This is a genomic window from Nonomuraea sp. NPDC051191, assembly GCF_044455665.1.
Lineage (GTDB): Bacteria > Actinomycetota > Actinomycetes > Streptosporangiales > Streptosporangiaceae > Nonomuraea.
The window spans coordinates 57,028-113,384 of record NZ_JBITEZ010000022.1 but is presented as its reverse complement, the minus strand read 5'-3'; the positions used below and the strand labels follow the sequence as shown (position 1 = coordinate 113,384).

General features: G+C 70.5%; 54 protein-coding genes and 1 pseudogene (1 of these 55 running past the window's edge). 20 read left to right on the top strand and 35 right to left on the bottom strand.

From position 1 onward, the window contains the following. Positions 1–40 precede the first annotated feature (40 nt). Both ACIA8R_RS45290 and ACIA8R_RS45285 read left to right on the top strand, forming a co-directional pair. Positions 41–436 carry a hypothetical protein gene (locus ACIA8R_RS45290; protein WP_397043968.1) on the top strand — a complete coding sequence of 132 codons (396 nt, stop codon included), beginning with the start codon at positions 41–43 and terminating at the stop codon, positions 434–436. Positions 437–509: 73 nt separating this feature from the next. Then, a pseudogene (locus tag ACIA8R_RS45285) lies at positions 510–685 on the top strand (IS481 family transposase); the annotation flags it as partial. A gap of 323 nt (positions 686–1,008) precedes the next feature. Here ACIA8R_RS45285 and ACIA8R_RS45280 read toward each other — a convergent pair. Genes ACIA8R_RS45280 through ACIA8R_RS45270 form a run of 3 tightly spaced genes read right to left on the bottom strand, consistent with a single transcriptional unit; the run spans position 1,009 to position 3,435 of the window. Then, positions 1,009–2,319 carry an FAD-binding protein gene (locus ACIA8R_RS45280; protein WP_397043966.1) on the bottom strand — a complete coding sequence of 437 codons (1,311 nt, stop codon included), beginning with the start codon at positions 2,317–2,319 and terminating at the stop codon, positions 1,009–1,011. Positions 2,320–2,357: 38 nt separating this feature from the next. Beyond that, on the bottom strand, positions 2,358–2,762 hold the full coding sequence (locus tag ACIA8R_RS45275) for a DUF4267 domain-containing protein (RefSeq protein ID WP_364100637.1): 405 nt from the start codon (positions 2,760–2,762) through the stop codon (positions 2,358–2,360). Between the two features lie 34 nt (positions 2,763–2,796). After that, the gene (locus ACIA8R_RS45270; protein WP_397043964.1) at positions 2,797–3,435 is read right to left on the bottom strand and encodes a hemerythrin domain-containing protein; all 639 of its coding nucleotides are present in this window, start codon (positions 3,433–3,435) and stop codon (positions 2,797–2,799) included. Positions 3,436–4,026: 591 nt separating this feature from the next. Here ACIA8R_RS45270 and ACIA8R_RS45265 point away from each other — a divergent pair. Together ACIA8R_RS45265 and ACIA8R_RS45260 are read left to right on the top strand one after the other, a co-directional pair. After that, positions 4,027–4,317, top strand: a complete 291-nt coding sequence (locus tag ACIA8R_RS45265) for a hypothetical protein (protein ID WP_397043962.1) — start codon at positions 4,027–4,029, stop codon at positions 4,315–4,317. 80 nt (positions 4,318–4,397) lie between these two features. Next, positions 4,398–4,688, top strand: a complete 291-nt coding sequence (locus ACIA8R_RS45260) for a hypothetical protein (RefSeq protein ID WP_397043960.1) — start codon at positions 4,398–4,400, stop codon at positions 4,686–4,688. A 30-nt stretch (positions 4,689–4,718) separates the two neighbouring features. Here the strand turns inward: ACIA8R_RS45260 and ACIA8R_RS45255 are convergent, their stop codons facing one another. Continuing rightward, entirely contained in the window at positions 4,719–5,627 is a 909-nt protein-coding gene (locus tag ACIA8R_RS45255; RefSeq protein WP_397043958.1) for an aldo/keto reductase, read from the bottom strand. Between the two features lie 67 nt (positions 5,628–5,694). Between ACIA8R_RS45255 and ACIA8R_RS45250 the strand changes: the two genes are divergently transcribed. Continuing rightward, positions 5,695–6,708, top strand: coding sequence for an ArsR/SmtB family transcription factor (locus tag ACIA8R_RS45250; RefSeq protein ID WP_397043956.1), 1,014 nt, complete (start codon positions 5,695–5,697; stop codon positions 6,706–6,708). An 86-nt stretch (positions 6,709–6,794) separates the two neighbouring features. On the opposite strand, the gene ACIA8R_RS45245 is transcribed toward ACIA8R_RS45250, so the two are convergent. Together ACIA8R_RS45245 and ACIA8R_RS45240 are read right to left on the bottom strand one after the other, a co-directional pair. Further along, positions 6,795–7,529, bottom strand: a complete 735-nt coding sequence (locus ACIA8R_RS45245) for a hypothetical protein (protein WP_397043954.1) — start codon at positions 7,527–7,529, stop codon at positions 6,795–6,797. Positions 7,530–7,630: 101 nt separating this feature from the next. After that, positions 7,631–8,215, bottom strand: coding sequence for a TetR/AcrR family transcriptional regulator (locus ACIA8R_RS45240; protein ID WP_397043952.1), 585 nt, complete (start codon positions 8,213–8,215; stop codon positions 7,631–7,633). A 103-nt stretch (positions 8,216–8,318) separates the two neighbouring features. On the opposite strand from ACIA8R_RS45240, the gene ACIA8R_RS45235 reads away from it, so the two are divergent. Further along, the gene (locus ACIA8R_RS45235) at positions 8,319–9,272 is read left to right on the top strand and encodes an NAD(P)-dependent alcohol dehydrogenase (RefSeq protein WP_397043950.1); all 954 of its coding nucleotides are present in this window, start codon (positions 8,319–8,321) and stop codon (positions 9,270–9,272) included. 136 nt (positions 9,273–9,408) lie between these two features. On the opposite strand, the gene ACIA8R_RS45230 is transcribed toward ACIA8R_RS45235, so the two are convergent. Next, positions 9,409–9,750, bottom strand: coding sequence for a hypothetical protein (locus ACIA8R_RS45230; RefSeq protein ID WP_397043948.1), 342 nt, complete (start codon positions 9,748–9,750; stop codon positions 9,409–9,411). 52 nt (positions 9,751–9,802) lie between these two features. Here ACIA8R_RS45230 and ACIA8R_RS45225 point away from each other — a divergent pair, with 52 nt between their 5' ends. Further along, positions 9,803–11,470 (top strand): hypothetical protein, encoded by a 1,668-nt coding sequence (locus ACIA8R_RS45225; protein ID WP_397043946.1) that lies wholly within the window; start codon positions 9,803–9,805, stop codon positions 11,468–11,470. 185 nt (positions 11,471–11,655) lie between these two features. On the opposite strand, the gene thrC is transcribed toward ACIA8R_RS45225, so the two are convergent. Next, complete coding sequence (thrC, locus tag ACIA8R_RS45220) at positions 11,656–12,720, bottom strand: threonine synthase (RefSeq protein ID WP_397043944.1); 1,065 nt, start codon at positions 12,718–12,720, stop codon at positions 11,656–11,658. A gap of 55 nt (positions 12,721–12,775) precedes the next feature. Here thrC and ACIA8R_RS45215 point away from each other — a divergent pair, with 55 nt between their 5' ends. Next, positions 12,776–13,588, top strand: coding sequence for a MurR/RpiR family transcriptional regulator (locus ACIA8R_RS45215; protein ID WP_397043942.1), 813 nt, complete (start codon positions 12,776–12,778; stop codon positions 13,586–13,588). Between the two features lie 67 nt (positions 13,589–13,655). On the opposite strand, the gene ACIA8R_RS45210 is transcribed toward ACIA8R_RS45215, so the two are convergent. Beyond that, positions 13,656–14,780, bottom strand: a complete 1,125-nt coding sequence (locus ACIA8R_RS45210) for an NAD(P)/FAD-dependent oxidoreductase (protein ID WP_397043940.1) — start codon at positions 14,778–14,780, stop codon at positions 13,656–13,658. A gap of 71 nt (positions 14,781–14,851) precedes the next feature. After that, complete coding sequence (gene dnaE / locus ACIA8R_RS45205; RefSeq protein ID WP_397043938.1) at positions 14,852–18,400, bottom strand: DNA polymerase III subunit alpha; 3,549 nt, start codon at positions 18,398–18,400, stop codon at positions 14,852–14,854. A 61-nt stretch (positions 18,401–18,461) separates the two neighbouring features. Here dnaE and ACIA8R_RS45200 point away from each other — a divergent pair, with 61 nt between their 5' ends. Beyond that, on the top strand, positions 18,462–19,454 hold the full coding sequence (locus ACIA8R_RS45200) for a LysR family transcriptional regulator (RefSeq protein WP_397043936.1): 993 nt from the start codon (positions 18,462–18,464) through the stop codon (positions 19,452–19,454). 206 nt (positions 19,455–19,660) lie between these two features. Here the strand turns inward: ACIA8R_RS45200 and ACIA8R_RS45195 are convergent, their stop codons facing one another. From ACIA8R_RS45195 to ACIA8R_RS45180, 4 genes are read right to left on the bottom strand one after another with little or no spacing between them, the layout of a single operon-like run. Continuing rightward, a complete protein-coding gene (locus ACIA8R_RS45195) occupies positions 19,661–20,500 on the bottom strand; it encodes a 3-hydroxyacyl-CoA dehydrogenase family protein (RefSeq protein ID WP_397044046.1) in 840 nt (279 codons plus the stop codon). Between the two features lie 11 nt (positions 20,501–20,511). Continuing rightward, a complete protein-coding gene (locus ACIA8R_RS45190) occupies positions 20,512–21,243 on the bottom strand; it encodes an enoyl-CoA hydratase/isomerase family protein (RefSeq protein ID WP_397043934.1) in 732 nt (243 codons plus the stop codon). Then, positions 21,240–22,418 (bottom strand): CaiB/BaiF CoA-transferase family protein, encoded by a 1,179-nt coding sequence (locus ACIA8R_RS45185; protein WP_364100603.1) that lies wholly within the window; start codon positions 22,416–22,418, stop codon positions 21,240–21,242. Before ACIA8R_RS45185 ends, ACIA8R_RS45190 begins: the two co-directional genes overlap by 4 nt. Continuing rightward, positions 22,415–23,593, bottom strand: a complete 1,179-nt coding sequence (locus ACIA8R_RS45180) for an acyl-CoA dehydrogenase family protein (protein ID WP_397043932.1) — start codon at positions 23,591–23,593, stop codon at positions 22,415–22,417. Before ACIA8R_RS45180 ends, ACIA8R_RS45185 begins: the two co-directional genes overlap by 4 nt. Before the next feature lie 98 nt (positions 23,594–23,691). Between ACIA8R_RS45180 and ACIA8R_RS45175 the strand changes: the two genes are divergently transcribed. Both ACIA8R_RS45175 and ACIA8R_RS45170 read left to right on the top strand, forming a co-directional pair. After that, complete coding sequence (locus ACIA8R_RS45175; RefSeq protein WP_397043930.1) at positions 23,692–24,585, top strand: LysR substrate-binding domain-containing protein; 894 nt, start codon at positions 23,692–23,694, stop codon at positions 24,583–24,585. A 520-nt stretch (positions 24,586–25,105) separates the two neighbouring features. Next, positions 25,106–26,128 carry a glycerophosphodiester phosphodiesterase family protein gene (locus ACIA8R_RS45170; protein ID WP_364100594.1) on the top strand — a complete coding sequence of 341 codons (1,023 nt, stop codon included), beginning with the start codon at positions 25,106–25,108 and terminating at the stop codon, positions 26,126–26,128. A 307-nt stretch (positions 26,129–26,435) separates the two neighbouring features. Here the strand turns inward: ACIA8R_RS45170 and ACIA8R_RS45165 are convergent, their stop codons facing one another. Beyond that, positions 26,436–26,681: a hypothetical protein gene (locus ACIA8R_RS45165; protein ID WP_364100591.1), complete on the bottom strand. Its 246-nt coding sequence runs from the start codon at positions 26,679–26,681 to the stop codon at positions 26,436–26,438. Between the two features lie 376 nt (positions 26,682–27,057). On the opposite strand from ACIA8R_RS45165, the gene ACIA8R_RS45160 reads away from it, so the two are divergent. Then, positions 27,058–28,617, top strand: a complete 1,560-nt coding sequence (locus ACIA8R_RS45160; protein WP_397043928.1) for a PHP domain-containing protein — start codon at positions 27,058–27,060, stop codon at positions 28,615–28,617. Between the two features lie 283 nt (positions 28,618–28,900). Beyond that, positions 28,901–29,863: a LysR family transcriptional regulator gene (locus tag ACIA8R_RS45155; RefSeq protein ID WP_357710164.1), complete on the top strand. Its 963-nt coding sequence runs from the start codon at positions 28,901–28,903 to the stop codon at positions 29,861–29,863. Here ACIA8R_RS45155 and ACIA8R_RS45150 read toward each other — a convergent pair. From ACIA8R_RS45150 to ACIA8R_RS45115, 8 genes are all read right to left on the bottom strand, one after another. Continuing rightward, positions 29,850–30,698, bottom strand: a complete 849-nt coding sequence (locus ACIA8R_RS45150; protein WP_357710161.1) for an alpha/beta fold hydrolase — start codon at positions 30,696–30,698, stop codon at positions 29,850–29,852. The two genes, ACIA8R_RS45155 and ACIA8R_RS45150, sit on opposite strands and share 14 nt — an antisense overlap. Positions 30,699–30,822: 124 nt before the next feature. After that, the gene (locus tag ACIA8R_RS45145) at positions 30,823–31,611 is read right to left on the bottom strand and encodes an ATP-binding cassette domain-containing protein (RefSeq protein WP_357710159.1); all 789 of its coding nucleotides are present in this window, start codon (positions 31,609–31,611) and stop codon (positions 30,823–30,825) included. Further along, the gene (locus ACIA8R_RS45140; RefSeq protein ID WP_364100583.1) at positions 31,608–32,642 is read right to left on the bottom strand and encodes an ABC transporter ATP-binding protein; all 1,035 of its coding nucleotides are present in this window, start codon (positions 32,640–32,642) and stop codon (positions 31,608–31,610) included. The genes ACIA8R_RS45145 and ACIA8R_RS45140 overlap by 4 nt, the downstream gene beginning before the upstream one ends. Continuing rightward, entirely contained in the window at positions 32,635–33,621 is a 987-nt protein-coding gene (locus ACIA8R_RS45135) for an ABC transporter permease (protein ID WP_357710154.1), read from the bottom strand. The genes ACIA8R_RS45140 and ACIA8R_RS45135 overlap by 8 nt, the downstream gene beginning before the upstream one ends. After that, positions 33,618–34,547 (bottom strand): ABC transporter permease, encoded by a 930-nt coding sequence (locus ACIA8R_RS45130; RefSeq protein ID WP_357710152.1) that lies wholly within the window; start codon positions 34,545–34,547, stop codon positions 33,618–33,620. The genes ACIA8R_RS45135 and ACIA8R_RS45130 overlap by 4 nt, the downstream gene beginning before the upstream one ends. Then, positions 34,534–36,249, bottom strand: coding sequence for an ABC transporter substrate-binding protein (locus tag ACIA8R_RS45125; RefSeq protein ID WP_397043924.1), 1,716 nt, complete (start codon positions 36,247–36,249; stop codon positions 34,534–34,536). Before ACIA8R_RS45125 ends, ACIA8R_RS45130 begins: the two co-directional genes overlap by 14 nt. Before the next feature lie 296 nt (positions 36,250–36,545). Further along, on the bottom strand, positions 36,546–36,767 hold the full coding sequence (locus ACIA8R_RS45120) for a hypothetical protein (protein WP_397043922.1): 222 nt from the start codon (positions 36,765–36,767) through the stop codon (positions 36,546–36,548). A gap of 386 nt (positions 36,768–37,153) precedes the next feature. Beyond that, positions 37,154–37,585, bottom strand: a complete 432-nt coding sequence (locus ACIA8R_RS45115; RefSeq protein ID WP_397043920.1) for an ester cyclase — start codon at positions 37,583–37,585, stop codon at positions 37,154–37,156. 130 nt (positions 37,586–37,715) lie between these two features. On the opposite strand from ACIA8R_RS45115, the gene ACIA8R_RS45110 reads away from it, so the two are divergent. Beyond that, positions 37,716–37,952, top strand: coding sequence for a CbtA family protein (locus ACIA8R_RS45110; RefSeq protein WP_397043918.1), 237 nt, complete (start codon positions 37,716–37,718; stop codon positions 37,950–37,952). Positions 37,953–38,358: 406 nt separating this feature from the next. On the opposite strand, the gene ACIA8R_RS45105 is transcribed toward ACIA8R_RS45110, so the two are convergent. The 7 genes from ACIA8R_RS45105 to ACIA8R_RS45075 all read right to left on the bottom strand — a co-directional run bounded on the left by ACIA8R_RS45105 (position 38,359) and on the right by ACIA8R_RS45075 (position 45,238). Then, a complete protein-coding gene (locus tag ACIA8R_RS45105; RefSeq protein ID WP_397043916.1) occupies positions 38,359–39,558 on the bottom strand; it encodes a glycoside hydrolase family 15 protein in 1,200 nt (399 codons plus the stop codon). After that, the gene (locus ACIA8R_RS45100; RefSeq protein ID WP_397043914.1) at positions 39,555–40,067 is read right to left on the bottom strand and encodes a hypothetical protein; all 513 of its coding nucleotides are present in this window, start codon (positions 40,065–40,067) and stop codon (positions 39,555–39,557) included. Before ACIA8R_RS45100 ends, ACIA8R_RS45105 begins: the two co-directional genes overlap by 4 nt. Further along, entirely contained in the window at positions 40,064–41,260 is a 1,197-nt protein-coding gene (locus ACIA8R_RS45095; protein WP_364100557.1) for a molybdopterin-dependent oxidoreductase, read from the bottom strand. The genes ACIA8R_RS45100 and ACIA8R_RS45095 overlap by 4 nt, the downstream gene beginning before the upstream one ends. Positions 41,261–41,447: 187 nt before the next feature. Then, positions 41,448–42,920, bottom strand: a complete 1,473-nt coding sequence (locus ACIA8R_RS45090; RefSeq protein WP_397043911.1) for a glycosyltransferase 87 family protein — start codon at positions 42,918–42,920, stop codon at positions 41,448–41,450. After that, the gene (locus ACIA8R_RS45085; protein WP_364100551.1) at positions 42,917–43,927 is read right to left on the bottom strand and encodes an NAD-dependent epimerase/dehydratase family protein; all 1,011 of its coding nucleotides are present in this window, start codon (positions 43,925–43,927) and stop codon (positions 42,917–42,919) included. The genes ACIA8R_RS45090 and ACIA8R_RS45085 overlap by 4 nt, the downstream gene beginning before the upstream one ends. Further along, on the bottom strand, positions 43,924–44,577 hold the full coding sequence (locus ACIA8R_RS45080) for a TIGR04282 family arsenosugar biosynthesis glycosyltransferase (protein WP_364100548.1): 654 nt from the start codon (positions 44,575–44,577) through the stop codon (positions 43,924–43,926). Before ACIA8R_RS45080 ends, ACIA8R_RS45085 begins: the two co-directional genes overlap by 4 nt. 1 nt (position 44,578) lies before the next feature. Then, positions 44,579–45,238, bottom strand: coding sequence for a glycosyltransferase family 2 protein (locus ACIA8R_RS45075; protein ID WP_397043909.1), 660 nt, complete (start codon positions 45,236–45,238; stop codon positions 44,579–44,581). A gap of 332 nt (positions 45,239–45,570) precedes the next feature. Here ACIA8R_RS45075 and ACIA8R_RS45070 point away from each other — a divergent pair, with 332 nt between their 5' ends. Further along, the gene (locus ACIA8R_RS45070) at positions 45,571–46,182 is read left to right on the top strand and encodes a methyltransferase domain-containing protein (protein WP_397043907.1); all 612 of its coding nucleotides are present in this window, start codon (positions 45,571–45,573) and stop codon (positions 46,180–46,182) included. Positions 46,183–46,604: 422 nt separating this feature from the next. On the opposite strand, the gene ACIA8R_RS45065 is transcribed toward ACIA8R_RS45070, so the two are convergent. After that, the gene (locus ACIA8R_RS45065) at positions 46,605–47,342 is read right to left on the bottom strand and encodes a carbon-nitrogen hydrolase family protein (RefSeq protein WP_397043906.1); all 738 of its coding nucleotides are present in this window, start codon (positions 47,340–47,342) and stop codon (positions 46,605–46,607) included. Positions 47,343–47,418: 76 nt separating this feature from the next. On the opposite strand from ACIA8R_RS45065, the gene ACIA8R_RS45060 reads away from it, so the two are divergent. The 3 genes from ACIA8R_RS45060 (at position 47,419) to ACIA8R_RS45050 (ending at position 49,429) form a co-directional block, all read left to right on the top strand. Then, positions 47,419–47,940, top strand: a complete 522-nt coding sequence (locus ACIA8R_RS45060) for a response regulator transcription factor (protein ID WP_397043904.1) — start codon at positions 47,419–47,421, stop codon at positions 47,938–47,940. A gap of 396 nt (positions 47,941–48,336) precedes the next feature. Further along, entirely contained in the window at positions 48,337–49,008 is a 672-nt protein-coding gene (locus ACIA8R_RS45055; protein WP_397043902.1) for an NAD(P)-dependent oxidoreductase, read from the top strand. Positions 49,009–49,039: 31 nt separating this feature from the next. Then, positions 49,040–49,429 carry an antibiotic biosynthesis monooxygenase family protein gene (locus tag ACIA8R_RS45050; protein ID WP_364100530.1) on the top strand — a complete coding sequence of 130 codons (390 nt, stop codon included), beginning with the start codon at positions 49,040–49,042 and terminating at the stop codon, positions 49,427–49,429. Positions 49,430–49,479: 50 nt separating this feature from the next. Here ACIA8R_RS45050 and ACIA8R_RS45045 read toward each other — a convergent pair whose 3' ends face one another. Both ACIA8R_RS45045 and ACIA8R_RS45040 read right to left on the bottom strand, forming a co-directional pair. Beyond that, complete coding sequence (locus ACIA8R_RS45045) at positions 49,480–49,944, bottom strand: DoxX family protein (protein ID WP_397043900.1); 465 nt, start codon at positions 49,942–49,944, stop codon at positions 49,480–49,482. Positions 49,945–49,972: 28 nt separating this feature from the next. Beyond that, on the bottom strand, positions 49,973–50,431 hold the full coding sequence (locus ACIA8R_RS45040; protein WP_357708153.1) for a carboxymuconolactone decarboxylase family protein: 459 nt from the start codon (positions 50,429–50,431) through the stop codon (positions 49,973–49,975). Positions 50,432–50,566: 135 nt separating this feature from the next. On the opposite strand from ACIA8R_RS45040, the gene ACIA8R_RS45035 reads away from it, so the two are divergent. Both ACIA8R_RS45035 and ACIA8R_RS45030 read left to right on the top strand, forming a co-directional pair. After that, on the top strand, positions 50,567–51,445 hold the full coding sequence (locus ACIA8R_RS45035; RefSeq protein WP_364100523.1) for a sigma-70 family RNA polymerase sigma factor: 879 nt from the start codon (positions 50,567–50,569) through the stop codon (positions 51,443–51,445). 283 nt (positions 51,446–51,728) lie between these two features. Continuing rightward, positions 51,729–54,749 (top strand): NACHT domain-containing protein, encoded by a 3,021-nt coding sequence (locus tag ACIA8R_RS45030; protein ID WP_397043897.1) that lies wholly within the window; start codon positions 51,729–51,731, stop codon positions 54,747–54,749. A gap of 303 nt (positions 54,750–55,052) precedes the next feature. Here the strand turns inward: ACIA8R_RS45030 and ACIA8R_RS45025 are convergent, their stop codons facing one another. Continuing rightward, positions 55,053–56,042 (bottom strand): hypothetical protein, encoded by a 990-nt coding sequence (locus ACIA8R_RS45025; protein ID WP_364103286.1) that lies wholly within the window; start codon positions 56,040–56,042, stop codon positions 55,053–55,055. Positions 56,043–56,307: 265 nt separating this feature from the next. Further along, positions 56,308–56,357, bottom strand: partial view of a hypothetical protein gene (locus ACIA8R_RS45020; protein ID WP_397043895.1) — the end only. Its footprint extends 709 nt past the window's final position; 50 of the gene's 759 nt are visible here — the last part of the coding sequence; its start codon lies beyond the right edge, outside the window; its stop codon occupies positions 56,308–56,310.

Sequence of the window (56,357 nt, the reverse complement as noted above, 5' to 3'; positions counted from 1 at the left end):
GGGCTGTGCCGGCGGTGCCGGCCCGCGGTTCGGTGACCGGATGCGGGCGGAGGTGGAGGTACTGGTGTGTGAGTTGCGGCGTCAGCATGCGCGGTGGGGACCGGTCCGGCTGGCGCGCGAGGCCGGTCGCCGTGGCGTGGATCCGCCGCCGTCCCGGATGGGCGTGTATCGGGCGCTGGTGCATCACGGGCTGGTCGAGCCGGGTGCGAGGGTCTTTCGCCGTTGGCGGCGTGAGGCGCCGATGGAGTTGTGGCAGACGGACGTCGTCAGTGGCGTGCTGCCGGCTGACGGGCGTGAGGTCAAGGTGGTGACCGGCGTCGACGACCACTCGCGCTGCTGTGTGATCGCCAAGGCGGTGGTGCGGGCCACCGGCCGGGCTGTCTGCCTGGGTTCGTCGAGGCGTTGCGGGGGTTCGGGGCGCCGGGCGAGATGCTGACCGACATTCAAACTTGGTGGTGTCCCCAAGATGCTCGCCTTGTTCGGCCGGCGAGGTGAGGATCGGGGTGACCGGCGCCTGCTACCGCTCCCACCTGCGGCGCGACACCCTTACCAAAGCGGGCGTCACCCACAAGCGCACCCGCCCCAACCCGCCGCAGACACCTACAATCACCATCGCGGCCACACCGCACCAGCAGGTCTGCCACCAGCCGGCCGCGTACTCAACCTCACGGGACAGAACATCTAGGACGTCCCGCGGTGGTTCCGAGCACATCCGGGACTGGAAGAACAGGCGCGTCCCGGGCCTGGAGGGCCTCATCGTGGCTCGCCTGTCCGAGGCGACCGGACGAGCGCGGCGCACCGGTGAGCCGTGCCACCAGGGCCTGCGCGTCCTCGTCGTTCCATGCCTTGGTGCTGGCGGGCGCGGGCTGCGGTCGAGTCTGCGAACTGCGCGCACGGCGCAGCGTCCGCGGTGACGTTGCCGGCCGCGCTGTCGGTGGAGCGGGAGCGGGTGCGGTGCGGCCCCGCCGCCGTGGCGGGCGGAGGGGCCGTGACCTGCTGGGAACCGATCTATCCGAGCACCGGGTAGTTCGCGCGGAACACGTTGTGCGGGTCGCGGGCCCGCTTGATCTCCTGCAGGCGCGCGAGCGTGCCGCCGGAGAAGGACTGCGCCGCCGTGTCACCGGGGGACAGCAAGGTGTACGGCTTGCGGCCGCCGATGTAGGCGTCCAGGTCGGCCACGATCTCGGCCTGCTTGGCGCGGGTCGCGTCGGCCGTGTGCGGCAGGCCGAGGCCCACCAGTCCGAGCAGGTACGGCTCAGCCACCGCGCCGCTCGCACCGGCCCCGCCGCCCGACTCGGCCAGCGCCCCGCCCAGGTGCCTGATCTGCACGTTGATGAGCGGTTCGACCGGCTTGGCCAGCAGCAGCTCCACCGCGTCCGCGTCCAGGCCGGTGAGCAGCTCCGCACGAGTGATGGACGGGGCCGGATCGGTCGGCTCGGCGGCGATGCCACCCAGTTCGGCGACCGGGACGACGCCTCGGCTGTCGAAGACCGCGCCTCCGATCTTGTCGACGCGCACCAGCAGCTCCTCCGCCTGAGCCGCCTCGCCCAGGTAGGCCAGATCCAGCGTCACCATCGGCGGCGCGCCGGGCGGCTGGAACCGGTTGATCCAGACGCTGAGTTCACGCGGCGCCTCGGCGGTGATCTCCAGGAACGCGTCGTACACCTCCCTGGTGCGGTGCTCCGGCCAGATCACGCGCCCGCCGTACAGGGCCGGAGCGGGATACAGGTCGAGTTCGAGGGCGGTCACCATCGCGTAGTCGCCGCCACCGCCGCGCAGGGCCCAGAACAGGTCGGGGTCGGACTCGGCGGTCACCCGGCCCGGCTCGCCGTCGGCGTCCACGATGTCGAAGGCGCGGACGCTGTCGGAGGCGAAGCCGTGCTTGCGGCTGAACCAGCCGACCCCACCGCCCAGTGTGTAGCCGGTCACGCTGACCCCCGGCGCGCTGCCGGACAGGCCGGTCAGACCCAGCGGACCGGCCGCCGCCAGCACCTGCCCCCACTTCACACCCGCGCCCACCCGGACCACGCGCTCCTCGGCACGTATCTCCACCTCGTTCAGCAGGCCGGTACGCAACAGGATCAGGCCGTCCACGTCACCCGAGGCGCCGTGCCCGCTCGGCTGCGCGGTCACCGTCATGCCCGCCCGCCGCGCGTAACGCACGAGCGCCGCCACATCATCGGCATCTGCGGCCTCCGCCACGGCCGCCACCGGCTGCCTGACGGTGAGATTCCACGCGGTGGCCGCCTGTTCGAAGCCGTCGTCACCGGGCAGGAGCACGCGGCCCTTCAGGACACCGCGCAGATCGTTGATCGTCATTGTCGTCTCCCTTTTCGAGTTGTCAGAGAATGCGGACGTCAGGCGCGCGGCGCGGCGGTCGCCGGGGTGGTGCTGGTCTCCCGGAGGATCAGCAACCCCGTGACCGCGATCAGCGCCGCGGTCAGGCCGTGGACGCCGAGCGCGGCGGCCGTGGATCCGTGGTGGGCCAGGACGTTGACCATGTCGCCGAACGGGGTGACGGCCGTCATCAGCAGGACCCAGCCCAGCGGGCGGCGGTGGCCTGTCACCAGCAGGATGCCCATGGCCAGGCCCATCCCGATCTCGCGGCTGCCCTTCACGATGGAGAAGCCGCTGCCGTCCGAGGGCCAGTTCGCCAGCCCCGGGAAGGTCGTCCCGAGGGGCAGGACGAAGGACAACCCGAGGTAGAGGGTGAACAGGACGACGACGGCGGCCAGGACGGTGTTGAGCTTCTTCAGCGACATGGTCGTTCTCCTTGTTTGTTCGGACGGGCAGGGTTCAGCCGCGGACGCGGCGGATGTGGCGGGCGTAGCGGGGGCGGCCGATGACGTGCCAGATGGCGCGGACCGGGGCGGGCAGGCCGCCGAGGACGAGGGCGCGCTCGGCCGGGTTCGCGTCCTCCAGGACGGCGCCGAAGAGCGTGAGCAGGGTGAGCTTGGGGGTGTTGTTCACCAGGTGGTCGCCCAGGGAGGCCCACTCCCGTTGGGTGATGTGCTTGGCCGCGAGCGGGAGGAGCGTGGCCTCCTCGTCGTCGAGGTGTTCCAGCAAAACCGCGCGGTGCTCGTAGAGGGCGGCCGCCAGGGTGTCGCGTTCGTCGGCGCCCGCGGTGGCCTCCCAGGCGGGGAGCGCGGCGTCCAGCCTGCTCAGGGTGGCCGCGACGCGTTCGTGCTGGGCCTGCATGCGCAGGACGATGTCGGCCTCCAGGTCCACCCGGGACAGCAGCGGCGGCCACAGCAGCTCGTCCTCGCCCTCGTGGTGGTTGTGCAGGCCCAGCCGGTAGACGCGGAAGTGGCCGGCGATCACCTTGGCGCGAGCGGTGTCACCCGGGGCGACGGCCGCGACGAGCTCCACCAGCAGCCGTGACTCACGGCGGAGCACGCGGTGGACGATCTCCATGTCCTGGGTGTTGACGCTCATCTGTTCCCGCTCCTTCGTCGGTTGCGATGTGTTCAGGCTGCTCCTGGGTGTTTGGAAGGCATTTGGAAGCGATTTGGAACGTCCACGTGGGATGTGCGGATCATGGTCTTCGTCCGGGTGCTGGGCTCGTTCGGGGCCGAGGTCTGCGGCGAGCCCGTGCCCCTGGGCGGGCCTCGGGCAGCGGGGCGTGCCGGCGTTGCTGGTGGCGGCGCGCGGGCAGGTCGTGCCGGCCGATCTCCTCACCGACGCGGTCGCGAACTCGACCGACCCGGAGGAGCGCATAGACCTGTCTGGCAGGCTGCTGCGGGCGCGGATCCGGTCCGGTGCCTTGCCTGCCGCGCGCCAGACCCGCCTGCAGGCCGTCGAGTACGCCGAGTCCCTGGGACGCGACGACTTGATGATCGCCGCGTTCACGGCCTGGACCGAGCCGACACCATGGCAGTCCCGCGAGTACGGCACGGTGGACCGGCCCATCGTCGACAGGCTGAGCCGCCTGCTCAAGCACACCGACCTGGCCCCGGAGGCACGCAGCCACCTCCTCGCCGCCTGCGGGCGGCGGCCCTCCAGGTCCTTGTCCGCGGCCACCCCGGCTTGCCCGAACGCGACGACCTCTGCCGCGAGTTGGTGGCGATCGGCACCGAGCACGACCTGCCCGTCTATCGCGTCACCGGGCTGCCCAACCAGGCCGGCGCCGCCGCCGGGGCCCACGACCCGGCCACCATGCCCCGCGCGGCGGCCGAGGCCCTCGGCCTCGCGCGGGCCGCGATCCGGGTGAACAACGGCACGCTCGGCGAGCACCTGGAGGAGGTGCGCGCCTTCCACGAGGCCTTCGGCCCGTCGCCTCCGATCTGCTGGTCCTCGCCCTGCACGCCAACGGCCTGATCGACGAAGCCCGCCGGATACGCACCTCGGACCCGATCCGGCCCGATTACTTCTTCACCTTCCCCACGACCGTCCGCGCGATGGCCGCCATCGCCCTGGACGACCGCGCCGCGGCCGAGGAGATCTACGCGACGCTGCTTGCGCGCCGCGACGGCCCCCCGCCGGATGTCACGAGCCTGTCCGTGGAGCTGCGCCCGGTCGCTCAGCTGGCCGCCTTCCTCAGCCACGACGAGGCCGCCGCCCACTTCGCTCAGGCCGCCACCATCGCCGACCGGTGGAACGCACCTCATCGGGCCGCCGAGGCTCGATCGCGAACGACCACCTGGCCTCTGCCCGCGGCGCCGCCATCTGTGACACAGAACTCTCACTAGTCGCGCTGACGCCCGGGGGCAGGACGTTGTTCACGCTGTTTCGTGGTGGAGGGTGTCCAGGACGGTGAGTTCGTTCTCGGACAGACACAGAGATCCGGCGGCCACGTTCTGGACGAGGTGGTCGACGTCGCCGGTGCCGGGGATGGCCAGGACGTGCGGGCCGCGGTGCAGCGTCCACGCCAGCCGGACCTGGGCGGTGCTCACCCCGCGAGCGCGGGCGATTACGTGCACCTCGTCGTTGTCCCCGGTGCTCGCGCCGGCCGTGCGTCCGTGGCCGGCGATCGAGTAGAACGGCACGAACGCGACGCGCTGTTCACCGCAGACGCGCAGGAACTCCTCCTGCTCAGGCGTTGCGCCGATGCCGTACATGTTCTGGACGCAGACCACCGGCGCGATGCCCTGGGCCTCGGCGAGATGGTGGCGGCGGACGTTGGACAGGCCCAGGTGGCGGATGAGCCCGGCGTCGCGCAGGTCGGCGAGTGCGCCGAAGCGTTCGGCGATGGAGCCGGTGCCGACGATACGCAGGTTCACCACGTCGAGATGGTCGCGACCAAGCTGACGCAGGTTCTCCTCGACCTGGCCGCGCAGTTGCCCGGGGGTGGCGTGTGGCAGCCAGTTGCCATCGGGGTCGCGGCTTGGCCCGACTTTGGTGGCGATGACCAGATCATCCGGGTAGGGGGCCAGGGCCCTGTTGATCAGCTCGTTGGCCGAGCGGCGCGGCGAGAAGTAGAACGCGGCCGTGTCGATGTGATTCACGCCGAGCTCGATCGCACGGCGCAGCACTTCGATCGCCTGCTCGCGGTCGCGGGGGACGGCGTCGGGCGTGAGCGCCTCGCCGTGCTGCGGCAGGCGCATCGTGCCGAACCCGATCCGGTTGACCGTGCGGTCGCCGAGCCTCCAGGTGCCCGATGCCGTCGCGGAGATCGTCTGTGAGGTCATGGCGGCATGATGTCCACTCGGTAGACTTGCGTGCTATTGATTCACATATGCCGGAATCCATTGAGGAGTGGTCGTTCTGGCTGAGCTGGCGTTCTCGGCGAGCGATCTGGCGCAGGTGCGGTTCGTCGTCTCACCGATGTGGGAGGTGGCGCCCAGCTTCCGGTTGCTGACGTCCGGCAGGTCTCATCCGGTCCATCGGGCCTGGGTCGACCAGGTGCGGCCACGTATGGTGACCGCCGGGCTGGACCGGGGGTGGCTCGCTGAGCTGATCCCGCTCACCGGCTACGTGCCGGACTTCCTCACCCCGTCCCCTGGCGGGGCGGCGCCTGCCCCACGGCAGGAGTGGGACGCGATCATGGCCTCGCCCGCCGACCGGGTACGGCAGGATCTCGATCACCTCGCCCGTCACCAAGGGCATCTCGGCCCCCGCCTGCGGGCCCTGCACGCCGACCCACCTTCCCGCCTGGCCAAGGTCACACAGGAGATCGAGACCTACTGGGAGCTGGCCCTTGCCCCCTATTGGGCACGGATCCAAGCCGTGCTGGACGCCGACATCTTCTACCGGGCCCGCACGGTCGCCGAACACGGCGCGGGCCACCTGCTCAACGACCTGCACGACTCGGTGAGGTGGAACGACAACGAGCTGAGGGTGGCCCGCTGGAAACGAATCCTGCCCCGGGAGGCAGCAGGCCCTGGGCTGCTGCTGATCCCTTCGGCGTTCACCGGCCCCGGCCTGCGTACGAAGATGAGGCCGCCGGAGCCACCGCAGCTCGCCTATCCCGCACGTGGCGTCGGCCGGCTGTGGGAGGCGCGGGCCGCCATCGGAGCCGCCGCCCTCGCCCCCGTCCTCGGCCGCTCGCGCACCCTGTTGCTGGCCGAACTGGAGGCCCCGGCCTCCACCACTGAACTGGCCCGCCGCACCGGGCTCTCCGCGTCCGGGGTCTCCCGCGATCTCACCGCGCTGCGCGACGCGGGCCTGGTCAGCGCGCATCGCGCCGGTCGCTCCGTCCTCTACGCCCGCACCGCCGCCGCCGAAACCCTCCTCAAGGCCGCCTCCGCGTCCTTGGCGCAAGGTTCGTGAACCGTACGGCTGCAACGGCGCGGTCGTCGCGTCGTCCGCCGCTGACCGCATGTTTGATCAGCCTGGTCGAGCCCACGACTTGGAAGTCAGCACTCGACGTCGAAATCGAACTCGTTGTAGCGGAACTCCGCGATCTGCTTCCGGGTCCCCGAGATGAGGGTGATGCAGCCGTCCCCGAAGACCGTACTTTCCGGGATGGAGGCGAACAGCACCTTCCCGCGCTCTTCCACCGGGTTGTGCCAGGCTCGGGAGTAGCCGCCGAGCTGGATGTCAAATCTCCATCGGACGTCGGGAATCTCCCCTATGTCATCGATGAACTTGGCCACCAGGCGGGCCCGCTCGGCGTCCCCCTCGGCGTAGTCGGCCGCTTCCGCAACGTCGGACCAGCGGAGATCGGCAGACCAGGTGGTGCCAGGAACCGCGTAGAGCGGGAACGACTCGTGAGCCTTCGCCTGCGTGTGGCGTTCGACGGCCTCGGTGCCTGGCGGCAGGTGGACGATGACGCCTTCGTCGAGGTCGGTGATCTCGGCGAGGATGACCAGGTGGCCGTCGGCGGGAAAGTCGATGTCGAGGACGCCGGCGGGTAGGGCGGCGCAGTCGATGGTCACCACGTGCGGCACGTATGAGGGCAGTTCCAGGTCCTCGGGCAGATGGGGAAGCCCGAGGGCCCGAGCGGCCGGACGGGCATTCTTCTTCAGCTCTTCCGGCAGTTCGTCATGGGGGCAGAGGTAGACACAGGGGCGCAGGAGGCGGATGAACGCCTCGGCCACCGGCTCGGGTAGGTCAAGGACCCGTCCGGCGTCGAGGACGGCTTCACGCACGCTCACCTTCATGCTTCACGCACGCTCACCTTCATGGACGTCACAGTGCCATGCGCCACTGACACCCTGCGCCCCGGCCGGGTGCGGACCCACCTGATCCGTCATGCCGGCCGGCCGCTGATGCCCTTGATCGCGATGTCCAGCAGCCGGTCCGCCTGATCGTCGTCCTCGTGATGCTCGGTGGCCAGTGAGATGGCGTTGATGAGCGCGAGCAGGTCCTCGGCGCGGATCCCCGGGCGTACGGCGCCTGCTTGTTGTGCTCGTCGCAGGAGTTCGCGCGCCGCATCTGTGATCATCGCCTGGCAGCCCTCGTTCTGCTCCAGCAGGTCGGCATCCCGGCCGTCGTGCAGCAGCGAGGCGGCCAGACCGCGACTGGTGCCCGCGTAGGTGTTGAGATCCCCCAGCCAGGCCAGGAGCGCGGGGCCCGGCTCGCTCTCCTCGGCGCGTTGTGCCGCCATGGCGCACAACTCCTCGACGCGGTCGTGGAAGACGGCTTCGAGCAGAGCTCGACGGGAGGGGAAGAGGCGGTGCAGCGTCGCCGATCCCGTCCCGGCTTGACGGGCGATCTCCTTCAGGGCGGCGCCGGCGCCGTCACGTGCGAAGACGTCCCGGGCCGCGCTGACGATGCGGTCGTAGTTGCGCTGGGCGTCCGCACGCAGGGGCCGTCGCCGGGTGGTGTGGGGCATGGCCTCCTCCAGGTTTTGACAAGTGGGCTGGCGCTCCGGTTAGAGTAGCCGAACCGTAAGTGGGCCGCCAGCCCACTTATGTTCGGAACGACTGGGAGAGATCATGCGTGCCGTCCAATACACCCGTTTCGGCCCTCCCGAGGTGCTGCGCGTCAACGACGTGCCCACGCCGGAGCCCGGGCCGGGAGAGGTGCTCGTCGAGGTCCGCGCCGCGAGCGTGGACGCCGGAGAACTCGCCTTCCGCGCAGGCAGACTCCGCGGCGTCGCCCGAGCCCGCTTCCCCCGCGGCCTGGGAGGCGACTTCACCGGCCGCATCGCGGCCCTGGGCTCCGGAGTGCACGCCTGGAGAGAGGGAGAGGAGGTGTGGGGGTTGATGCCGCACTTCGCCTTCGGCGCCATCGCCGACTACGTCACCGTCCCCGAACAGCGGCTCGCCCGAGCACCCGAGAACCTGAGCCTGCTGGACGCCGCCGCCCTGCCCTCGTCGGGCACCACCGTCCTGACCGCCCTGACCGACAAGGCCCGCCTGGCCGGCGGTGAACGGCTCCTGGTCCGCGGCGCCACAGGCGGCGTCGGCAGTATCGCCGTGCAACTGGGCAAGGCGCTCGGCGCCCACGTCACCGCGCTCGCCGGCGCACGCAATCTCGGCTGGGTCACCGAACTCGGCGCCGACGCGGCCCTGGACTACCGCACGACCCGGCCGCGGGACCTCGGTCACTACGATGTGATCCTCGACGTCGTGGGCACCGACCTCGGGGCCTACCAGACCCGGCTCACCCGGGGTGGACGCATGGTCGCGCTCGCCTTCGACCAGGACCGCATCCTGGCCTCCATGGTCACCACGGGACTGCGAGCCGCCCTCTCGCCCAGGCGCATGAAACTCTTCAGCAACAACCCCTCCCCCGCGCGGATCGCCGAGCTCACCGCCTCCGCCGAGGCGGGCGGCATCCGCCCAGTGATCGACACCGTCTACCCGATCGGCGACGTCACAGAGGCTCACCGGCGACTCGAAGCCGGCGGAGTCCGCGGGAAGCTCATCATCGACATGCAGCGCTGATCCGCGATTGCCCGGCGCAACCCGCCGTGCTCGTCCCCCCGCACCGGGATGGACCACCGCTCTGGGGTGGTGCCGGCCAGCAGGGCGCGCAGGATGGTGGCCGCGGTGGTGTTGTGCTGCCGGCGTCTGCGGGTGTTCAGGGTCTGTGGCGGGTCTGCTCGACGGCGGGTGCGGGCGGACGCAACCCGGCCTGACGGTGAGAGGTGTGGTGGGCGGTGGCGGGTAGCCATGTCCCGCAGGCCAGCGTCTGCATCAGCGGGACGGCGACGTCGGAGGAGTCGCGCTGCGGGGCGAGCAGGGCGGCGCGGAAGGCGGCGGGGTCGACCAGGCCCCATCCGGGCCAGATGCGAGTCTTCGATGAGGTCGCGCCGGTGGCGGCGGAAGCCGGTGTAGTACTCGGCCGAGTATTCGCCGTTGGTGACGCGCCGCAGGATCGGCGGAACATGGTGAGGACCAGCCCTTCACGGCGATGCCGCAATATGCGAATATACGTTCGAAGAGCGAAGATCGTCTTTCGGAACGGAGTGCATGTGCGTCCATCAGCCTCTGAACGCATCGGCCGATTAGTCGCCTCGGCCGGGTCCCTGCTCCTGGCGGCGAGCCTGCTCGCCGCCCCAGCCCCCGTCGCCGCGGCCGCCGACCTCGTCGCCGACCTCGGGGTCGCGGGCAAGGGCGGGGACCTGGTGACCGGCCACGGCAGGGTCTTCGTCGCCGCCGACGACCGGATCGTGGTCACGGACCTGGACGGCGAGGCCGTCACCACGATCGGCGGCCTGTCGGGAGTCACCGCCCTGTCCGCGCCGGACGGCGCCAGGAAGGTGTACGCGACGCTGAGCGGCACGCATGAGGTGATCGAGATCGACACCGCCACGGTCGCCGTCACCCGGCGCATCGATCTTTCCGCGTATCCGTGCCCGTCCACGCTGGCGCAGGCCCACAACCGGCTGTGGATCGGATACGGCTGCGGCGGGGCGGGCGAGGGAGGGGTCGTCGCGCTCGAGGTGCGGGCGACCCCCACCCTCGTCAAGGTCGGGCCGGCCACGACCCGGCCTCCGCTGGTCGCGGTCGCCGGCGCCTTCCTCGCCGTGTCCGAGCCGGGAGTCAGCCCCGCCACCGTCAGGCTGTACGACGTCAACCGCGACCCGGGCAACCCGCTCGGCGAGATCCTCGGCGACGCGGACGGGCTGCCGCCCCTGGAGGACCTGGCCCTCGCCTACCAAGGGTCGGCGGTGCTGCCAGTGCCGTCCGGCGCCCACCGCTTCGACGCCTGGGACACCACGACCTTCGACCGCGCCCACGCCTTCGACCAGAAGGGGCCGGCCGGGCACGACCTGGCCGCCACCGTCGCGGCCAGCGAGAACGGCTACTACGTCGTGGGCGGCTGGAACTCCGCCGCGGGTGACGCGGCGGAGCTCGTGGTCTACGACGCGGCCACGAGAGAGGTGATCTACACGGCCGGCCACCAGGGAAAGGCGCTGGTGCCGGGCAGCATCGGCTTCTACGGCATCTACACCTTCGCGGTGCTGAAGGAGCCCGGCACCGGGCGCATGCATCTCTGGCGGCTGCCGCCCGCGCCCTACCACTCCTCGGCCCTGACCCTGACGGCGCCCGCCGAGGCGAACGCGCTCAAGCCGCTGACCATCAGCGGACGACTCACGCTCAGCACCGGGGCGACCCCCGGCGCGCAGACGCTGGAACTGTACAGCTGGCTCCCCGACGGCACCGACCGGCCCTTCCGGGAGGTCACCACAGCGGCGGACGGGACCTACGAGTTCACCGACACCCCACCGGGCCTCGGGGCGTTCAGGTATCGCCTGTCCTGGCCGGGCAACTCCTGGTACTACGGGGCCTACGCGACGGCGACCGTCACGGTGGCCAGGTACGAACCGGCGCTCATCGTGACAGGGCCGGCGACGGGCGCCGTCGGTGAGCTGCTGGAGTTCAGAGGCACCTTTGCCGCCGAGGGCGTCGTCTACCCGCGCACGACGGTCACTGTCAGCCGCAGGGCCGTCGCGCCGGACGGCACCGTCACCACCAAGGGTCAGAAACTGGCCGCCGCCACCGACGGGACGTTCGCCTTCACCGACACGCCGGCCACGGCCGGGAAACACACCTACACCGTCACGCTGGTCGGGAGCTCGACCGTCAAGGGAACGAGCACCGAGCACGTGGTCACCGTCGTCGAGCCGGCGGGATAGCGTCCCAGGGAGCCGGGGCCTGCCTCTGGTAGGCCTCGGCGATGCCGGCCGGGGCCGCCCCGCCACCCGAGTACCACGAAATCCTCGAAAGGCCCCAGACCAGCGGAAGCGGAGTTGGCCCAGGTCAGTGAACCCCCGCCGTTGGAGTCTTCTGGACGTCGTCAACACATGGGACATGCCTGGGATCAGGCGGCGAGGCCGAGGGCCTGGGCCACGGCCGAGGTGGCCGAACTGGTTTCCGTGGCGGTGTAGCCGCCGCGCAGGGAGGCGTCCTGGTCTTTCAGGCCGTTGCCGCTCAGCGTGATCACGATCCGCTGGCCCGGCGCGAGGTTGCCCCGGGCGTGCTGGTCGAGGAGGCCGGCGATCCCGGCGGCCGAGGCGGGCTCGGCGAAGACGCCGTCGCGCCGCGCGACCAGCTCGTACGCCTCGAAGATCTGCGCGTCGGTCACCGCGGCGATCAGCCCGCCGGACCGGTCGCGGGCGTCGAGGGCTCCGTCCCAGGTGGCCGGGCTGCCGATGCGGATCGCGCTCGCCGCGGTCTCGGGCTCGGCGACGGGCGCGCCGTGGACGAGCGGCGCCGCCCCGGCCGCCTGGAAGCCCCACATGCGCGGCGACCGCGTGGACAGGCCCTCCTGCTCGTAGCCGCGGTAGCCGCCCCAGGTGGCGGTGATGTTGCCGCCGTTGCCGACCGGCAGGCAGTGGATGTCGGGCGCGTCGCCGAGCGCGTCGACGATCTCGTAGGCGACCGTGCGCTGCCCCGCGAGCCGCAGCTCGTTGCCGACCGAGTTGACCAGCGCGATCGGGTGGTGGGCGGCGAGCTCGCGGGCGACGCGCAGGCAGTCGTCGAACGTGCCGTCGATCTCGACGATCCGCGCGCCGTAACGGACCGCCTGCCCCAGCTTGGCGAGCGCGACCCGCCCCTTCGGCACGAGCACGGCGGCCGTCAGCCCGGCGCGCGCGGCGTAGGCGGCGGCCGAGGCGCTGGTGTTGCCGGTGGAGGCGCACACGGCCAGCTCGGCCCCGGCCTCGGCGGCCCTGCTGATCGCCACGGTCATCCCGCGGTCCTTGAACGACCCCGTGGGGTTGGCGCCCTCGATCTTCAGCCAGACCTCGCAGCCGGTCACCGCGGACAGGTGCGCCGAGCGCAGCAGCGGGGTGTTGCCCTCGTTGAGCGAGACGGCGGGCGTGTCGGGGGTGACCGGGAGCCAGCGCCGGTACCCGCTGTCGATCAGTCCGTTCCAGGAACTCATACCGGCGACCGTAACATTCGTTTCATGCTCTCCGCCACGTGTAACATTTGTCAGTATGGATGAGGATCCGGTGACGAACCGGCTCAGCGCGGTCTACCCCGAGCTGCCACCGGGCGAGCGGGCCGTCGTTCGTGCGCTGCTCGACGACCACCCCTTCGCCGCGCTCGGCTCGCTGCGCGCGCTCGCCGAGCGTGCCGGGGTCAGCCCGCCGACCGCCTCCCGGCTGTTCGACCGGCTCGGGTACGCGGGATTCGCCGGGTTCCAGGCGGCCGTGCGCGACGGCGTACGCGACCGGTCGCGCCTACGCGAGTTCGTCGCCCGTCCGCCCGGCACCCAGCGGGCCGCCGAAGACCTGCGTGCCGGGCTCGACAGCACCCTCGCCGCCGTCACCGAGCCCCTGCTCGACGCCGTCGGCGACCTGCTGGCCGGAGCCGCGTCGGTCTGGGCGCTCGGCGGGCCGATCAGCGAGCTGGCCGCCGAATACCTGATCAGGCAGCTCGCCGGCCTGCGTCCGGGGGCGCACCGGGTGCCCGACTCGGCGTCCGCGCGTGCCCGTACGCTGCTCGACCTGGGCGGTTCTGCGGCCGTGGTCGCGTACGACTTCCGGCGCTACTCCCCCACGACGGCCCGCTTCACCGAGGCCGCGTGCGCCCGCGGGGCGCGGCTGGCGCTGATCACCGACGCCTGGGAGTCGCCGCTCGCGGCACGGGCAGAGGTGCTGATCAGGCTGCCGCGCGAGGCCGCCGGGCCGATCGCGCCGCTCGCGCACCAGATCGCCGTCACCGAGCTGCTGCTGGTCGCCGTGGCGGCCCGCCTCGACCCGGCCGGACGCCTGGCCGACCTCGACGCGCTCACCGAGAGGTTGTGAACCGCCTGTAGAAGAAGCAGCAGTCCAGCAGTGTGAAGCCGGGCACGATGCCGAAGAGGTCGTACCGTCAACTTGCCGGGCTGTCATGGGAGAACCGTTCCGGGCGGAAGTCGGCGAGCGTCTCGTCCCTCCTCCCACTGACGATCTCCGACGCGAGCAGCCGGCCGATCACCGGCCCGAGCGTGATGCCGCTGTGGGAGACGGCCTCGTAGTAGCCCGGCACGGAAGGCACCGCTCCCACCGAGGGGTATCCATCGCCCGGGATGGGCCGGTCGACCACCCGTGTCCCGACGATGCGGGAGTCCACGAACCCGGGAACGACGTGCCGCGCCGACTCGTGGAGCAGCCGCTGGAGCGCCGCCGGATCTTCGCCGGTGTCGATGAGCGCGTCGACCTCGCGGCTGTGGAGGACCACCGAAGCGTCTCCGTCAGGACGGATCGCGACGCGGGGCGCGTGCATGGTCCGGCGGATCGGCACCTGAGCACACTCGATCCGGGTGACGAGGCCGGGCTCCCGGCGCATCGGCAGGTGCCGCGCGACGAGCCCGGCGACGTGGGCGGCGCCGGGTCCCGCGGCGTTCACGACGACGTCGACGTCGAGACGGCTGCCGTCGGACAGGGCGACGGTCCGTACGCTGCCGTCGGCGCCGGTGCCGACGTCGTGGACCGTGGTGCCGAACCGGTGCTCGGCGCCGGACGCGACGGCCTGGCCGACCAGGCGGCCGACGAGATGGCGTCCGTGCACCCAGGCCTCGTCGGGAAAGAACACGACCGGAACCTCGTCGGACACCGTGAGCGCGGGTTCGAGGTGGCGGCGTACCTCGGCTCCCGTACGCACCTCGGCCCGGTAGCCCCACCCGGCCAGCAGCCCGGCCGTTTCCAGGAGGCTCGCCTCCGCCGCGGGGTCGTCCGCCCAGCGCAGGTGGCCGTCGGGGTGCCACCATGGGTCAGGCCCGATGATCCCGGCAAGCTCGCGGTACGCCGCCATGCTCGCGACGTTCAGGTCGAAGTAGGGCCTGCTCGCGGTCTTGGCACTGGCGTTGACCCACGAGAACGACCAGTCGGTGACCCCTTCACCCGGCCGGCCCGCGTCGAGGAAGACCACCTTGACGCCGTGCCGTGCCAAACTCCAGCCCACACAGGCTCCGAGAACGCCCACCCCGATGACAGCAACACATCCAGGCCGCTCCACGGTCCGATTCTCTCATGAACGGATGACCTCCGCTCGTCCATGCGATGCCGGGGCCTACCGCACCACTTGATTCAGTCCTGCCAAATGGCGCCGGGGCCGAGCAGCGCCTTGACTTCGCTGTAGAAGGCCGGCTCGGGGGTGACCTGGAAGGGCCGCAGGTTCAGCAGCAGCCCTTTGGCTCCTTGGCGGTGCAGGCGGACGTGGACGGGCGCGCGGCCGGGATGGGTGGACAGGATGTGCTTGAGCTCCAGGACGACGCGTGAGTTCAGGCGGCTCTCGTGAATCGAGAGCACCACGGGTGGCTCGGCGTTCGTGTGTGAGACGTCGAGGATCTTGATGTCCTCGCCGTACACGCTCAGCGTCTCGTCGCGGACGTTGACTCGTCCGCGCACGGAGATCACCCGGTCCTCGGCGAGCGCTTCGCCGTACAGGGTGTAGGTCTTGGGAAAGATGAGGCACTCGACGGCGGCGTCGTGGTCTTCGAGGGTGACGATCGCCCAGGGGCTGCCCTGCTTGGTGATCTTGCGCTGCAGACCGGAGACGATGCCGCTGACGCGGACGGTCGCGTCCTGCCGCCCGGAGGACTGCAGCTCGGCGATGGTGGTGTCGCGGTTGGCGTCCAGGACGTGTTCGGCTCCGTCGAGCGGATGGCTGCTGACGTACAGGCCGAGCATTTCGCGTTCGAAGGCGAGCATGGTGGCGCGGTCCCATTCGCCCTGCGGGATCGCGGTCGAGAACGCGCTGCTCCGGCCGGGCTCGCCGAACAGCGAGTCCTGGCCGTGGGCCTCGTTGCGCTTGAGGTCGACGACCGCGTCGACGGCCTGCTCGTGCACCGCCACCAGGGCCTGGCGGTGATGGCCGAGGCTGTCGAAGGCGCCGGCCTTGGCCAGGGACTCGATGACGCGCTTGTTGCAGACGATGGCGGGGACCTTGGTGAGGAAGTCGTTGAAGTCGGTGTAGGGCCCCTTGGTCTCCCGGGCGGTGACGATCGCGTCCACCACGCCCGTTCCCACGTTGCGGACGGCTCCCAGGCCGAAGCGGATGTCGGCGACGACCGCGGCGAAGTCCTGCCGGCTGGCGTTGACGTCCGGGGGCAGCACCTTGATGCCCGTGCGGCGGCAGTCGGCCAGGTAGACGGCCATCTTGTCCTTGTCGTCGCCGACGGAGGTGAGCAGCGCGGCCAGGTATTCGCACGGGTGGTTGGCCTTGAGGTAGGCGGTCCAGTAGGAGACCATGCCGTAGCCGGCGGTGTGCGACTTGTTGAAGCCGTAGCCGCTGAACGGGACCAGGACGTCCCACACCGCCTTGACGGCCTCCTCGGAGAAGCCCCGCCCGCGCATGCCGGCCGAGAAGCGGTCCCATTCGGCGTCCAGGACCTCCTTCTTCTTCTTGCCCATGGCCCGGCGCAGCATGTCGGCGGCGCCGAGGGAGTAGCCGGCGAGCTGCTGGGCGATGGCCATCACCTGCTCCTGGAAGACCACCAGGTGGTAGGTGTCGCCGAGGATGGGTTCCAACGCCTCCTCCAGCTCGGGGTGGATCGGCTCGACCGGTTGCCTGCCGGTTTTGCGCAGCGCGTAGTTGGTGTGGGCGTTCATCTCCATCGGGCCTGGCCGGTACAGCGCGTTCACCGCGGCGATGTCGGTGAAGGTGGTCGGCTGCATCAGCTTCAGCAGCACCCGCATGCCGCCGCTGTCCAGTTGGAAGACGCCGAGCGTGTCGCCGCGCGCCAGCAGCTCGTACGTCGCGGCGTCGTCGAGCGGGATCTCCAGGATGTCGAGGTCGATGCCCTTGTTGGCGCGGACGTTCGCGATGGCGTCGCCGATGACGGTGAGGTTGCGCAGGCCCAGGAAGTCCATCTTCAGCAGGCCCATCTCCTCGGCCTGGGTGAAGGGGAAGCCGGTGATGACAGGTCCGTTCGTCTTGGGCTTGACCAGGGGGATCACGTCGATGAGCGGCTCGCTGGAGAGGATCACGCCGGCGGCGTGGATGCCGGTTCCCCGGGTGAGGCCCTCGAGGCCGGTGGCGGCGTCGATCACCCTTTTGACGTCGGGGTCCTGCTCGTACATCTGGCGCAGCTCGGCGGCCTCGCCGTGGCGGGGATGGCCGGTGTCGTGGATGGCGGCCAGCGGGATCTCCTTGCCTGCGTCCGCCGCGGGGAAGGCCTTGGTGATGCGGTCGCCCAGGGCGTACGGCAGGCCCAGCACCCGGCAGGAGTCCTTGATGGCGGCTTTGGCCTTGATGGTGCCGAACGTGACGATCTGGCAGACCCGGGCGTCGCCGTATTTGCGGGTGACGTAGTCGATCATCTCGTCCCGTCGGCGGTCGTCGAAGTCGAGGTCGACGTCCGGCATGGAGATGCGTTCGGGGTTGAGGAAGCGTTCGAAGATCAGTTTGTGTTCGATGGGGTCCAGCTGGGTGATGCCCGTGCAATAGGCGACCATCGACCCGGTGGCCGAGCCGCGGCCGGGGCCCAATCCGATGCCGTGCTCGCGGGCGTACCGACAGATGTCGGCGACCACCAGGAAGTAGCCGGGGAATCCCATCATGTCGATGACCGACAGCTCGTAGTCGATCCGGTCCAGCACCTCCTGCGACGGCCGGCCGTCATAGCGGCGGCGCGCCCCCTCCAGGGTCTCCTTGCGCAACCAGCTCGACTCGCTCTCCCCTTCAGGTACGGGGAACCGCGGCGTCAGGTCCCGATGCGCGAACACCTCCTCGTAGTCGCCGACCCGCTCGGCGACCAGCAGCGTGTTGTCGCAGGCGCCCGGCACCTCGGCGTCCCACGTCGCGCGCATCTCCGCGGCGGACTTGACGTAGTAGCCGCTGCCGCTGAAGCGGAAGCGGTCGGTGTCGGCCAGCCGTTTGCCGGTGCCGACGCACAGCAACGCGTCGTGAGCCTGGGCCTGGCTCTCCGTGACGTAGTGGGAGTCGTTGGTGGCCAGCGGCGGCAGGTCGAGCTCCTTGCCGAGTCTCAGCAGGTCGTCGCGGACCCGGCGCTCGATGGCGAGGCCGTGGTCCATCAGCTCCAGGAAGTAGTTGTCCGGGCCGAAGATGTCGCGGTAGCGCGCGGCGGCCTCGACAGCCCGGTCGTACTGGCCGAGCCGGAGCCGGGTCTGGACCTCGCCGGAGGGGCAGCCGGTCGTGGCGATGATGCCCTGCCCGTGCTCGGCGAGCAGTTCATCGTCCATGCGCGGATATTTCTGGACGTGTCCTTCGATCCAGGCCCGGGACTGCAGCCGGAAGAGGTTACGCAGGCCCTGGGAGCCGGCCGCCCACATCGTCATGTGCGTGTACAGACCACGCCCGGAGACGTCCCCGCCCTCGCCGGTGTCGTCATCGGAGCGGCGCAACGAGAGGTCCCCGCTGTAGTACACCGGCTTGCGGTGATGCCTGGAGGCGGGGGCGACGTAAGCCTCGATGCCGATGATCGGCTTGATCCCCGTCTTGCGCGCCTTCTGATGGAACTCGTACGCCCCGTGCACGTTGCCGTGGTCGCTCATCGCCACGGCGGGCATGCCGAGCCGTGTCACCTCCTCCATCAGCAGGCCGACCTTGGCCGCGCCGTCGAGCATGCTGTACTCGGTGTGCACGTGGAGATGCACGAAGGATCCCATCCTCATCCACTCCCCCTGGTTGTAGGCTGCCGCAGAGACCCTGCATTCGACCCGAGAGGAAGCCGGGTTGTCCAACAACCGACACGCCGCCTCGCCACAACCAACGGTGGTTGCACCAGTTGATCTGGACCTCGCGGCGGTCCGCGCCTTCGTCGCCGTCACCGACGAGCGCTACTTCAGCGAGGCCGCCGCCACGCTGGGCATCAGCCAGCAGGCCGTCTCCAAGCGCATCGCGAAACTGGAGGCCGGCCTCGGCGTGCGGCTGCTGTCCCGCACGCGCGTCGGGGCCGAGCCCACCCAGGACGGCCGGGCGTTCCTCAACCACGCGCGCGCCCTCGTCAGCCTTGCCGACCAAGCAGCCGAGCTGCTGCGCAACCGGCGCCGCACACTGCGCGTCGACGTCCTGGACACCCGGCTGGCGTCCATCGACGTGATCCGCGCCTTTCACCGGGTCACCGCGGACGCCGAGATCGACATCACCACCTCCAACGGGCTCCGTTCCGCGCGCGCCGCGCTGGCGAACGGATCCGTGGACGCGGCCTTCGCACGGGCCTGCGGGCCGCTGGGCGACGAACTGGTGTCCACACCCGCCTACCTGGAGCAGGCGCACCTGCTGGTGGGCCGCGACCATCCCCTGGCAGCGCTGCCGCAGGTGGAGACGGCGCAGCTCGCGGGGATGACCATGTGGATGCCGGGCAACGCCGCCGGCAGCGAGTGGGCCGACTTCTGGAACCTCTTCGGCGCCGAGTTCGGCGTCCACATCGACGACTCAGGCCCCGACTTCGGCTGGGAGTACTACGTCGAGGAGATCGCATCGGGTGAGCGCGCCGGGCTCGTCGGGGAGTGGTGCCATCTGCCCAGCCATGCGCGCACCGTGCAGATCCCGGTGGTTGACCCGATCCCCGTCTACCCCTGTTCACTGCTCCGCCGACGGCAGAACGATCACCCGTTGCTGACGCCGCTCGTCCGCTTCGTCAAGGACCGGTTCCGCCCGTTCGACCCGGGACGCCAATGGCTGCCCCTCGCCGATCGCGCCGACTTCGTCGGCACCGGTGCTTAGCCCGGTCCGTCAGGACGCTGTGATCACCGGCACTGTCGATGTGCTCCAGGAGCACGATCCCCTCGACCTCGCTCGGCACAGGCTCGCACGCCGGCGGGCCCGCGTCGGTCGAGATGGTGCGGCCCTCGATGTCGTCGGCGGGGCTGGTCGGCCACGGCACCGCATCGGACGGCCCCTGGCCTGGACGCCGCCGCTGCCGTCTGACCTCAATCCCAGTGGTGAAAGCCTTGGCCGGTCTTGCGTCCCAACTGTCCGTCGGCGACCTTGTCGCGCAGCAGTTGCGGGGGCGCGAACCGGTCCCCGAGCTTGGCGTGCAGGTATTCGGCGATCGCGAGGCGCACGTCGAGCCCGACCAGGTCGGTCGACCGCAGCGGCCCCATCGGGTGGCGGTAGCCGAGTTCCATCGCGTTGTCGATCGCTTCGGCATCGGCGACGCCTTCTTCGAGCATGCGGATCGCTTCGAGGCCCAGCAGGACGCCGAGGCGGCTCGTGGCGAAGCCCGGCGAGTCCCGTACGACGACGTCGGTCTTGTCCAGGCCGCGCACCCAGGCACGGACGCGCTCGACGACGTCGGCGGCCGTCTCGGGCGCGGTGACGACCTCGACCAGCCTGGAGGCCGGGACGGGGTTGAAGAAGTGCGTCCCGAGGAAGCGGGCCGGGCGCTGGAGAGCGGCGCCGAGTTCGGCGATGGACAACGAGCTGGTGTTGCTGGCCAGCACCGTCTGATCGCCGACCGCTCTCTCCGCGCGGGCCAGGACGTCCACCTTGAGTGCCGGCTCTTCCCGCACGGCTTCGACGACCAGCTCGGCGGACGGCGGCAACCCGGCGACGTCGTCGACGACGCGCACCCGCTCCAGTACGAGCTCCGGAGCATGGGGGAGCTTCCCCCGCTCGGCCGCCTTGGCCAGGCCGTCGGCCAGGCGCAGACGTGTCGCCGTGACGTCGCCGGTCTCCACCACGCACACGGCGGCACCCGCGACGGCGAAGACCTGTGCGATTCCGGCGCCCATCCGGCCACCGCCGATCACGCCGACCGTCGTGGGCATTCGCACTGTCGTCACGTTGGTCTCCGTTCCAGGAACTCTGTCATGCGGTGGTGTTTGTCCTCGGTCTCGAACAGGACGGCCTGGGCCAGGTCGTCCGCCAACGGGTGTGCGCCGGGGGCGTCGAGGACCAGCTTGGTCAGCCGCAGCGCCGCGGGCGACCACCCGGTCATCCGGTCCAGCAGCCGATGCGCGGCATGGAGCAGCTCGCCGGTCGGGACGACCTCGGTGACGAGGCCGAACGCGAGGCAGGCTTCGGCGTCCAGTCGTCGGCCGGCCAGCAGGACCTGTTTGGCGACGGAGGTGCCGACCAGTTCGGCCAGCCGCCAGCAGGCGCCGGCTCCGGCGAGGATGCCCAGGCCGGGTTCGGGATTGGCGAACACGGTGGCCGGGGTGGCCAGCCTGAGGTCGCAGGCGTAGGCGAGCTCGGCGCCGCCGCCGATCGCGTAGCCGTCCACCGCGGCGACGGTGGGCATCGGAAGCCGGGCGATGCGGTCGAAGAGCCTGCTGTTGATGCCTTGCAGGGCTTCTTCCCGGCCGCGGGCGCGTAGTTCGGCGATGTCGGCGCCGGCGGCGAACACGCCACCCGCCCCGGTGAGCAGCAGGAGCCGGGGCCGGCGTTCGAGCAGGGCGCAGACGGCGTGCAGTTCCTCGACCATCGCCGCGTTGATCGCGTTGCGGGCGGCCGGACGGTTCAGCGTGACGACGACGCGATCGTCGCGTTCGTCGACGGCGAGGGCGTTCATGCGTGGCCCTGCGCCGCGATGCCGCGGGCGATGAGGTCGTCGGGGTCCAGGCCGAGTTCTTCGAGCAACGCGCGGGTGTGCCGGCCGAGTGCGGGGACATCGCCCATACGCGCTTCGACATCGGTGAACGTCACCGGCGGCAGGAGGGCGTCCACCTGGGCGTGCTCCGTGCCGATCGTGCGCCAGCGGTCGCGGGCGCGCAGCTGGGGGTGATCGACGACCTGGTCGACGTCCTTGAGCTGGGCGGCGGGGATGCCGGCCGCGGCGAGCCGGGCGTCCAACTCGGCCGTGGGCCGGCAGGACGTGCGGGCCGCGATCGCGGCGTCGCACTCGGCGCGGTTGCGCACCCGCAGGACGTTCGTGGCGAAACGCGGGTCGTCGGCGAGCTCGGGGGCGTCCAGGACGGAGGTGACGAGGGTTCGCCAGCCGGCGTCGTTCTGGACGCCGATCAGCATCTGGCCGTCGCGGGTGGGGAACGCGTCGTACGGGGCGATCGAGCTGTGGCTCAGCCCCATCCGCTCCGGCTGTGTCCCGGAGTACATCTGGGTGTAGAGGGCGTAGCCCATCCACTCGACGGTGGCTTCGAACATCGAGACTTCGATCGTCGCGCCCTCGCCGGTGCGTGCGCGGCGTAGCAGCGCCGCGAGCACGGCCTGCGCGCAGTACATGCCACTGGCGATGTCGGCGGTCGGGATGCCGGTCTTCACTGGGGTCTCCGGCGTGCCGGTGATCGCGATGAGCCCGGCCTCGGCCTGGATCAGCATGTCGTACGCCTTGCGCTGTTCCATCGGCCCGCCCGTACCGAACCCGGACAGGTTCACCACGACGAGCTCGGGCCGCCGGGAGCGGAGGTCGCCGAGGCCGAGGCGCTCCACGGCTCCAGGGGCGAGGTTCTGCAGGAAGACGTCGGCCTTCGCGACGAGCCGCCGGACCACGTCGCGTCCCTCCGGGGTCTTGAGGTCGACGGCGATCGACTCCTTGCCGCGGTTGAGCCAGACGAAGTGCGCGCCGGTGCCGTGTACGGCGTGGTCGTAGCGGCGGGCGAAGTCGCCGCCGTCGACGCGTTCGACCTTGATCACGCGCGCGCCGAGGTCGGCGAGGTTGCGGGTGGCCAGCGGTGCGGCGACGGCGTGCTCGATGGCGACGACGGTGAAGCCGTCGAGTGGGCGGGTCATGACCGCTTCCTTCTCTCGGCGCGTACGAGGCCGCCGCCGATGATGAGGCGCTGGATCTCGCTGGTGCCCTCGTACAGGCGCATCAGCCGGACGTCGCGGTAGATGCGCTCGACCGCGACGTCGCGCATGTAGCCGCTGCCGCCGTGGATCTGGACCGCCAGGTCGGCGGCCTTGCCCGCCATCTCGGTGCAGAACAGCTTCGCGGCCGAGGGTGCGATCCGGCGGTCCTCGCCGGTCACGTACAGCCGCGCGGCCTCGCGGGCGACGGCGCGGCCGGCAAGGACGCCGGTCTGCTGGTCGGCGATCATGGCCTGTACGAGCTGGAAGTCCCCGATCGGCGTGCCGCCCTGGGTCGCGGTGGCCGCGTAGGCGACCGATTCGTCCAGTGCCCGCTGCGCGGCGCCGACGGCCAGGCCCGCCATGTGGATCCGGCCCCGGGCCAGCGACGTCATCGCCGCCTTGTACCCGGCTTCCTCGTCCCCGCCGACCAGCGCGTCCGGGCCTACGCGGACCTGCGAGAAGGTGACGTCCGCCGTACGCGAGCCCTCCTGCCCCATCTTGGCGTCCTTCGCGCCGACCTGGATGCCCGGCGCGTCGGCGGGCACGAGGAACACCGCGATGCCCGTACCGGAGTCCGACGCCGGCCGGGTGCGGGCGAACACCACGAACAGGCCGGCCTCGGTGGCGTTGGTGATGAATCGCTTGTCTCCGTCGATGACCCAGCCTTCGCCGTCCGGCGTGGCGGTGGTCCGCAGACCGGCCGGGTTGGAGCCGGCGCCGGGCTCGGTGAGCGCGAAAGAGGCGACGATCTCGCCGGAGGCGATGCCGGGCAGCCATCGGGCCTGCTGCTCGGCGGCGCCGAAGCCGACCAGGACCTGTCCGGCGATGCCGTTGTTCGTGCCGAACATCGACCGCAGCGACAGCGACGTGTATCCCAGCGCCATGGCGACCTCGACGTCCTGGACGAGGTCGAGACCGAGCCCGCCCCACTCCTGCGGGATCGCGTACCCGAACAATCCCATCCGCGCGGCCTGCTCGCGCAGGTCGGCGGGGACGGCGTCGGTGTTCATGATCTCCAGCTCGCGCGGCATGACACGGGCGCGTACGAAGTCCTTGATCTGGGAGAGGACGTCCGCGAAGACGTCGTCGGGCACGTCGGGATTGCCGGTGTACATACGGACTACCGTTCCCCACCGATTGAGACCAGTCCAATACTTGATGAGTCCTGCTCTGATACCTTGAGCGCAAAAATCGCGGCGGGAAGGAGCCGGAGGTGGAGCTGCAGCAGCTGCGGTGCTTCCTGGCCGTGGCCGAGGAGCTGCATTTCGGCCGCGCCGCCGAACGACTGCACGTCGCGCAGCCGCCGTTGAGCCGCACGATCAAGCAGCTGGAGCGGGAACTGGGGACGCGGCTGTTCGATCGCAACACCCGGTCGGTCAGCCTCACCGCGAGCGGGCATGCGCTTCTGGGGCCGGCCAAGGACGTCCTGACGGCTCTGCGGCGCGCGCAGGAGGCGGCGCGTTCCGCCGGTGACGGCGAGGTCGGGCTGGTCCGGATCGCGTTCGCCGGTGTGTCGACCCACCCGCTCGTGGCGCGACTGGCACGAGCGGTACGCTCACGGCGGCCCGGCATCGAACTGGAGCTGTCGAGCCAGAACTTCGCGCAGCCGGCGATGCGCAAGCTGGTCCAGGGTGAGACCGACATCGCCTTCGGCCGATGGGACGTGATCCCCGCCGATGTCGCCGCACAGGTGGTGATGCCGGACTCGCTGGTCGTCGCGCTCCCCGCCACCCATCGGCTCGCCGGCGCCGACCGGCTGGAGGCCGGGCAGCTCGCCGGGGAGCCCTTCGTCTCGCTGCCGCCGCACGACGGAGCCGTGCTGCCCAACCGGTTGCGGCGGCTCGCCCACGCCGCCGGTTTCGTTGCCGACATCGCGCAGGTCGCTCCCGACACCCAGACCGCGCTGGCGCTGGTCAGCGCGGAGGTGGGCTGCCACCTGACCCTGGCCTCGGTGGCACGGAACGTGACCGACCCGCACGTGGTGTTCGTCCCGCTCGACGCGCCGCACGACGTCGACCTGCGCGCGGCCTGGCGGCGTGACGACGGCCGACCGGCGCTGCGCGGCGTACTGACCGAGCTCTTCGAGCTTGAGGACGGTTCCGCATAGCCACGCGATGCGCCTGGTCCATCACGGATGGGCCGTTCTCCTGGTCCGTGCGGCTTCAACGCGATCCCCTCAATGTCCTCGTCGACCTTGTACGGGGCCGATGACGGCTAGTGCGCCGAGGTCGGTGAGATGGGCAGGTTCGGCCGGTAGCCGGTGGCCGGCAGCACCGCATCGACGGGGCCGGGACGGCCAGAGGGTCACCGGGCAGGAGCTCCGGTCAGTGGCCGGCGATGGTGGCCACAGAGTGAGCGGGGTGCGCGAAGACCGTCTCCCGCGATCGTGCCCGACACAAACAGTTGATCAAGGTAACGTCCTCGGCGCGTGCCCACCCGCCGTACTCGCGGCCTTTGAGAGGAAACCGGCGTTCCTGGGCGTTCTGCGAACGTTCATGACCGCATCATGCCGTCGCCGCAGCGAAGGGCGGACGGGCCTCTAGCCTCGCCAAGGTCATTTCACACCTTACAGAGCGGAACATCCCGTGCATTGTCGCCATGCCCTGGCAAGTCTGGCCTTCGTTTCCGTGCTCGCCGCTCCGGCCGCCGCCCACGCCTCGACGACCGGCGGCCCCGGCGTGCTGCCCCAAAAGACCCACTTCGACTTGCAAGCCCACCGCGGTGGCCTCGGCATGACGACCGAGGAGTCACTTGAGGGGTTCACCAAGGCCCTGCGCCTCGGGGTCAGCACCCTTGAGCTGGACACCCATGTGACCAAGGACCTGAAGGTGGTGGTCAACCACGACCGGCAGATCAGCGCCCAGAAGTGCCAGGACACCGCGCCCCTCACCCCTGGGGACCCGATGTTCCCCTACGTCGGCAAGTTCATCAAGGACCTGACCCTGGCCCAGATCAAGACCATGAACTGCGGGTACCGGCAGCTGCCCGGCTTCCCCGAACAGGAGGTGGTCGACGGCTTCCGGATGGTCGAGCTCAAGGACGTGCTGAACCTCGTCAGGGCTCGCCGGGCCAAGCAGGTCAAGCTGAACATCGAGACCAAGGTCGAAGCGGGCGCGCCGCAGCAGACCGCGCCGCGCGAGCTGTTCGTCCGCCGCGTGTTCGAGGAGATCCGCGCCTCGGGCATCGAGGACCAGATCACCATCCAGTCCTTCGACTGGGGCGCGTTGACGGAGATGCACCGGCTCGCGCCGGAATGGCCGCTGGTGGCCCTGACCAACTACGACTTCCTCCAGGTCGGCAAGCCGGGCGCTTCCCCCTGGCTCGGCGGGATCGACGCCGACGACTTCGGCGGCGACTTCGTCAGCGCCGCCGCCAGCATCCCGGGTGTCACCGCCCTGTCCCCGGTGTACGGCTTTCCCCAGAACGGCACGATCAGCGATCCCGCCTTCCGCTTCTACGTCACCGAGAAGATGGTGTCGGACGCGCACGAGCGCGGCCTGAAGGTCATCCCGTGGACGTGCGACGACCCGGCCACCATCGCGGCCCTCATCGACATGGGCATCGACGGCATCATCACCGACTACCCGGACCGGGTCCGGCAGATCATGGCCGAGCGCGGCATGCGCCTGCCCAAGCCCTACGCCAAGTAACCGTCGGCCGCCCTTCAGCGGTCTCTCAAGCACGTGGCTCGCCCGAGGCTTTGTCGGGCCGTCGTGCCGGTCCGCGGCCGGCGTGGAGAATCCCCGCCGGCCGCACCCTCACTCTCCGAATGTCCCGCCGCGGCGTCGATTTCGCAGTAGTTTCAGGAGGTAGGAGAGTCGCTGTCGTAGCGGTAGGACCCCTCTTCCCTTGGAGAGCCGGCGTTGATCTGAGAATTCTCCGGTCGGCCGGCGAGGGCGTGGGGCGGGTCGAGGTCGGCCTGTCCCCGAGCTGCGGCCTTGGCGATCATCGCCTGCATCAGCTGCTCGAACACGCCGTCCAGCGCCCAGGAGCGGAGACGCGTTCGACGTACCGGTGCTGCGAGCCCACGGCGCGCTCATCGTGCATCACCGCACGGGTCACGAAGCCCGGCAAGGACCGACCCTCCGCCATCGAGTACAGGTTCGACGCGATGAGATCAGCCTGGTCGTCAGCCACCCTGAGCTCGGCCACCGCTTCCCAGGTCTCCTGGCACAGGTCGTCAAGGCGCACACGAATCGACATGGATCCTCTCTATCGGATCACTGCGCAGACCGTCATGCGAATATCACCGCGATCAGGCACGGATGTCGGACAGACTGACCTCCCCATTGCCGTACCAGCAGGCCGACGGTCACATGCGCCACAGACGGCTCGCCGGAGCCTTCCGCCGTTCGGCGAGAAGTCGCCCAGCATTCGCTTCCTCCCCATGCATGCCGTCACGCTCCTCTGCGAGCGTGACGAAGGGCCGCAGGTTCACCTGCTCCGCCCCACTTCGTGCGCAAGCTCATGGGCCACCCGAGAACGACGCACCAGGTATTCCAGATGAGAGGTATGTCCCATGTGCCGCACCCATGCACACTCCCACAGCGCACCGGAAGGAACGGCTGCGTTCGCCGACTTGTCCGTCTCAGAGACCGAACTGTCGCCCGCCGACCTCGGTCGGCGCCGCTTTCTGCTGAACAGTGGGCTGCTCGGCATCAGCAGTCTCGGCGTCACCGCTCTGGGAGGGCTGACCACGCGTCCCGCCGCCGCAACCAGCAGAGGCTCCCGCGCGCTCCACTGGCTGGCCGGCGACCATCACGTTCATACGCAGTACAGCTACGACGGCATGTACACCATTGAGCAGCAGGCTGCGGGCGCTCTCAAGCACGGCCTGGACTGGCTGGTCATCACCGACCACGGGCACGCCGCGCACGAGAAGTTCGCGGTCGAGTCCACTTATGCCGACATCGTCACCTCCCGGGCCAAGCACCCTGAGCTGCTGTTGTGGCAAGGGCTCGAATGGAACGTTCCTGGAGGCGAGCACGCCACGGTGTTCTTCGACGGTGCTCGCGATGAGATCCAACTGCTGCGCGCGTTCGAGCGGCTCTTCGACTCCAGGATCAACGGCACCGGCGCCGGCAGCCCGGCGAACGAGGCCAAGGCGCTGGAGGCGCTCGCCTGGCTCGAGACCGCGCTGCGCACGGGTTCGGCGAGTTCCGCGCTGTTCCTGATCAACCACGTGATGCGGCGTGGCAGGTACTCCCCGCGTGACCTGCGCACCTATCGCGACAAGGCGCCGAACATCGCAGTCGGCATGGAGGGCGCGCCGGGCGCCCAGAACGAGCCCAGGGCCCGCGGCGACTTCAACAACACCGCCGACGCCGACTCTTGGGCCGGCTGGCGGCCGGAACACTACCCGACGTACGGCGGCTTCGACTCCATGACCGGAATCCTGGGCGGCATGTGGGACTCGATGCTCGCCGAGGGCAAGGGCTGGTGGATCACTGCCAACTCCGACGGCCACTTCTACAACGGTGACACGATCGTCGAGCCCTCCCGGCCTTCTGACTGGTACGACCAGCACGGTAGATACCCCGATCCCATCGACGGCGGCGTCCCGCTGCGGCACGCCGACTTCTGGCCCGGTCAGTTCAGCCGCACGGTTGTAGGGGCGACCTCACGCAGCCATGGCGCGGTCATGGAGGCGATCAAGGCCGGGCGATCCTGGGTGTCGATGGGCGGCCTCATCGACGGGCTGCACGTCGACGCGCACGCCCCCGGCAACGCCCCGGCCACATTCGGCGGACGGCTGTCGGTGCGGCGCGGCGACGACGTCACCATCACCATTTCCGTCGATCTCGCCGGCCGTCCCAACGCCAATGAAGAGATCCCCCGGCTCGCCCGCCTGGATCTGATCCGCGGTGCGATCACCGGGCCGGCCGCCGACCCCGACGTCTTCACCGCCCCGGACGTGAGTGTGGTCGAGTCGTTCATGCCGAAGGGCAGGGGCCGGGTCGCCCAGTTCCACTACAAGTTCCGCGACGTGCGCGAGCCGTTCTACTTCCGGCTGCGTGGCACCGACGGCAGGCGCAGCGCTCCCGGCGGGATGGAGCCGGCGGCGGACACAGGCCGCAATGAGAACCCCTGGCACGACCTCTGGTGCTACACCAATCCCACCTTCGTGGAACTGACATAGAACGATTCGACGACACCCGCCCCACTCGAAACATGGTTTCGGGTGGGAGCGGGGATTCGCCGTGCGACCAGAGCGACAACGGCGCCTGTCTCGCGCGCCCGGAACACGCCTTCACCGGCATCGCACCCGGCGCCTACGAGCCGCGTCGCCACCGTGAGCAGGCGGCGTACCCCATGCCGGAGCGCCCGCGTCCGGAAGGGCCCGCTAGCATCGGGGTCCCCCGGTCCCGCCTCGCGGATGCCCCACTGCGACGGACGCCCGGCCGACCCGCCACGGAGCGCGCGTGCCCACGATCGACCCCCGACGTCTCCTCATCCTCCGTGCCTTCGTGCTGTCCGACTCTGTCACCGCGACCGCGGCGGCGCTGCACCTGACGCCGTCCGCGGTGTCGCAGCAGCTCGCGGCGCTCGAGCGCGAGGTCGGTCACGCGCTCGTCATACGCTCGGGGCGCAAGCTGGTGCTCACGCCGGCCGGGCGCATCCTCGCCGGGCACGCCGAGGAGATCAGCTCACGACTGAAGATCGCCGAGGCTGACCTGGCCGCGCACGCGGGCGGTGTCCTCGGTCAGCTCCGGATCGGCGCCTTCCCCACGGCGATCAGCTGGTTGGTGGCACCCGCCATCGTCGAGCTGCGCCGTCAGGCCCCGGGTGTCGACGTCACCGTCGTCGACGCGGAGGCACACATGAGCCACCGGATGCTGATGCGGGGCGACATCGACGTGACCGTCAGCATGGAGTACGAGTCCGACCCCGAGCGCGACTCCCCCGACATCGTGAAGTTCCCGCTCTACATCGAGCGGTTCAAGGTCGTCCTCCCCCAGGCGCACCCGCTGGCCGGCGAGGAGGGCATCGGGCTCACCCAGCTCACCGAGGAGGGCTGGATCATGCCCTCGCCCGGTAATCCGTGCCGCACGATGGTGCTGCAGGCGTGCGCGGAGCTCGGCTTCCACCCGCCGATCACCCACGTCTCGGACGACTACCGCGCCGCGCTGGCGCTGGTCGCCGCCGAGGCGGGGATCTGCCTGGCGCCGGAGTCCGCGCTCTACGCCCGCGACGCCGACTGGGTGACGATCCTGCCGACACGCGGCATCGCGCCGCTGCGCAAGGTGATCATGACGACGCGGCGCGACAACCAGGGCCACCCCGTCGTACGCGCGGGGCTGGAGGCGATGCGGGCCGCTGTGTCCGAGCCGGACTCGGAGGTCTATGGCCCGCTCGCGCGGTCCGACACCTTCAGCGTCGAGTGACGGCTCCGGCCGGCGGCGCGTTCTCGCGGAGGAAGGCGTCGACGTGCCGGTGGTACTCCTCCGGCTTGTCGCGGCGCACGCAGTGGTGTGCGCCCTCGATCACGACGACGTCGAAGCCGGGCGCGACGGCCGTGAGGCGCTCACGGGAGTGCTTGTCGACGATGACGTCGCCGGTGCCGGTGACGAGCAGCGCCGGTACGCCGGCCGGGCCGACCGTGATCTGCCGCGCGGTCGGCGTCCAGATCCGGCGCTTCTCGTGGACCCGCTGCTGCATGTAGTCGATGTCGACGGCCTTCATCGCCTCGGCGAGCGGGCGCAGCTCCTGCTCCGCCCAGTGGGGCTTGAGCTCGCGCTGCATGTCCATCAGTTCCTCGACCGACGCCGTGCCGGCGTAGTCGAAGGGGTCCTTGGTGGTCTGCTCGACGCTGAGCCACGGGTTGGGACCGGCCTCCGGCACCCACCACGGCGGGTCCTCCAGCACCACGCCGGCCACGAGGTGCGGGGCGTCGGCGGCGACGAAGGCGGCGATCCGCGCGCCCATGGAGTGTCCGACGACGAGCGTCCTGCGCCCGGTCTCGTCGAGCATGTCCTTGAGGATGTCGATCGCGTCCTGCACCATCACGTCGGTGGACGGAACGCCCTCGTGCTCGGGCAGGCGGCCGGGCGACTTCCCATGGCCCCGCGCGTCCGGTGCCACGATGTGGTAGTCGCCGCCCCAGCGGTCGACGGCGTCGCCGTAGCACGCGCCGGACTCCACGGCGCCGTGGAGGATGAGAATGGCAGGCGCATCTGCTGCGTCCCGCCCATACTCTCGGACGAACAGGTCTGTTCCCACGTGTCCTCATTCACTGCTCTGTCGCACCGGCCCCCGGCCGGCTCACGACGGTTGTCGTTCAATGGATCATGGTCGTGATCGTGGCACGCCTCTTCGGCGTCGCGCAACGCTCCCGCCGGTCAGGTCAGGTCAGCAGCTCAGCCTCCGGTGTCGCCTCGACCAGCGCGCGTGTGCAGGGGTGCCGCGGGGAGCGGAAGATCTCGTCGGACGAGCCGGTCTCGACGATGCGGCCGCGCTGCATGACGGCGACACGGTCGCTGTAGAGCCGGATCACCGCCAGGTCGTGGCTGACGTGGAGGAACGAGATCCCCTGGTCGCGCTGCAGGTCGGCCAGCAGGTTGAGGATCTGGGCACGCACTGACACGTCGAGCGCCGAGGTCGGCTCGTCCGCGATGATCAGATCCGGCTTGAGGGCGAGCGCGCGTGCCACGGCGACGCGCTGGAGCTGCCCGCCGGACGCCTCGTGCGGGTAGCGCCCCAGGTAGTCGGCGCCGAGGCCGACCGACTCCAGCAGCGCGACCAGTTCGGCGGTCGACGTCGTCTCGCCGTGCGCGCGGAAGACGTTCTCCAGCGTCTGCCGCACGGTCTGCAGCGGGTTCAGCGACGCCAGCGGGTCCTGGAAGACCATGGCGACGTTGCGCCGCAGCCGCCGTAGTCCTCGCCGGCCGAGGCGGGCGACGTCCTGCCCGTCCGTACGGACGGTGCCGGACGTCGGCACCACCAGGCCGTTGGCCATCCGCGCCAGCGTGGACTTGCCCGAGCCGGACTCGCCGACCAGGCCGAGCGCCTCGCCCCGCTCGACATGGAGCGAGACGCCGTCCACGGCGAGGAAGCCCTTGCGGCCTCGGCCGAAGCCACCGGCGGTGCGGTACCGCTTGCTGACGTCGGTCATCTCCAGGATCGGCTCGCTCACCGGGCGACCTCCTGCGGTTCGGGGAGACGGTCGAGGTGGCAGGCCGCGAGGTGCACGCCGCCGCCCTCGCCGGCCGGGCGGACGGTGGGCAGCGGTACCTCCGCGACACAGCGTGCGCCGACCTGGTCGGCGAAGCCGCAGCGCGGCGCGAAGGCGCAACCCGGTCCGGCGTCGCGCAGCGACGTGGGCGTGCCGGGGATGGCGCGCAGCCGCGTCCGCTCCCCGCCGATGTCGAGCCGGGCGTCCAGCCGCGGCGTGGCCGCGCGGAGACCGGCGGTGTACGGGTGGGCAGGCTGATCGAAGATGTCGCGGAGGCTGCCGTACTCGGCCTGGCGGCCGGCGTACAGCACGAGGACGTCGTCCGCCGCGCTCGCCACCACCCCGAAGTCGTGGGTGATCAGGAGCATCGCCATGCCGTACTCCTGCTGGAGCCCGCGGAGCAGGGCCAGGATCTGCGCCTGCACCGTCACGTCGAGCGCGGTGGTCGGCTCGTCGGCGATGAGCAGCGCCGGCCGGTTCACCAGGGCCATCGCGATCACCGCGCGTTGCCGCATGCCGCCCGAGAACTCGTGCGGGAAGCGGCGTACGGCCTCCGCGGGCTCGGGGATGCCGACCCGGTCGAGCATCTCGACCGCACGGGCCCGCGCGGCGCGACGGGTGACCGACGGGTCGTGCAGGCGGACCGCCTGGGCGATGTGCGCGCCGATGTCGAGGTACGGGCTGAGCGCGGACATCGAGTCCTGGAACACCATGGCCACGTCGGAGCCGCGGGCCCGGCGCAGCTCGCGCTCGTCGGCGGAGAGCATCTCCCGCCCGGCGACGACGATCCGGCCCCGGGCGCTCGCCCCGCGCGGCAGGAGCCGCATGATCGCCCGGCCGGTGATCGTCTTGCCCGACCCCGACTCGCCGACCACGGCGAGCGTGCGGCCGCCGTCCAGCCTCACGGAGAGGTCCCGCACGACATCGGCGGTGACGCCGCCGCCGGTGAACGAGACGCACAGGTCCTCGACCTGGAGTACGGGGTCAGGCACGGCGGATCCTCGGGTCGAGAAGCGGCATCAGCAGGTCGGCGATCAGATTGCCGACGATGATGAGGAAGGCGGAGAAGAGCGTCACCCCGACGACGATGCTCAGGTCGGACTCGTTCACGCCGGACAGCAGCAGGTCGCCGAGCCCGTGCAGGCTGAACACCTTCTCCGCGATCACCGAGCCGCCCAAGAGCGCGGTGACGTCGAGCGCGAACATCGCCACGACCGGCACCATCACGCCGCGGACGGCGTGCCGGTTCACCCGCCGGGCCGACGCGCCACGCGCGGTCATCGCGACGAGGTGGTCGGCCGAGAGTTCGTTGAGCAGCTGGGTGCGGGTGACCCGGATGTAGCCGGCGGCGAGGATGAACGACAGCACCATCCACGGGCCGATCAGGTGCCAGGCCCAATCCGCCGGTGACTCCGAGAACGGCACGAAGCCGGAGTACGGCAGCGCGTTGAGCATGAAGCCGAAGACCTGGACGACGAGCAGACCGACGAGGAAGGTCGGGACCGACAACCCGAACATCGCGAAGCCGATCGAGAACCGGTCGACGATCCCGCCCTTGCGTATCGCCGACAACGCGCCGAGGCCGATGCCCACGACGAGGCACAGGACGGCCGCGCCCAACGCGAGCGACAACGTGACGGGCAGCCGCTCGGCGATGAGCGTCGTGACGTCGCTGCGGTTCGGGAACGAGTAGCCGAAGCAGGGCGCCTGGCAGTGCACCTGCTGGGTGCCCTCGCCGTACGTACGGCCGGTGAAGAGGCCCTTCACGAACTCGGCGTACTGCCACACCGGGCTCTGGTCGGTCTGCATGTAGGCGCTGACCTTGGCCCGGGTCTCGGGCGGGCACGGCTTGCCGCACATGGCGCGGGCCGGGTCCTTCGAGGCCCCGAAGAACAGGGCTATCGTCACGAAGGCGATCGCGAGGAGCATGAACACCGCGGTGGCCATGCGGCGGGCAATGTAGACGATCATGCAGCATCCTCCATGCGCACGTCGAGGACGTCGCGCAGCGCGTCACCGGCGAGCGTGGCGCCGAAAACGATCAGGAACACCACGGCGCCCGGGAAGAGCATGTACCAGACGTCCGCGCCGCTGTAGATCCACGGCAGCGAGTCCGAAAGCAGTTTGCCGAGGTCGGGAACGTCGCCACGCAGGCCGACGCCGAGGAACGACAGTCCCGCGACCACGCTGACGTTGCCGGGCAGTGACATCGCGAACAGGACGACGACCAGGCCGAAGAGGTGCGGCAGCATCTCCCTGCGGATGATCTGCCAGGGCGCGGCCCCGCTCGCGCGCGCCGCCTCGACGAAGGCGCGGGCGTTGACGGCGCCGGCCTGGGCGCCGATGATCCGGGCCGGGACGGTCCAGCCGAAGAAGGCCAGCACCAGCACGAGGACCAGGCCCCGCGGCATCTCCGGCGGCACGATCGCCATGATCGCGATGACGAACATCAGGCCCGGGAAGCCGAACATGAAGTCGATCACCCGCCCCGCGACGGCGTTGAGCCAGCCGCCGAAGTACCCGATCGCCGTACCGAGGACGGCGGCGAAGGCGATCGACAGGATGCTCGCCCCGAAGGCGATGAACAGCGACGAGCGGATGCCGTAGACGATCTGGGCGAACAGGTCGACACCCGTCACCGGGACGACACCGAGCCAGTGGTCGGCGCTGACGCCACCGAAGGCGCCCAGCGGACGGCCGCCGTCCGGGTCGAGCACGTCGGTGTGCAGGGTGTTCGGGTCCTGCCCCTCCATCCACACGAGCAGCGGGGCACAGAGCCCCGCGACGAGCGGCACGACCAGCATGACCAGGCCGGCGACGCCGGACCGCTTGCGGAGGAAGCGGCCGAGGACCGAGGTGCCCCGGCCCTCCGCCTGCTGGATCTCAGCGATCGACACCGACGACCAACTCGTTCGCGAACGGCGGGTAGGCGGGGATGAAGTAGTTCATGATCTTCGAGCCGGCCAGGGCCTGCGTGCGCTGCACGAGGATCGGCACGACCGGGGCGTCCTCCATGATCTGCCTGTCGATCGCGGCCCACATCTTGGCGGCCTTGTCGAGGTCCGGCTCCGCGATCGCGGCGTCGATCGCGGCGTCCACCTTGGGGTCGGAGAACTTCGAGGCGTTTCCGCCGCCGTTGCCGATCTCGCTCGACGCGAACAGCGGCTGGATGGTGCTCATGCCGCTCGGGAAGTCCGCTCCCCAGCCGTTCGTCGTCAGGTCGTAGTCGCCGTCGGCGGACGAGATGAGCTCGGACCAGGTGTTGGCGTCCAGGCCCTTGAGCTCGACCTTGACGCCGACCCGCACCAGCGAGTTCTTGATGCTCTGGGCTTCCTTCTCCTCGATCGCGCTCACGTCGGTCGGATAGGTCAGCGTGAGCTTCAGGTCGGAGACGCCGGCGGCGGCGAGCAGTTCCTTCGCCTTGCCGACGTCGCCGGTGTCACCGCCGTCGTACAGGTTGTACTCGGTGTAGCCGGGGATGCCGGGCGTCATGATGGTCGAGGCGATCTGGCCGCCGAACTTCGGACCGCCGTACACGCTCTGCACCTCGGCCTTGTTGACCGCGTAGTTGATCGCCTGCCGTACGCGGACGTCGGACAGGCCCGGGCGCTTGACGTTCATGGCGAGGTAGCGGAAGTAGCCCGAGGGGCTGTTGGCCATGCGGTCGGAGATCGACGGGTCGGACTGGATCCGCTGGAACTGCGACGGCGAGATGAGCGCGTTGCTGATCGCGGTCTGGTCCTCGCCCTTGTCGTCGATGAGGCGCTGCACGATCGTGTCGTTGTTCAGGCCCATGTCAAGGACGATCTTGTCCGGGCCGGCGAACCGTACCTGGTCGCTGTCGGCCGTCCAGTTCGGGTTGCGGTCCAGCACCGCCTGCGCCCCCTTGCGGAAGCTCGTCACCTGGTACGGGCCGCTGGCGACCGGGTGCTCGCCGTATGTCTCCGGCTTGGTGTCGGCGGCGGCCGGCACCGGCGCGAAGGCCGGCATGCTGACGATCCACGGCCAGTTGCCGAACGGACGCTTCAGCCGGAAGACGATCTTGTGGTCACCGGCGACCTCGATGGAGTCGAGCTCCTTGCCGTCGTACGGGCCGTCGTAGTCGGTGCCGCCGACCAGCAGCGTCTTGTGGTAGCCGAGGCCACCCTGGAACATCGGCGCGAACGACCGCTCGATGCCGTACTTCACGTCCTGGGCGGTGATGGGGCTGCCGTCGGAGAACTTCAAGCCCTCCTTCAACGTGAAGGTCCACGTCTTGCCGCCGTCGTCCGTCGTACCGGTGTCGGTGGCGAGGTCCGGGACGAGGACCGTGTCCTTGTCGGGGAGGGTCCGCCACGACGTCAGCCCGCGGTGCACCCACCGCAGCCGGCTGGTCGGCACCATCTGCGCGTTGGCGGTCTCGAAGGACTCGGTAGCGCGCCGCGAGAGGTAGTGCAGGGTCCCGCCCTTGGGCACGGACTCCAGCGGCGCCGCGTTCTTGCCCGTCGTCGGCTCTGTGGACTGCGAGGTGGACTGCGAGTTCGCGTTGCAGCCCGCCGTCACGAGGGCCAGGACGAGGGCGAGCCCTGCGGGCACCACTCTCCGGGATCGATTCGCCATAGATCGCGCTTCCTGTGAAGCGGCCCCGATCGGTCGGGTCCGCTGTGGATCTCAGGAAGGGAGTCTGTTGGCGAGCGAGAGCACGCGTCCATCGAGGAGTTCTGCACCGGATCTTTCAGATTTTCTGAAAGATCGCGGGGATCCGCGCGCGCGGCGTCAATGATAGTCCGGCAACCCCGGCGGCCGGAAGACCGCGGCGCACACCCACGGGACCCGGCATGGGGGCTCGCCGGTCGCCGGGCCAGTGAGCACTCCGAATCTCGGCGCCTGGGCTTCCGGCTCGCCGTAGAGGGAGGTCATCCAGATGTGGGTGAGGACCTCGACGAGGGTGTCCTCATCGTTGAAGGGGCCACGTCGAGGGTGGCGAGATAGTGGAGGCGCTCCCCGAGCCAGGTCAGCGCCGCGCCCAGGGCGGCCGGATCCACGTCCGGCGCGGTGGCGCCACCGGCGGTGACGCGCTCGGTGGTGACGCGCTCGGTGGTGACGCGCTCGGTGGTGACAGCCGTGAAGCTCGCCATCTGGTCGTGCCAAGATCCTGACCGCGTTGCAGAGGCGGACGGACGCCGCCGGGAAGATCGGCTGGACGGTGAGGGTGGTCTCCACGACCAGGATCCGGGCGCCGCATGGGGAGGTGTCGATCCAGGTGGGCCTGAGGGCCCTTGTCCGTAGCCACATCTTCTCGATGTGGCCTCGGAGGCGAGGTTCCCGTCGACGCCGCCGCTCCGGATCGCCGACCAAGCGCCGTCACGACGTCGAAGGCGTGGAAGACCGTCCACGCCACTGCCCTCATCGGGGACCGTGCTCATCATGCAGGCCACCCTCGTCCAGCGGGCCGCGAGCCAAGCCCAGCCTGAAAGTCACCCGGGACCGCAGCATGCCGTGCGATTACCGAATCAATAATCCGCTAGGCATCAGGCAAAGTCATGGTGCAGGAGAGCTGGGTGAGCAGCTCCAATTGATCAAAATACAGGCGCAAACTCGCCATGAGCCCGTCTTCCACTGTGCAGACATAACAGCATCGCAACCGGATGGCGCGACCCGTCGCGGAAACCACCTGTCCGTCGGCCAGGACATACGGCCCCCTATGTGTGCCTACCATAAGGAGCTCGTCAACGGTTGTGGATTCACTTTCGAAGGACTCCATGATCACCGCCTGGACGTCGGGGAATGCCGCCCAGAACTCCTCCAGATAGGAGGCCAGCTCGGCATGCCCCTGAGACACTCCTTCAGGGCTGATGGACACCCCAGTCGGGCTGAAGGTGCGAAGTAGCGCCTCCATGTCGTGAGCGTTGAATGCGGCCGTATATCGGTCACGTATCTCGCGGGCAACATTCATGGCACCAGATCCTCCCATCGCTCGATGCCCAACGTAACTACCGATATGCGGTCGACTTGCCAACGCTTGCTAAATCTGCTTACTCGACACGGTAGAATTCTCGGCGTTTCCGTCGGACGCGCTCCGGCATGTGGTCGCCTTCCTCATACCCGTCGTCGCCGCGCGGTGGCTGCTGCCGACGGTCAACGGGGCGCCCGAAGGGTTCCCCGCCACGCTGCCACGGGCGTTCCGGCTTGCCGCGATCGGCCCCCAGTCGGTCTTCTGGACGGCGTTCGGCATGCTGTTCGGCTGGGCGAGCGTTCTCCTTGATCAGGAGTTGCACCGTTGTTCTCACGCTCCCGAAATGTCCTCTCGCCGCGAAGGTTGAGCGATTCTCACCGAAGGTTGAGTCACCACCAGAAGTAGGCCGGAGCCAGTGACCGTACAGTCCCGGCGACGGGCATGAAGATGGTCAGGCCGGGCAGGACGCCGTTACGGCCCCTTGCCGTCATGACGAGTCAAGAGGTTGTGATGGTCATCATTTCGGGATGTCACTGCCGCCGAGGCGTGTCCCTCTGGGGCGTCGGCACAGTCCCTGTCACCCCTCTCGCACTGCAGGCACACCTGCCTCACTATCCCCGCGACGCGCCGTTGGTCGGCGGGCTGGTGCTCCTGACCGTCGTCACACTCTGTGCGATCGCCATCTCGCGGTTCCGGCGGAAATGAGGCGCGCGAAGGGCGTCCAGGACGGCCCGACTGCGTGGCGGCAGGCCGATCATCTGGGCCGAGCGGGCTCAGCCGTCTGCCTCTTCGCTGAGCAGGCCGACGTCGTCGGCGCAGGAGGCGGCGGTCTCGAACGTCTGGGTGAAGGCACCCGCCTGCTCATTCCATCCCCGGGTCAGGATCGCGGCGTGGATCTCGTCTCGGACGCGTGTCCAGTCGGCGACCCGGGAGGCGGCCCCCAGCACCGGGGCCAGGGCGATCGCCCTGTCCAGTCCCACCCAGCACATCAGCTTGGAGTGCGTGAAGTGCCGGCTGGAGCCTCGGACCTCCCACAGACTCTGATCGGGCTCCTGCCGGCGGCGCGCGGCGGTCTCGGCCACTCCGATCAGCAGCGAGCGGGTGAGGGGGTCGAACGGGCCGATGTCCCGGTAGGTCTGGTGGGCGGCGTCGAGCAGTTCGCCGTACACGTCGAGCTGACGCTGACGCCAGGCGTCGTTGCCGACCCGTACGGGTGCGCTGTCCCGCCACCCCCACAGATGCGATGGCCGCCGTTCACTCAGGTCGCGCTCGCCGCCGATGCCGTACATGATCTGCAGGTCCGGGCCCGCGTCGACCTGGGTCGCGCAAACGCGGGACAGGAAGGTGAAGAAAGCCGTTTCCTCCTCCTCGCAGGTGGCCGTGTTCAGGGCGTGCAGGGTGAAGCTGGCATCGCGCACCCATGTGTAGCGGTAGTCCCAGTTGCGCTCTCCGCCGATGCTTTCCGGCAGGGAAGTGGTGACCGCGGCCACCATGGCCCCCGTCGGGGCGTAGGTCATCGCGCGTAGAACCCGGCCGCTGTGGTTGACGTGCCGGCGCCAGGGCCCCTCGTAGTCGGCGTGACCGCGTGACCAGGAGCGCCATCCCGCGACGGTGTCGCGGATCCGGCGCGCGACGGCCCAGGAGGTACGGCGCGGCGGGTCGGGCGCCCAGGCCTGGCCGACGTTCTGTCCCGCGCGCAGGGTGAGAGCATCCAGGAGCACCAAGGTGCCCTCGCGCGTCCGGAACGTGGTCTCCAGCACAAGGGTGTCCTCGACGTACCGGCGAGTCACCTCGGCCGGACAGGCCGGCCGGATCGTCCAGCAGCCGGCCTCTTCGTCCAGCAGCCGGGCGAAGATCGCCAGGCTGTCGAAACGCGGCAGACACAGCCAGTCGACAGAGCCGTCGGACGTGACCAGCGCGGCGGACCGGCAGTCCGACAGCATCGCGTAGTCGCCGATCGGCCGGGCGCTCAACGGCCGAACCGCCCCGCAGCCAGGCGTCGCAACACGTAGAGCAGTGCTGAGGCAGCGAAGAGCACCAGGGTGACCAGAATCCATCGGTTGAGATAAGGGATGGTGCTCAAGCCGACCGCCGCCCTGTAGTTGGGCTCGGCGCCGCTCAGGATGAGTGGGAACCACACCAGCAGTAGCAGGCCGGAGAACGCGGTCGGCACGCGCAGGTAGTTGATCGGAGCCGGCCGCCGCCCCGTCGGCCGATGCCGAGGCCGAGCAGCCGTACGACCACGGCGACGGGCACGTGCGGTGGAAGATCGGGCGGCGAGGTCGGCGGCGGAGTAAAGAGGGAACAGCACCAGATCATGGAGGATGACGGCCCCCACGAACCACACCAGAAAGCCCGGCCAGATCCCTGCTTCGACCACCCGGGTGGCGGCGTAGGCGGCGACCAGGAAACAGAGGGCGAGTGCGAGCAAGTGCCATGGAGGGGCGCCGTAGGTTCTGGCCCATCGGCTGCGGCCGTTCAAGATCGTTCCTGGGTGAAGTCGAGCTCGCGTACCCACTTCGTGTTGTGGACTCCGGGAGCGTTGGGGACGATGACCCGCGCCGGGTAGCCGTGGTCGAGGGACAGGTCGGCGCCGTTGACCCGTAGTGCCAGCAGCGAGCGCGGGTCGGCCACCTGCGCGGCGCTGAGCGAGGCCTGGCCGAAATAGCCCCCGCGTTGCAGAGACCTGGCGGTGACACCTGTCGAGCCGGTTCGGATCCCGATGAGGCGGCCGAGGTCGGCCAGCCGTACGCCGGTCCAGGTCTGGACGGTCGACCAGCCCTCCACACAGGCGATCGGCAAGGCGTAGGTGTACAGCGGCATCGCCAGCAGGTCCGCGCGGGAGAGTTCCAGCCGGTTCGGTCCCGTGAGTGTCAGCCTCCAGAGCTCGCCTGTCTGGGCCGGTGTGACGCCGAGGCTCGCCGCCGTCTTGTTGACCTGGAAGTCGTTAGGGCCAGTACCGTAGAAGCGCCCATGAGGAGCGAGCAGCGCGGTACGGCGCAACGGCCCGTCGACGCACTGGCCGACGGACAGGCCGAACATGACCAGCGAGCCGCCGCCGGCGAAGGCCAGCAGGCCGCGCCTGGACATCGTGGGAGGCGCCGGGTCGGCGGCGACCAGGCCATCAGGGTCCGGCGGCTCCGGGCGGGTGTCCCCCACAGAAGTACGCAGGTAGTCGCGCAGACCGTACGTCCGCAGCGTGTGGATGACGCGGGGCAGCTTGATGACGACGTGGACGACGAACGCGGCCAGGAAGATCCACGCGCCATAAAAGTGGGCCGGGTAGAAGGAGAACGGGAAGACGTAGAAGAGCTGGACGTTGAGAATCCCGGTCACGAACTGGAATACCGCACCCCCGACCAGGAGCAGCAGGCCGGCCCGCTCGGCGGCCTCCGCCACGGAGCGGGCGGGCGGCCAGGAGAACAGCTTGGGGATGACCGACCACAGCTTGGCCAGCAGTATCGGCACCAGTGTCAGCCCGCCGATGACGTGCGCGCCCTGGGTGACCCGGTACAACCAGACCGGGTCCGTGGGCCAGTCGAACAGGTAGAAGCCCAGCAGCCCCCTGCCGGGGGTCGTGTCGTTGCCCGGTAGTCTCGGCTCGTAAGCGGCGTACGACATCAGCCCGGTGATCGCGACGATGGTGATCCCAGCTAGCAGGATCAATCCGAGCACCGAGGTCAGCCAGGGACCGCGTAGCGGGCTGCGCCAAAATTCTGGCCGGAACGGCCCGGGCGGCCGGCTCCACCTCCTGAGGCGCGCGGCCAGGCGGCTCTTCTTGTCGGGCTTGACTTCACGATCGCGCCCATGCGATGAATCCGGCACCGAGCCCCCTGAAATCCAATGTCGGCTGTCGGTCTCCTCACCGAAAACGGTCCTTCCAAAGCCACGTCCCGGCACCCATTCGGCAATGTCCGGCCGCTCTTCGCAGTCTCAGGGAGTTGTACGCGCTGCCGTTTGGAGAGCGGACCGCGCGTGCGACGAATCCGGCGGTCACCATCAGCGCGGCGAGGGCGTAGGCGATGGTCCCGAAGCCGGCGCCGGTGCCCATGTAGGCCGCGCCACTCGCCAGCGGGACGCCGAGCCACTCCCACCGACCGTCGAGGGCGACCAGCGCGACGATCAGTACGGCGTACCAGGAATAGCCGGGCGTGAACACGAGGAACCCCACCCCGGTCACCGACAGCGCGCCCTGCCACGGCCGGTCCGCGTCACCGTGGCGCAGGACGTGGAAGATCACGATCCCGACGATGACCAGGGCCGCGGCCAACGCCCACGAGCCGGGAAGGACCAGTCGCAGCAATGCGTACCGGCCCCTGCGGCCGGCATCGTCGTAACCCTCCTCGGTCAGGTACCCGAAGAGGTATCCGAGTACCGAGCCGCGCGAGGCGAGCGCGTACGGCAGATAGGCGAGCGCCACGACGAGAGCGGCGGGGCCGAGGACGGCCAGAGCGTCGAGCATCCGGCGCGCCGGTGTCCTTCCGTCTGCCGCGAGAACCCCGGAGAGTGCGCCGGGGACGGTGACGGCGGGCAGCAGCTTGACCGCGGTCGCCGCGCCGAGCAGTGCACCGCCGAGGCCCCTGTGCCGGTTCACCGTGCTCAGGGCGATGACGGCGAGCAGGACACCGAGCCCGTCGACGTGGGCGTTGTTCACCAGTTCGAGCGGGACGGCGGGACACCATGCGTAACAGGCGGTGTACGCCGCGGCATTGCCCCGGGTGCCGGCCCGCCGGCCGAGCGCGATCAGCAGCACGGCCGAGGTCGCGAACGCCAGCAGCGCACCGGCGATCTGCACCGGCTTGTGCCGTGCCCCTTCGGGAGAGAGTCCGTGCACCAGGAGGAAGTACGCCTCCGCCAGCGGCGGATAGATGGTGTGCACGCCGGGGCGGTTGATCCGCGTGCACGACGCGACCGTGTCCCCGGAGGGGATCGGGTAACGATCGGGCCCCTCGCAGCCGTCGCCGCGGGGGAAGAGCCAGTGATCGCGCAGCCGCGCCAGTGCCGCCTCGGCCGGTGCGTGGTCGTAGGGCGAGACACCTGCGGCCTGAACCCGTCCGTCCCAGACGTAGCGGTAGGAATCGGTGCTGGTGGCGGGCGGCGAAAGGAGGCCGGTGGCGGTCACGGCGATCCCACCGGCGACCAGCAGGCACATCGCCTGGCGTGTGGGCAGCCCGCGCACGGCCCATAGGGCCGCACAGAAGAACGCCCAGGCGAGCGCGTACGGCCAGAACAAGCCGCGGCGGTCTGCGGGAACGGCGTCCTGACCGATCGCCCACGCGAGCGTCCCAGCCAGGGCGACCAGCAGGAGGGCCGTTCCCGCCGTGCGGCGGATCACGCCGGGCAGGCCAGGGGTGCGGTGGCGAACTCCTTCATGCCTTCGTCGAACCCGATCCGGGCGTGGAAGCCGAGTTCCGCGTTCGCCTTGTGTGGAGCCGCCACGATGTGGCGGACGTCGCCCAACCGGTACTTCCCCGTCGTCACCGGCTCCGGCCCGCCACACTGACCGGCCAGTGCCGCCGCCATGTCGCCGATGCTGCGCGGCTCCCCACTGGCGATGTTGTACGCGGCCAACAGGCCGGGCCGGCCGCCGGAGAGCGCGGCGACGTTCGCGCGGGCGACGTCGTGGACGTGGACGAAGTCCCGCAACTGCCTGCCGTCCTCGAACACCTCGGGCGCTCGACCGGCCTCCAGCGCGGATCTGAAGATCGCCGCCACCCCCGAGTACGGCGTGTCCCGTGGCATCCTCGGCCCGTACACGTTGTGGTACCGCAAAGCGACGACCGTGCCGCCGGTCTCGCGTGCCCAGTTGGCGGCCAGATGCTCCTGTGCCAGCTTGCTGGTGGCGTACGCGTTGCGGGGATCCGTCGGCGCGTTCTCGTCGATGGCGGCGTGGACCATCTCCGAGTCGCACCGAGGGCAACGAGGTTCGAAGTGGCCGCGTGCCAGAGCGGCGGCGGCACGCGGTGCGGGCCGTACCCGGCCGTGACCAGGACAGTCGTAGGCGCCCTCGCCGTAGACCACCATCGAGGAGGCCAGCACCAGCCGCCCGATCCCATGCCGGGCCATCGCCGCGAGCAGCACCGCCGTGCCGTACACGTTGACCGAGGCGTAGTCCGGAAGGTCGGCCACGTTCACGCCGAGCCCGACCTTGGCCGCTTGGTGCACGACGACGTCGACCCCTGCCATCGACCGGTCGAGCGCGACGGCGTCGCGCACATCTTCGCCGCTCCTGAGGTCGAGGCGGACCACCTCATGTCCGGCCGCTTCCAGTGCCTCCGTCACATGACTCCCGATGAATCCGGCCGCGCCGGTGACCAGTACCTTCGCCTCGCCGTCGATCACGACAACACCGCCGTTCCGGCGAGCGCGGCGGCGAAGCGGGAGCGGGGAGCCAGCGCCGCCACCTCGATCGCGTCCGCCATGGTGTCCACATCGGTCAGGCAGGGCAGGCAGGCGACGCTCATCCCGGCCTCGGTCAGTCTGTTCAACTGGATCTCTCCTGTGGTCGGCTCGGACATCGGCACGCCGAGCAGCAGATCGGGATCGGGTGCGCGCAGCCCGAGCAGCCAGAACCCGCCGTCGGTCGCGGGTCCGAACACCGCGTCGTGGGCGCCGAGCAACGACAGGGCGCCGGCCAGCAGACCGGCGGTCACCTGCGGGGTGTCCATGCCGATGAGTACGATCGGGGTGGGCGAGAGCCGGTGGGCGTCGTCGAACGCGGCGGCGAGCCTCTCGTCCAGGCCGTCCCCGCGCTGCGGGACGATGGTGAACCCGGGCGGCAGCCACGCTCCGGGAGCCCCGTCGAGAGCGATCACGCGGCGGCCCGCCGGGACCCGGGTGACCGTCCGCAACGTGTCCTCCAAAGCGGCGCCCGCCAGCGTCGCGGCCTCACGCGGAGTGCAGGGCGGGGTCAGGCGCGTCTTCACCTTTCCCGGTACGGGCTCCTTGGCGATCACCAGGAGCTGCGCGCCACCGGCATGGTGCGGACTCACGTCATACCGCCCTGTCGGCCATGACCCGGCGCATGTCGCCGATCGTCCGGAGCGTGCCGCGCACCGTACCGGTCACCTTCGACCTCCCCGTACGGGCCAGATAGTCCACCTCGACCTCGGCGATCCGCCAGCCGGCCGCACCGGCGCGCAGCACCATCTCCAGGGGGTAGCCGAACCGGCGGTCCACCAGCTCCAAGGCCAGCAGGGCGGCACGTCCGCACGCCCGCATCGGCCCCAGGTCGTGCAGGTCGGCACCGGTACGGCGGCGCAGCTTCCGAGCCAGCACGGCGTTGCCGAGCCGGGCGTGCACCGGCCAGGAGGCGCCCCGCCCAAGGACACGGCGGCCGAGCACCAGATCGGCCTCACCCGCCAGAACCGGCCCGGTGACGCGCGGCAACTGCCCGGGATCGAGGGACGCGTCGGCGTCCATGAAGCACACCACGTCAGCCGTCGCGGCCGTCAGCCCCGCGTGGCACGCGGCGCCGAATCCGGGCCGAGGCTCGGTCACCACCATCGCGCCGAACTCCGCCGCGACCCTCGCGGATCCGTCGGTCGAACCGTTGTCGACCACGATCGGGCGGAAGCCGGGCGGCATCCGCCCGAGCACCCAGGGCAGGGCCGCCTCCTCATTCAGGCAGGGCAGGACCACGTCGATCTCCATGGGCCGACGCTAACGCGGCGACAGCGCCATTTCCCTTACGAAAGGATGACGTCGTTCCGAGAAATGACCGGCTCGGGTCCACGGAAATACAGTTTCATGGTCGTCCTCGCGGTTTGGACCGCTGAGCCCTTTGTTCCCGGCGGGACATGCGGCTTGTCCTGCTCCGTCATACTTGGCTTTTCACTGAGGGCCTGATGGACGCACTTTTGCCAGGCTGTCATGTCCTTGCGCCCGTAAGAGCCTCGTAAGGATCGGCGCCGACTCGTCGGGGTAGTGTTTACACATGATCATCGGTAGCCGCGCGAACATCGCCCACCACTAGGAAAAGCCGCGTGATCGGCACTCTCTACGAAGACTGCCTCAATGGCAGAGCCGTGGAAATCGAATATTCCGACGGCCTGATACAGCCGCTCTCCGCCGAGCGCTGGCTCCGGTACAACGAGGGCGACGAACACATTCTGGCCAGATGCGGCGGCCCCACTCTCGATGTCGGTTCGGGGCCCGGAAGACTGACCGTTGCGCTCGCCCGGATGGGGATTCCCGCCATGGGCATCGACATCGCGCCCTTGGCCGTGGAGCTGACCCGCCGCGCCGGCGGCCTGGCACTGCGCAGATGCGTCTTCCAACCCCTTCCAGGAACAGGGCGGTGGGCCGAGGTGCTCCTGGCCGACGGCAACATCGGCATCGGCGGCGACCCGGATGTCCTCCTCCGGCGCCTGCGCGAGCTGGTCAGGCCAGGAGGCACGGTGATCGCCGAACTTTCGCCCCCGGGTTCACCCAGCGGGGTCCACACCGTACGGTTGCGCCAGGCCGGGCGTACGGGCGACTGGTTCACCTGGGCGACCGTGTCGATCGACGACATCGCCCCCCTTGCCCGGCGGTCCGGGTTCCCCACCGTCGAACGCTGGAACGCGGCGGGGCGATGGTTCGCCTCCCTCTCATGACCCGCCAGTGCCGCGGGCCCCAGTCGTCTGTCGAGATCTTGTTCCAGTTCATGAAGGATCCCCAAGGCGACGTCACGACGCCGGCAACCCGCAGCGGTCAGTCCGACGAGGGTGCTGCGCGGAAATCCCGGCCCCGGCGTACTGGCCAGCAGGCCCTCTCCGAGAAGCTGCGTGACAGCGCGATGCATCGTGCGACGCGCAGGTGGCCCAAATCGTCCCACTCCGGGGAGTCGAAACCGAGCCGCCCGGGGACGCCGGTCGCCTCCATGTCGCGTCGAACGGCGAGCACCGCGCCGTCCAGCACCTGCTGCCTGGCCACCGCCCGTCACGTCCGCGTCGAGGACGGCAGCGGGCGGTTGGTCGTGGCCCGGTACGGTGCTCGGCCGCGAAGGCGGCGGCGTACGAACCCGGTGTGGCGCACCCTACCTGAACCCCCGGTGCGCGCGATCGTGCCGGAAGGCGTCGAGGCGGTCGAGGTCGAGCAGGCAGGAGGACAGCGGCGCGTCCGGGCAGGCGGTGAAGAAGTCGTCGGCGGCTTCGGGGCAGGGGTTGGCGAACCCGGTCACGCCCGCGCACGGCCGGCCCTGGTAGGCGGCCTCGTGATGCCAGTCGCTGACCGCGACGTACGTCATGAACTCGTACGCCCGCGCCACGCTCATGTGCCGCCACAGCGCGCGGGCGGGGCGGGGGCCGTCCCAGCGGGTGACGGAGAAGGCGGAGACCAGGACGACGTCGAGGTCGTCCTGTCCGGCCAGGGTCGCCGAGTACCACAGGTCGGCGCAGAGCAGCACGCGCAGGCGGCGTCCGGCCAGTTCGAACGCGCCCCCGGCCCTGCCCGGCACCACGCCCGAGCGGCGCTCGACGTCATAGGGGTGGACCTTGTCGTACTCGGCCACCAGCGCGCCAGACGGATCGATCACTGCACCCCGGTTGACCAGGCCCGCCTCGGTGCGGTCGTAGTGGGAACCGCCGGCGACCGTCGCGCCGGTGCCCGCGGCCAGGGCGGCGACCCGGGCCAGGTAGTCGGCGCGCGACAACGAGGACCCGGCCAGCTCGGGCAGGAGCAGCACGTCGCCGCGCACCGGCTCGCGCCCGGCCAGCTCCTCGATGGCGTCGAAGTTGGCGTGGCCGTCGGGAGACCAGATGGGGGGTTGAACCAAGAGGACGTTCACTCCTCCACTGTGGCTTATCCAGAGGAATGACGGTCATGTCCTGCGAGCGCAGCGGTTCCCGGCAGTGCCGCTGGCGCCGCGCGAGGAGGAGGTGCTCACCCATATCGCGCAAGGCTTCACCTACGACCAGATCGCCCGCCGGATGGGCATCAAGAAGTCCACGGTCGACACCCACGTCGAGCGGATCCGGCGCAAGCTGCAGGTAGGCAACAAGGCCCAGCTGATCGCCGCCGCCCTGGACCGGATCGCCGAGCGAGCCATCTGGGTCAACGCGGGCATCGCCTGGTGCGTCACCTCCCTGCTGTGCAGGAACGCCGCCGAACTGGACGAGACGCGAGAACAGGTGGCCAGGCTGGCCGCCGAACAGGAGCGCGCCAGGAACGGCCGCATCTTGCACGACCGGGTCCTGGAGGCCCTGGTCCGCGACGGCCAGGTGAGCGACGAGCAGGTCAGGCGGCACGTGGCCGCGGGCGCGGCACCCGCCCCTGCCCTCACGACCTCCCCGACACCGCCCTGTCGGTGGCCCCATGCCGGCCATTCGGCCAGGCGTGGAGCCTCAGCTCCGATCGTGGTCGCCTCTCTGTGACCGGTGAGCACCATCGTCTCGGGCGGCAGCGTCCGCTTGACACGGTCATCGAGATTCCTCTCGGGTCACACCAACGGCCGTCCGCTGGTCATGACCATGACGCCGGAGACCCGACGAATGTGACCACTCCCGCTGTCACATCTCCGCCGCGCGCCGGGTCATGGAGGCGACGGAACGGGCTCGGCCGCCGACACCTCGCGGAGCGTCCCTCGCGGGAGTCGTCACCTTCGCCGTGCCCGCGTCGTCATACAGGCGAAGACGAAACGCGAGCAAGTGGGTGTCCGTATATGGCAGCGACTGGGGCGTCTTCGAGGCTGTCCCGCCGGCCGCCGCCGCCCACGCGCAGGGATCGCCTGCCTCGGCAACCCCCTTTCACGAACCCGGAGGGAATCGTCCATGAAACTCACCGTCTTCGGCGCCAGTGGCGGCGTCGGCCGGCAGCTGCTCGACCAGGCTCTGGCCAAGGGGCACGACGTCACGGCCGTCGTACGGAGTCCGGCCAGGCTGGACGGGAAGCCGGTCCGCGTCGTGCGTGCCGCCGACCTGGCCACGGCCGACGTCACGACGCTGCTGCCCGCCGTCGAAGGAGCCGATGCCGTCCTGTCGGCGCTCGGCCCGCCGAACAACGCCGCGGCCGGGGTGGCCTCCAAGGGCACCAAGGCGATCCTCGCGGCGATGCAGGTCGCCGGGACCCGTCGGCTGGTCGTGGTGAGCGCCGCCCCGGTGGGCACCACCCCCTCTCCCGGCCGGCCCAACCCGCCCCGGCACGACCCCGGCGACGGGCCGTTCCTGCGCTACGTGGTCTATCCGATCGTCAAGGCCGCGCTCCGTCCGCAGTACCTCGACCTGGCCGTCATGGAGGACGACGTGCGCGACAGCGGCCTGGACTGGACGGTGCTCCGGCCGGTGCAACTGACCGACAAGCCGGTGACCGGCGCCTACCGGACGGCGGTGGGCCAGAACGTGCCGGGCGGCCGGTACGTCTCACGCGCCGACGTGGCCCACGCCATGCTCGCGGTGCTCGACCGGCCGGAAACGGTCGAGCAGATCATCGGCATGGCGAACTGACCCTCTCCTCACCGATCACAAGGGAGAAATCGTGAATGAAGTTCCGATCACCCGTACCGAAACGCCGGTTGACGAGCCGATCACCATGATCAACGCCTTCACCGTCCCGGTGGAGGAGTCGGAGACGTTCCTGCCGCTGTGGATGGAGAACGCCGAGATCATGGCAAGACAGCCGGGATTCGTCCGCGCGCGGCTGCACCGATCGATGATCGACGACGCCGAGCTGCGTTTCGTCAACGTGGCTCACTGGGAGAGCGGGAGGCGGCTCGAAGAGGCGCTGGGCAGACCCGAATGGCAGGAGAGCGCGCGGCGCCTGCTCAATGATCCCGGCCTGCACATCACCGCGCGGCCCAGCGTCTACGAGGTCATCGTCGACCTCCAGCCCTCCCGCGACGGAAGCACCACGCCAGTGACGCGCTGAAACCGGCATGGCCATGATCACGTGTCTGATCATGGCCATGCCGGCTTCTCCTACCGAACGGTCGACGCCCGTCCCACCGGCGGGCCCGGCGCCGCGCGGACGCTCCGGTCGTCGAGAGGGTGGAGAAGGTCCCGCCAGTCCGCCGGCCAGTTCGCCAGCGCCACGCCGATCATGATGATCAGGTGCAGCGGCGCCGACACCTCCTCATACAAGGGGGCGACGTCGATGAGGTGGGTCGTCACCGCGCCGATCAGCACGAACACCAGCCCCGCCGCGCCGACGAACCTGACCCGCCGCCGCGGGACGAGCATCATCAGCCCGAAGACGAGCTCCAGGGCGCCGACCACGAACCGCATCCACGGCGGCCAGCCCCAGTCGACGAACTTCTCCGCGTAGGCCGGACCGAAGAAGGTTGGCCCGGGCCAGAACTTGGTGACGAAGCCGATGAAGAACGACGCGGCCAGATACCAGTAGAGGACTGTGGCGAGCCGTCGCGGCCAGGTACGTGCGGTCATGAGCCCTCCGTCGTGTTCGCCATGCGACTCAGCCCCACTTCTGGCCGGCGAGCTGCCGGGTGGTGACGTTGAGCCGGTTCGCCAGGTTCGTGACCGCGGCCATCAGGATGATCGCGGCCAGTCCCGCCTCGTCGTAATGCCGGGCCACCTCGTCCCAGATGTCGTCGGGGACCGGGTCGCTGCGGTCGGCGAGCCGGGTGGCGGCCTCGGTGAGAGCCAGCGCGGCCCGCTCGGCGTCGGTGAAGTACGGCGTCTCCCGCCAGGCGACGACCAGCCCCGTCCGCTCGTCGCTCTCGCCGCTCTTCCTGGCGCTACGGACCCCCGACTCCACGCAGGGGCCGCAACCGTTGATCTGGCTGGCGCGCAGGTGCACCAGCCCCAGCGTGGTCTCCGGCACGCCGCCCGTACGGGCGGCCTTGAAGAGCTCCTGGATGGGCGCCATCGCCGTCGGCAGGACGGCGGCGGGATTCTTCATCCGTGTCTGCATGTGTTTCTCCGCTTCATCGGCTGGACTTCCGCCCTGATGACTCGCCGCGAGGGGAGGTTGTGACAGCGCGCCGCCTGTCACATCTGCGCGGTCGTTTCCGTCATCTGTTACAGACAGCACGAGAGGGACGGCGTCATGGAGGAGAAGGACCTGCTGGCCGGTTGGTTCCAGCAGCATCGCGACCATCTGTGGGCGGTGGCCTACCGGCTGCTCGGCTCGGCGAGCGAGGCCGACGACGCGCTCCAGGAGGCATGGCTACGGCTCAGCCGCGCCGGCGTGGAGGACGTTCGGAACGTGCCGGGCTGGCTCACCACGATCGTCGCACGGGTGGCGCTGAGCATGCTGCGCGATCGCCGGACGCGCCGCGAGGAGCCGCTACGCGTCTCCGGTCCGGACCCGATGGCCGGCCTTCGCGGGACGGACGATCCGGAGCACGAGGTGGTCGTCGCCGATTCGGTCGGCCTGGCTCTGCTGGTGGTGCTCGACATGCTCGCGCCGGCGGAACGAATCGCGTTCGTCCTGCACGACATGTTCGCCGTGCCGTTCGACGAGATCGCCTTGATCGTGAACCGCTCGCCGGCCGCGGCCCGGCAACTGGCCAGCCGCGCCCGCCGGCGCGTACAGCACCCGGCGGCCCAGGAGGCCGGGACCGGCTCCGTCAGACAGCGGGAGATCGTCGCCGCCTTCCGGGCCGCGTCCCGTGACGGTGACTTCGCGGCCCTGCTCGCGCTGCTCGACCCCGACGTGGAGATCAGCGCGGACCGCACCGCCGTGCTCTCCGGCGCGTCGAGGCTGGTACGAGGGGCGGACGGCGTGGCCGAGACCTTCGCCGGCCGGGCTCAGGCCGCCGAGCTCGCGCTCATCGACGGGGCGCCGGGTCTGGTGTGGGCGCCCGGTGGACGGCCACGGATCGTCTTCGCCTTCACCATCGCGAACGACCGGATCACACACGTCGGCCTGCTCGCCGACCCCGAATACCTGGAGGACATCGAACTGGTGATGCTCGGTGGGTAGGCGTCCGGCCGGGCCACCGACCACGCGGTTCCCGGCGCGGGGCCGTCAGGCGAAGAACCGGGCCGGCGACCGGGACACCCTCCACCGACTCCCCCGTCATCTCGCCGCGGAGGCGGTGTTCCTGGCACCGCACGCTGGGTGCGGAACCTCGGGTCCAGCGTCCAGGAGGACGAGGGCCACCGGGCGAGGTCGAGCCCGCCGATGAGGTCCGTTTCCGGCCTCCGGCGAGCTGGGCGAGCCGGGCTGTGTTGTCTCGGTTACCTACAGTCGCGATGCTGGTGCCATGAGCAGTCGAGGCAGGGGCCGCTGGGTGGTGTCGCCGGTCGCGCTCGCGGTGGTGCCGGTCGGGATCGGGCTGGTGGGGAACCTGGCGACCGGCACCGTCGAGGTGCAGGTCTGGTGGTGGGCGCCGGCCACCTGGGTGTTGACCGGTGTGCTGGTCGTGGTCGCCGTCGCGGCGCAGGTCGTGCGGTCGCGCGCCGTGCCGCCGAGCCGGGAGGCGGCGATGCGCGGCGCCGTGGGGGAGTTGCGGCGGCGGGTGCGGGAGCAGTGGGAGCACGAGGCGGTGTTGCGGGGCGTCCGTCAGCCGGTGCCGTTGCGGGTGCGGTGGTCCTCGACCGGCCGGCCGGTCGCGGGGGCGCGCCCGGTGGTGCTGGACGAGCAGGAGAGCACGTGGCAGGACCTGCCGCTGGAAGGCGACGTCACGCAGATCGTGGAGAAGTTCCGCGGGCTGCCCCATCGGCAGTTGGTGGTGCTCGGAGAGGCGGGCGCGGGCAAGAGCGTCCTGGCGATGCTGCTCACGCTCGGACTGATCGAGCAGTCGGCGGCGGACGATCCGGTCCCGGTGCTGCTGCCGGCCACGTCCTGGGATCCGCGGGAGGAGTCGGTACGCCGGTTCACGGCCCGGCGGCTGGCCGAGGACTACCCCATGCCGCCCGGCCTGCCGGAGGGCCGCCACCTGATGGACCTGCTGATGAGCGAGGGGCGGCTGCTGCCGGTGCTGGACGGCCTGGACGAGCTCCCGGCCGAGTCCCAGGAGCGGGCGCTGCGCAAACTGGACGAGTTCGCCGCGACGGGACGACCGCTGGTGGTCACCTGCCGCCCCCGCGAGTTCCAGCGAGCGGTGGACGCCGGCCGCCGGGTCGTCTCCCGGGCCGCGGTCGTGGAGATCATGCCGGTCGACGTGGAACAGGTGATCGCGTTCCTGTCCCACCCCGAGCCGTTCCGGCATCGCTGGGAACCGGTCTTCACCCACCTGCGTGACGCCCCCGACGGGCCGCTCGCGCGGGTGCTGTCCACGGCCTTGACGGTGTCGCTGGCCCGTACCGCCTACACCTCCGCGGAAACCGACCCCACGGCCCTGACTCGCCTCGGCGGCCGGGACGCCGTCACCGCGGCGCTCATGGACACGTTCGTGACGAGTGTCCACGACCCCGACCGGCCGGTGCCGCCCGACGGGCGGCCGCCACGACGGCACACCTCCGCCGCGGCCAGGCGCTGGCTCGGGTCGCTGGCCCTGCACCTGCGGCTGGTGGGCAGGACGGAACTGGTCTGGTGGCAGTTGTCCCCCGACCTGTACACCTTCGACGCGGAGACGATCAGGGTACGGGTCGTGACGGTCATCGCCGCCGTCGTGGGCGCCGGCGTCACGGCGGCGGCCGGCGCGATGCCAGGTGGGGCGGCGGCGTTCAGCGTGGCGGCCGCCCTGGCCGCCGCCGGGGCGGGCCTGCTGCGGCCACTCTGGCCGCACGCCTACCCGCTTCACGCGCCCGCCTCCTACTCGCCGGTTCGCCGCTCCCGGGTCCTGGCGCTGCGAGCCGGATTCGGCGTCGCGCCGGGGCTGCTGACCGGGGTCATCATCGGCGAGCCGCTGGTGGGAGCGGCCGGCGCCCTGGTCGTCGGGCTGCTCACCCTGGTCGTGCCGTTCCTGCCGTCGCGGACCGGGCCGCGGAGCACCACCCCACGTGCCACGCTGAACGCCAACCACCGCGCCACCGCCGTCGCCGCCGCCCAGCACGGCGGCACCGCCGCACTGGTCTTCGCCGCCTCCGCCGCGGCGCTGGCCCCGGCGGCGATTCCCTGGACCGCCGTCACCGCCGCAGCCGTCTACGGGTGGTTCGCGGCCTGCGGTGCGGGACTGTCGACCTGGATCGACTACAAGATCACCCATGTTCGTCTCGCCGCCAAGGGGCGGCTCCCCTGGAGGTTGTGGGCGTTCCTGGAAGACCAGCACCAGCGCCAAACCCTGCGTCAGTCGGGGACCGCCTGGCAGTTCCGCCACGCCCTGCTGCAACACCACCTCACCGCCACCCCGTACGCCGAGCATCTGTACGCCTGCGCCCGCCAGGGCGACGCGGGCGCCCTCGCACTCGTCGCCGACCGGCTGGTCGAAGAGGGCAGGCTTGAGGAGGCCGTCGTCATGCTCGGCGCGTGGGCCGACCACGGCGCCTCGGGCACCGCCGCGTCGGCCGGTCTCAAACTGGCCCGCTTGCTGGCCGAGCACGGCCGCGTCGAGCAACTGCGCGCCCGCGCCGACGCGGGCGACGCGCACGCCTGGTCGATCCTGGCCTACCTGCTGGAACGGCAGGGCCGGATCGAGGAGGCCGTCACCGTGCTGCGTCCGCACGCGGCCCGGGGCGCGGCGCCGCAACTGGCTCGGCTCCTCGCCCGCCAGGACGGTGCCCAGGAGGCCATCGACCTCCTGCACGCCCACCCCGACCAGGACCCCCACTGGGCCGGCACACTGGCCGAGCTGCTGGCCCGGCAGGGCCGGACCGAGGAACTGCGCGACCGCACCGCCGGGGACCGGCTGGCCCGGCTGCTGGCCGAACAGGGGCGCGTGGAGGAGCTGCGGACGCGCGCCACGGCGGGCGATCCCGACGCCGCCGTCCGGCTCGCCGGGCAGAGCAGCGTGGAGGACGCCCTCACCCTGCTGCGTCCGCACGCCGACCTAGGCGAGCGCACCGCCGGGGACCGGCTGGCCCGGCTGCTGGCCGAACAGGGGCGCGTGGAGGAGCTGCGGACGCGCGCCACGGCGGGCGACCCGCACGCGACCCACCACCTCGCCCGGCTGCTCGCCCGGCAGGGACGGCCGGAGGACGCGGTCGCCCTGCTCCTGCCGCACGCCGTCCCGGCGGAGAGATCGGTCGAGACGCATGCCGTCCTGCCGTTGCTCAGCCGGCTTCTGACGATGGCAGGGCGGGAGGAGGAGGCCCTCACCATGCTCGTCGCCCACGCCCACCTGGGCGACCCCGTCGCCGTCCGGCTGCTGGCCGACCGTGAGCCCCGACCCGAGGAAGCCTGATCGGCAGGTGCGACTGCTCGCCGGGGCGTCGTTCTCCAGCGCCCGGTACAGCGTTGACCGTCCGACACCGAGCTCGCGGGCCCGACCGGCCGCACCTCCGGAAGTAGTCCCTGGCCTCGACGCTGATCTCGCGGGAACGCCTCACTCCGGGACGCAGTGCACGCGGGACAAGACGTTGAGCAGCCTGTCCGTGGGGTTCTTGGCCCTGACCTCGTAGCTGCGGGTTTGCCGTCGGCGTCGAACACCAGGGCCGCCGTGCGGCCGATGACCACCCCGGTCCGGCCCTTCAGTGCCTCGACGATCTCAGGCGCACCGCCAGACGGCCGCGGCCGGCAGGTTGTTCTGGCCGCGTGTCGTACCGCCGATGGTGTCGTCGTCCCCGATCGTCGTGACGGAGGCGGCGGCGTCGAGCTGGCCCACCAGCGTTCCGAACCGCCAGACCCGGTACGGCGTGGACGTCAGGGAGCTGACGATGAGCCCGTTCCTGTTGATGTGCGCGGCCAGTGCGCTCTCGGGCAGCACGTGCGGCTGCCCGTTCCTGTCCCAGTACGCCGGCCGGTCCGGGTCGGAGCCCAGCCGGATCGATCCGGCCACCAGCCCGTCGGCGATGACCCGGGCGTACCCGAACTGCATGTCCGGCGCCTCCGACAGGCGGGTGAGCCGGCCGTCGCGCCACACGTGCGGCCACGGATAGGTCGCGTCCGTCCCCATCAGCAAGGTGCCGTCGTGGTCCACGTCGATCACCTTCATGCCCTCGGGCAGGCCTGGCACCCGCTCGACGACGCCAGGCCGGTCGTAGGGCCAGCGCACCACCACGACGATGCTGCTCGTGCCCTGCCAGACCACGGCGTGGCCGTAGACGTCGCCGCCGTCGGTGATCCCTATGGCTCTGCTGTTCAGCTCCGCGCCGGGCAGCGGGGTCAGTCTCTCCCACTGGCCGCCGCGGATGCGGAAGGAGATCGCCGACGCTCCGTAGAGGCCGGTCACGGACGTTCCCGCGATGGTCCCGCTGCTGTTCTGGCCCACGACCCGGTCGGTGCCGTGTCCGGAGGATCCGTAGTCGATGACCCGGCCGTCCTTCCAGTACATGACCCGCCAGCCGGTGCCGGGGAAGTAGGCGACGCCGGAGTACCCGCCGTTGTGGTCGGTGGCGTTGACCTGGTGCTGCGTCGCGCCGGCGGGCGCCTGGAGCGCCTGCATCCGCCAGACGCATGCCGAGCCGGCCGCCGCCTGGGGCATCGCGGCGAACGAGGCGAGGACCAGCACCGCCGCCATCACGATTCTCCCTGTCATGACTCCAGTCGATCGTGATCGGCCGGAGCGGGCATCTCCCTGAATGCGACAGTCCTATGTCGCCGGATCACCGTCACCGAACGCCGGCTCGGAGCTGACCGATGCAGCCCCCTCAACACGAGCTTGAACGATCACGCAGCCATGCGAAACCACAGGTGGAAGCCCTGAAGATCGGCGCGTCCCCCCTCCGGGGCCCCGCACCCGACGTCCGCCAGGCAAACCTTGTGGTCCCCAAGCATCCCTCACCATGACCCGAGGTGCTCGGTCAAGGTGCTGCGATGGGCGCCACCCAGCTGCTGAGGAGCCGGAGCGCTT

Bases quoted from the DNA above. Each gene is read 5' to 3' on its own strand.
- ACIA8R_RS45290 (WP_397043968.1), top strand. From the start codon at position 41: ATGCGGGCGGAGGTGGAGGTACTGGTGTGTGAGTTGCGGCGTCAGCAT.
- ACIA8R_RS45280 (WP_397043966.1), bottom strand. From the start codon at position 2,319: ATGACGATCAACGATCTGCGCGGTGTCCTGAAGGGCCGCGTGCTCCTG.
- ACIA8R_RS45275 (WP_364100637.1), bottom strand. From the start codon at position 2,762: ATGTCGCTGAAGAAGCTCAACACCGTCCTGGCCGCCGTCGTCGTCCTG.
- ACIA8R_RS45270 (WP_397043964.1), bottom strand. From the start codon at position 3,435: ATGAGCGTCAACACCCAGGACATGGAGATCGTCCACCGCGTGCTCCGC.
- ACIA8R_RS45260 (WP_397043960.1), top strand. From the start codon at position 4,398: ATGGCCGCCATCGCCCTGGACGACCGCGCCGCGGCCGAGGAGATCTAC.
- ACIA8R_RS45255 (WP_397043958.1), bottom strand. From the start codon at position 5,627: ATGACCTCACAGACGATCTCCGCGACGGCATCGGGCACCTGGAGGCTC.
- ACIA8R_RS45240 (WP_397043952.1), bottom strand. From the start codon at position 8,215: ATGCCCCACACCACCCGGCGACGGCCCCTGCGTGCGGACGCCCAGCGC.
- ACIA8R_RS45235 (WP_397043950.1), top strand. From the start codon at position 8,319: ATGCGTGCCGTCCAATACACCCGTTTCGGCCCTCCCGAGGTGCTGCGC.
- thrC (WP_397043944.1), bottom strand. From the start codon at position 12,720: ATGAGTTCCTGGAACGGACTGATCGACAGCGGGTACCGGCGCTGGCTC.
- ACIA8R_RS45215 (WP_397043942.1), top strand. From the start codon at position 12,776: ATGGATGAGGATCCGGTGACGAACCGGCTCAGCGCGGTCTACCCCGAG.
- dnaE (WP_397043938.1), bottom strand. From the start codon at position 18,400: ATGAGGATGGGATCCTTCGTGCATCTCCACGTGCACACCGAGTACAGC.
- ACIA8R_RS45195 (WP_397044046.1), bottom strand. From the start codon at position 20,500: ATGCCCACGACGGTCGGCGTGATCGGCGGTGGCCGGATGGGCGCCGGA.
- ACIA8R_RS45190 (WP_397043934.1), bottom strand. From the start codon at position 21,243: ATGAACGCCCTCGCCGTCGACGAACGCGACGATCGCGTCGTCGTCACG.
- ACIA8R_RS45185 (WP_364100603.1), bottom strand. From the start codon at position 22,418: ATGACCCGCCCACTCGACGGCTTCACCGTCGTCGCCATCGAGCACGCC.
- ACIA8R_RS45180 (WP_397043932.1), bottom strand. From the start codon at position 23,593: ATGTACACCGGCAATCCCGACGTGCCCGACGACGTCTTCGCGGACGTC.
- ACIA8R_RS45165 (WP_364100591.1), bottom strand. From the start codon at position 26,681: ATGTCGATTCGTGTGCGCCTTGACGACCTGTGCCAGGAGACCTGGGAA.
- ACIA8R_RS45135 (WP_357710154.1), bottom strand. From the start codon at position 33,621: ATGATCGTCTACATTGCCCGCCGCATGGCCACCGCGGTGTTCATGCTC.
- ACIA8R_RS45125 (WP_397043924.1), bottom strand. From the start codon at position 36,249: ATGGCGAATCGATCCCGGAGAGTGGTGCCCGCAGGGCTCGCCCTCGTC.
- ACIA8R_RS45120 (WP_397043922.1), bottom strand. From the start codon at position 36,767: ATGGCGAGCTTCACGGCTGTCACCACCGAGCGCGTCACCACCGAGCGC.
- ACIA8R_RS45115 (WP_397043920.1), bottom strand. From the start codon at position 37,585: ATGAATGTTGCCCGCGAGATACGTGACCGATATACGGCCGCATTCAAC.
- ACIA8R_RS45075 (WP_397043909.1), bottom strand. From the start codon at position 45,238: ATGGAGATCGACGTGGTCCTGCCCTGCCTGAATGAGGAGGCGGCCCTG.
- ACIA8R_RS45055 (WP_397043902.1), top strand. From the start codon at position 48,337: ATGAAACTCACCGTCTTCGGCGCCAGTGGCGGCGTCGGCCGGCAGCTG.
- ACIA8R_RS45045 (WP_397043900.1), bottom strand. From the start codon at position 49,944: ATGACCGCACGTACCTGGCCGCGACGGCTCGCCACAGTCCTCTACTGG.
- ACIA8R_RS45040 (WP_357708153.1), bottom strand. From the start codon at position 50,431: ATGCAGACACGGATGAAGAATCCCGCCGCCGTCCTGCCGACGGCGATG.
- ACIA8R_RS45035 (WP_364100523.1), top strand. From the start codon at position 50,567: ATGGAGGAGAAGGACCTGCTGGCCGGTTGGTTCCAGCAGCATCGCGAC.
- ACIA8R_RS45030 (WP_397043897.1), top strand. From the start codon at position 51,729: ATGAGCAGTCGAGGCAGGGGCCGCTGGGTGGTGTCGCCGGTCGCGCTC.
- ACIA8R_RS45025 (WP_364103286.1), bottom strand. From the start codon at position 56,042: ATGACAGGGAGAATCGTGATGGCGGCGGTGCTGGTCCTCGCCTCGTTC.